The sequence below is a fragment of the Niastella caeni genome (genome assembly GCF_004834005.1).
GTDB classification, from domain to species: domain Bacteria; phylum Bacteroidota; class Bacteroidia; order Chitinophagales; family Chitinophagaceae; genus Niastella; species Niastella caeni.
Map to the genome: position 1 here is coordinate 1 of NZ_STFF01000015.1, position 57671 is coordinate 57671.

At 43.1% G+C, this 57671-nt stretch carries 47 protein-coding genes (1 of these 47 running past the window's edge); 24 read left to right on the plus strand and 23 right to left on the minus strand.

Going from position 1 to position 57671, the window contains the following annotated elements; translation table 11 throughout:
* Positions 1-175: 175 nt before the first annotated feature.
* On the minus strand, positions 176-1465 hold the full coding sequence (locus tag FAM09_RS29370) for an acetyl-CoA hydrolase/transferase family protein (RefSeq protein WP_136580747.1): 1290 nt from the start codon (positions 1463-1465) through the stop codon (positions 176-178).
* Positions 1466-1617: 152 nt separating this feature from the next.
* On the opposite strand from FAM09_RS29370, the gene FAM09_RS29375 reads away from it, so the two are divergent.
* Entirely contained in the window at positions 1618-2439 is an 822-nt protein-coding gene (locus FAM09_RS29375) for a universal stress protein (protein WP_136580748.1), read from the plus strand.
* Positions 2440-2481: 42 nt separating this feature from the next.
* Here the strand turns inward: FAM09_RS29375 and FAM09_RS29380 are convergent, their stop codons facing one another.
* From FAM09_RS29380 to FAM09_RS29415, 8 genes are all read right to left on the minus strand, one after another.
* Positions 2482-3186 carry a sulfite exporter TauE/SafE family protein gene (locus FAM09_RS29380; protein WP_136580749.1) on the minus strand — a complete coding sequence of 235 codons (705 nt, stop codon included), beginning with the start codon at positions 3184-3186 and terminating at the stop codon, positions 2482-2484.
* A gap of 29 nt (positions 3187-3215) precedes the next feature.
* On the minus strand, positions 3216-3659 hold the full coding sequence (locus FAM09_RS29385) for a FixH family protein (RefSeq protein WP_136580750.1): 444 nt from the start codon (positions 3657-3659) through the stop codon (positions 3216-3218).
* 261 nt (positions 3660-3920) lie between these two features.
* Complete coding sequence (ccoG, locus tag FAM09_RS29390) at positions 3921-5321, minus strand: cytochrome c oxidase accessory protein CcoG (RefSeq protein WP_243751809.1); 1401 nt, start codon at positions 5319-5321, stop codon at positions 3921-3923.
* 35 nt (positions 5322-5356) lie between these two features.
* Positions 5357-6556, minus strand: coding sequence for a cbb3-type cytochrome c oxidase N-terminal domain-containing protein (locus FAM09_RS29395; protein WP_136580752.1), 1200 nt, complete (start codon positions 6554-6556; stop codon positions 5357-5359).
* Between the two features lie 23 nt (positions 6557-6579).
* Positions 6580-6738 carry a CcoQ/FixQ family Cbb3-type cytochrome c oxidase assembly chaperone gene (locus FAM09_RS29400; protein WP_136580753.1) on the minus strand — a complete coding sequence of 53 codons (159 nt, stop codon included), beginning with the start codon at positions 6736-6738 and terminating at the stop codon, positions 6580-6582.
* Positions 6739-6801: 63 nt separating this feature from the next.
* Positions 6802-8952 (minus strand): cytochrome-c oxidase, cbb3-type subunit I, encoded by a 2151-nt coding sequence (gene ccoN / locus FAM09_RS29405; RefSeq protein WP_136580754.1) that lies wholly within the window; start codon positions 8950-8952, stop codon positions 6802-6804.
* 41 nt (positions 8953-8993) lie between these two features.
* Positions 8994-9164 carry a cbb3-type cytochrome oxidase assembly protein CcoS gene (ccoS, locus tag FAM09_RS29410; RefSeq protein ID WP_136580755.1) on the minus strand — a complete coding sequence of 57 codons (171 nt, stop codon included), beginning with the start codon at positions 9162-9164 and terminating at the stop codon, positions 8994-8996.
* 84 nt (positions 9165-9248) lie between these two features.
* Positions 9249-11756, minus strand: coding sequence for a heavy metal translocating P-type ATPase (locus FAM09_RS29415; protein ID WP_243751810.1), 2508 nt, complete (start codon positions 11754-11756; stop codon positions 9249-9251).
* A gap of 35 nt (positions 11757-11791) precedes the next feature.
* Here FAM09_RS29415 and hemN point away from each other — a divergent pair, with 35 nt between their 5' ends.
* Both hemN and FAM09_RS29425 read left to right on the plus strand, forming a co-directional pair.
* On the plus strand, positions 11792-13165 hold the full coding sequence (gene hemN, locus FAM09_RS29420) for an oxygen-independent coproporphyrinogen III oxidase (RefSeq protein ID WP_136580756.1): 1374 nt from the start codon (positions 11792-11794) through the stop codon (positions 13163-13165).
* 120 nt (positions 13166-13285) lie between these two features.
* Entirely contained in the window at positions 13286-13684 is a 399-nt protein-coding gene (locus tag FAM09_RS29425; protein WP_136580757.1) for a hypothetical protein, read from the plus strand.
* Here the strand turns inward: FAM09_RS29425 and FAM09_RS29430 are convergent.
* The 3 genes from FAM09_RS29430 to FAM09_RS29440 form a co-directional block, all read right to left on the minus strand.
* Complete coding sequence (locus FAM09_RS29430; RefSeq protein WP_136580758.1) at positions 13681-14727, minus strand: response regulator; 1047 nt, start codon at positions 14725-14727, stop codon at positions 13681-13683. The two genes, FAM09_RS29425 and FAM09_RS29430, sit on opposite strands and share 4 nt — an antisense overlap.
* Positions 14724-15965 (minus strand): PAS domain-containing sensor histidine kinase, encoded by a 1242-nt coding sequence (locus FAM09_RS29435; protein ID WP_136580759.1) that lies wholly within the window; start codon positions 15963-15965, stop codon positions 14724-14726. Before FAM09_RS29435 ends, FAM09_RS29430 begins: the two co-directional genes overlap by 4 nt.
* Positions 15966-16030: 65 nt before the next feature.
* Positions 16031-16792 carry a DUF542 domain-containing protein gene (locus tag FAM09_RS29440; RefSeq protein WP_166437311.1) on the minus strand — a complete coding sequence of 254 codons (762 nt, stop codon included), beginning with the start codon at positions 16790-16792 and terminating at the stop codon, positions 16031-16033.
* A gap of 202 nt (positions 16793-16994) precedes the next feature.
* Here FAM09_RS29440 and FAM09_RS29445 point away from each other — a divergent pair, with 202 nt between their 5' ends.
* From FAM09_RS29445 to FAM09_RS29475, 7 genes are read left to right on the plus strand one after another with little or no spacing between them, the layout of a single operon-like run.
* Positions 16995-17480, plus strand: coding sequence for a c-type cytochrome (locus FAM09_RS29445; protein ID WP_136580761.1), 486 nt, complete (start codon positions 16995-16997; stop codon positions 17478-17480).
* Between the two features lie 40 nt (positions 17481-17520).
* Entirely contained in the window at positions 17521-19548 is a 2028-nt protein-coding gene (gene nosZ / locus FAM09_RS29450; RefSeq protein ID WP_136580762.1) for a Sec-dependent nitrous-oxide reductase, read from the plus strand.
* Complete coding sequence (locus FAM09_RS29455) at positions 19502-20662, plus strand: nitrous oxide reductase accessory protein NosL (protein WP_136580763.1); 1161 nt, start codon at positions 19502-19504, stop codon at positions 20660-20662. The genes nosZ and FAM09_RS29455 overlap by 47 nt, the downstream gene beginning before the upstream one ends.
* The gene (gene nosD, locus FAM09_RS29460) at positions 20659-21891 is read left to right on the plus strand and encodes a nitrous oxide reductase family maturation protein NosD (RefSeq protein WP_136580764.1); all 1233 of its coding nucleotides are present in this window, start codon (positions 20659-20661) and stop codon (positions 21889-21891) included. The genes FAM09_RS29455 and nosD overlap by 4 nt, the downstream gene beginning before the upstream one ends.
* Positions 21888-22655 (plus strand): ABC transporter ATP-binding protein, encoded by a 768-nt coding sequence (locus FAM09_RS29465; protein WP_136580765.1) that lies wholly within the window; start codon positions 21888-21890, stop codon positions 22653-22655. Before nosD ends, FAM09_RS29465 begins: the two co-directional genes overlap by 4 nt.
* Positions 22656-22665: 10 nt before the next feature.
* Entirely contained in the window at positions 22666-23433 is a 768-nt protein-coding gene (locus FAM09_RS29470) for an ABC transporter permease subunit (protein WP_136580766.1), read from the plus strand.
* A gap of 24 nt (positions 23434-23457) precedes the next feature.
* Complete coding sequence (locus tag FAM09_RS29475) at positions 23458-23964, plus strand: flavodoxin domain-containing protein (RefSeq protein ID WP_136580767.1); 507 nt, start codon at positions 23458-23460, stop codon at positions 23962-23964.
* Between the two features lie 12 nt (positions 23965-23976).
* Here FAM09_RS29475 and FAM09_RS29480 read toward each other — a convergent pair whose 3' ends face one another.
* Positions 23977-25128, minus strand: a complete 1152-nt coding sequence (locus tag FAM09_RS29480) for a glycoside hydrolase family 76 protein (RefSeq protein WP_136580768.1) — start codon at positions 25126-25128, stop codon at positions 23977-23979.
* Between the two features lie 288 nt (positions 25129-25416).
* The gene (locus FAM09_RS29485) at positions 25417-26607 is read right to left on the minus strand and encodes a winged helix-turn-helix domain-containing protein (RefSeq protein WP_136580769.1); all 1191 of its coding nucleotides are present in this window, start codon (positions 26605-26607) and stop codon (positions 25417-25419) included.
* A 252-nt stretch (positions 26608-26859) separates the two neighbouring features.
* Between FAM09_RS29485 and FAM09_RS29490 the strand changes: the two genes are divergently transcribed.
* On the plus strand, positions 26860-27549 hold the full coding sequence (locus FAM09_RS29490; protein WP_136580770.1) for a hypothetical protein: 690 nt from the start codon (positions 26860-26862) through the stop codon (positions 27547-27549).
* 52 nt (positions 27550-27601) lie between these two features.
* On the opposite strand, the gene FAM09_RS29495 is transcribed toward FAM09_RS29490, so the two are convergent.
* From FAM09_RS29495 to FAM09_RS29510, 4 genes are all read right to left on the minus strand, one after another.
* Complete coding sequence (locus FAM09_RS29495) at positions 27602-29101, minus strand: hypothetical protein (RefSeq protein WP_136580771.1); 1500 nt, start codon at positions 29099-29101, stop codon at positions 27602-27604.
* A gap of 298 nt (positions 29102-29399) precedes the next feature.
* Positions 29400-29621: a hypothetical protein gene (locus FAM09_RS29500; protein ID WP_136580772.1), complete on the minus strand. Its 222-nt coding sequence runs from the start codon at positions 29619-29621 to the stop codon at positions 29400-29402.
* Positions 29622-29761: 140 nt separating this feature from the next.
* Positions 29762-31219 carry a S8 family peptidase gene (locus tag FAM09_RS29505; RefSeq protein WP_136580773.1) on the minus strand — a complete coding sequence of 486 codons (1458 nt, stop codon included), beginning with the start codon at positions 31217-31219 and terminating at the stop codon, positions 29762-29764.
* 410 nt (positions 31220-31629) lie between these two features.
* Positions 31630-32952: a DEAD/DEAH box helicase gene (locus FAM09_RS29510; protein WP_136580774.1), complete on the minus strand. Its 1323-nt coding sequence runs from the start codon at positions 32950-32952 to the stop codon at positions 31630-31632.
* 145 nt (positions 32953-33097) lie between these two features.
* Here FAM09_RS29510 and FAM09_RS30840 point away from each other — a divergent pair, with 145 nt between their 5' ends.
* On the plus strand, positions 33098-33262 hold the full coding sequence (locus FAM09_RS30840; RefSeq protein ID WP_153825483.1) for a hypothetical protein: 165 nt from the start codon (positions 33098-33100) through the stop codon (positions 33260-33262).
* A gap of 63 nt (positions 33263-33325) precedes the next feature.
* On the opposite strand, the gene FAM09_RS29515 is transcribed toward FAM09_RS30840, so the two are convergent.
* Complete coding sequence (locus FAM09_RS29515) at positions 33326-34066, minus strand: histidine kinase dimerization/phospho-acceptor domain-containing protein (protein ID WP_136580775.1); 741 nt, start codon at positions 34064-34066, stop codon at positions 33326-33328.
* A 145-nt stretch (positions 34067-34211) separates the two neighbouring features.
* Positions 34212-34877: a metal-dependent transcriptional regulator gene (locus FAM09_RS29520; protein WP_136580776.1), complete on the minus strand. Its 666-nt coding sequence runs from the start codon at positions 34875-34877 to the stop codon at positions 34212-34214.
* Positions 34878-34998: 121 nt separating this feature from the next.
* Between FAM09_RS29520 and FAM09_RS29525 the strand changes: the two genes are divergently transcribed.
* The 4 genes from FAM09_RS29525 to FAM09_RS29540 all read left to right on the plus strand — a co-directional run bounded on the left by FAM09_RS29525 (position 34999) and on the right by FAM09_RS29540 (position 39334).
* Positions 34999-37299 (plus strand): TonB-dependent receptor, encoded by a 2301-nt coding sequence (locus FAM09_RS29525; RefSeq protein ID WP_136580777.1) that lies wholly within the window; start codon positions 34999-35001, stop codon positions 37297-37299.
* 133 nt (positions 37300-37432) lie between these two features.
* On the plus strand, positions 37433-38281 hold the full coding sequence (locus tag FAM09_RS29530; RefSeq protein ID WP_136580778.1) for an alpha/beta fold hydrolase: 849 nt from the start codon (positions 37433-37435) through the stop codon (positions 38279-38281).
* Positions 38281-38757, plus strand: coding sequence for an RNA polymerase sigma factor (locus FAM09_RS29535; protein ID WP_136580779.1), 477 nt, complete (start codon positions 38281-38283; stop codon positions 38755-38757). The genes FAM09_RS29530 and FAM09_RS29535 overlap by 1 nt, the downstream gene beginning before the upstream one ends.
* On the plus strand, positions 38741-39334 hold the full coding sequence (locus FAM09_RS29540; protein WP_136580780.1) for a hypothetical protein: 594 nt from the start codon (positions 38741-38743) through the stop codon (positions 39332-39334). The genes FAM09_RS29535 and FAM09_RS29540 overlap by 17 nt, the downstream gene beginning before the upstream one ends.
* Positions 39335-39353: 19 nt before the next feature.
* On the opposite strand, the gene FAM09_RS29545 is transcribed toward FAM09_RS29540, so the two are convergent.
* Together FAM09_RS29545 and FAM09_RS29550 are read right to left on the minus strand one after the other, a co-directional pair.
* A complete protein-coding gene (locus tag FAM09_RS29545; RefSeq protein WP_136580781.1) occupies positions 39354-40178 on the minus strand; it encodes a DUF6438 domain-containing protein in 825 nt (274 codons plus the stop codon).
* A 60-nt stretch (positions 40179-40238) separates the two neighbouring features.
* Positions 40239-40610 (minus strand): septal ring lytic transglycosylase RlpA family protein, encoded by a 372-nt coding sequence (locus FAM09_RS29550; RefSeq protein ID WP_136580782.1) that lies wholly within the window; start codon positions 40608-40610, stop codon positions 40239-40241.
* Positions 40611-40661: 51 nt separating this feature from the next.
* Between FAM09_RS29550 and FAM09_RS29555 the strand changes: the two genes are divergently transcribed.
* Positions 40662-41015, plus strand: coding sequence for a DUF6152 family protein (locus FAM09_RS29555; protein WP_136580783.1), 354 nt, complete (start codon positions 40662-40664; stop codon positions 41013-41015).
* A 136-nt stretch (positions 41016-41151) separates the two neighbouring features.
* On the opposite strand, the gene FAM09_RS30845 is transcribed toward FAM09_RS29555, so the two are convergent.
* Positions 41152-41352: a hypothetical protein gene (locus FAM09_RS30845; RefSeq protein ID WP_153825484.1), complete on the minus strand. Its 201-nt coding sequence runs from the start codon at positions 41350-41352 to the stop codon at positions 41152-41154.
* Between the two features lie 315 nt (positions 41353-41667).
* Between FAM09_RS30845 and FAM09_RS29565 the strand changes: the two genes are divergently transcribed.
* From FAM09_RS29565 to FAM09_RS29595, 7 genes are all read left to right on the plus strand, one after another.
* Entirely contained in the window at positions 41668-42987 is a 1320-nt protein-coding gene (locus FAM09_RS29565) for an IPT/TIG domain-containing protein (protein WP_136580784.1), read from the plus strand.
* Positions 42988-43008: 21 nt separating this feature from the next.
* The gene (locus FAM09_RS29570) at positions 43009-46086 is read left to right on the plus strand and encodes a SusC/RagA family TonB-linked outer membrane protein (RefSeq protein ID WP_136580785.1); all 3078 of its coding nucleotides are present in this window, start codon (positions 43009-43011) and stop codon (positions 46084-46086) included.
* Between the two features lie 92 nt (positions 46087-46178).
* Positions 46179-48101: a RagB/SusD family nutrient uptake outer membrane protein gene (locus FAM09_RS29575; protein WP_243751811.1), complete on the plus strand. Its 1923-nt coding sequence runs from the start codon at positions 46179-46181 to the stop codon at positions 48099-48101.
* Between the two features lie 68 nt (positions 48102-48169).
* The gene (locus tag FAM09_RS29580) at positions 48170-49132 is read left to right on the plus strand and encodes a DUF4973 domain-containing protein (protein WP_136580787.1); all 963 of its coding nucleotides are present in this window, start codon (positions 48170-48172) and stop codon (positions 49130-49132) included.
* A 409-nt stretch (positions 49133-49541) separates the two neighbouring features.
* Positions 49542-51932 carry a hypothetical protein gene (locus FAM09_RS29585; RefSeq protein ID WP_136580788.1) on the plus strand — a complete coding sequence of 797 codons (2391 nt, stop codon included), beginning with the start codon at positions 49542-49544 and terminating at the stop codon, positions 51930-51932.
* Position 51933: 1 nt separating this feature from the next.
* Complete coding sequence (locus FAM09_RS29590; RefSeq protein ID WP_136580789.1) at positions 51934-53001, plus strand: hypothetical protein; 1068 nt, start codon at positions 51934-51936, stop codon at positions 52999-53001.
* Positions 53002-53020: 19 nt separating this feature from the next.
* Positions 53021-57671, plus strand: partial view of a hypothetical protein gene (locus FAM09_RS29595; protein WP_136580790.1) — the 5' portion only. The gene runs 2195 nt beyond the window's last position; only the first 4651 of its 6846 coding nucleotides appear in the window; the start codon lies at positions 53021-53023; its stop codon lies off the right edge, out of view.

The window sequence follows — 57671 nt, forward strand, 5'->3', positions numbered from 1 at the left end:
CCGGACATGTTCATCAAAACACATCGCCCGTTCGCCGCTTCTATTTATTTTATAGACAATATAGCCAGAGATCATTTAATAGTGGGCGGGGTGTCTATACCCATTGGCAGGCAATATTACAAAGCTGTAATTGAGCAGTTAAATATTATTGAGTGAGGGCGATACCTGGTGAAGGTTACAAAAACACCTTAAATCGTTCATAACATTTTTGGGTAAGCATTTCCCGGTCATCAGGGTGGGCGATATCGATCAGGGCCTTTGCCCGTTGCCGTAAGTTTTTTCCATACAAATATGCTACTCCATATTCTGTTACTATATAATGCACATGCCCACGTGTTGTAACCACTCCGGCGCCTTCTTTCAGGTAAGGCACAATGCGGGGAACGCCTTTTTTTGTGCGGCTGGTCAATGCAATGATCGGTTTGCCGCCTTCGCTCAGTGCCGCTCCGCGCATAAAATCCATTTGACCGCCGATGCCACTGTATTGTATATCACCGATGCTGTCTGCACAAACCTGACCTGTGAGATCAACTTCTATGGCACAATTTATAGCAGCTACTTTAGGATTACGCCGTATCACATGCGGGTCGTTTACATAATCGATATCGAGAAAGGCAAACGCAGGATGATTGTCTAAATACTTGTACAGTTTTTGGGTGCCTATGGCGAAGCTGGTGACCGATTTGTGCGGATGTATTCTTTTTTTGCTGTTATTGATAATGCCTTTTTCAACGAGGTCGATAATTCCATCACTGCACATTTCGGTGTGAATACCCAGGTCTTTGTGATTTGTCAACGATTTCAGTACGGCATCGGGAATGGTTCCAATCCCCATCTGCAGGGTGCTGCCGTCTTCTATTAAACCGGCCACCAGGCGACCGATGGCTACTTCTTCCGCACCGGCTTTAGCGGCATAATCAACTTCAGGCAGGCTTTCAGCGTGCCACACCATGGCGGCGAACCGGCTTATGTGTATCCAGCCATCGCCCTGCGTCCGGGGCATTTGTGGATTAACCTGTGCAATAACAGTGGTTGCATTGTTCACGGCCGCGCGGGCAATATCAACCGATATGCCTAAAGAGCAATAACCATGTTGGTCGGGCGGGCTCACCTGCACCAGCGCCACGTCGATAGAAAGAATATTTTTATTGAACAGGTCGGGGATCTCACTCAGGAATACGGGAATAAAATCTGCTCTCCCTTCCATGACTGCCTGGCGGGTGGAAGAAGATACAAACATCGTATTGATATGGAAAGCATTTTGGTAGCAGGGCTTATCCACTTTTATATCACCCTGAACGGTAATACAAACGAGTTCCACATTGCTTAGCCGGTCTTTTTGTTCTGCCAGGGAGCTTAAAAGGTGCAGGGGCGTACAGGCGCTGCCATGTACAAAAACCCGCTGATTGCTTTGTATGAGTTTCAATGCTTCTGTTGCCGGTATATATTGTAAGGGATCAGTCATCATGAATAGTTTTAAGGTCGGGATCAATTTTGAAACTCAAATTTCATCATACTATATAATAATCTCAATGACGTTACTCATGGCCAGAGCTAATGAACATCATGATTCCTGCGGTAATAAGTAAATAACTTTAATTATTAAATTCTGATAATATGGAAAAAGTTATAGTGGCTGTTGATGCCAACCAGGTGAATATACAGGTGCTGGATTTTGCCTGTTTTATTGCAAAACTGACTCATTCAAAACTTATTGGCATTTTTTTGGGTGAAACGGAATCGCCGGAAATGCAGGCCAAAGAAACAATAACAGGTGTTGGGAACAACGTTTTGATGGAAGCCAAAGAAAGTATTAAACAGGTTGATAAAAGCATTTATTTTTTTAAAGAAGCATGCAGGAACAGGGCAACCAACTGTTCTGTTCACTTTGGCAAAGGCGAACCTGTTGTTGATATTATTAAAGAAAGTCGCTTTGCAGATCTGCTTATTGTCGATCCTGAGATGTCGTTCCGTGACAAAAAGGAAGGGGTGCCTTCTGCCTTTATAAAAGAGGTGCTTTCAAAAAGCGAATGCCCCGTACTGATCCCTCCATTTCGTTTCGATGGAATTGATGAGATTTTGTTCGCTTATGATGGCAGTCCTTCTTCTGTTTTTGCTATAAAGCAATTTACCTATCTTTTTCCTGAGCTTACCGATAAAAAATTGATCGTTCTTGAAGTGAATGAAAATGATGAAGTGCCGGTGATTGAAAAAGAGAAGATCGGGGAATTGCTTCAAATGCATTTCTCCGCTATTGGCTTTAAACAGCTACGCGGCGATGCAAGTAATGAATTGTTTTCGTATTTGTTGGGGAAGAAAAATATTTTCGTGGTAATGGGTGCTTTTGGCCGCAGCAATTTATCTGCTTTTTTTAAACACAGTACTGCTGAATTGCTTTTGAAGACAATTAATCTTCCCGTATTTATTGCTCATCATTAATATCATTATACGATAAGTATGGAAAGCGTAAAGCCGATGAAGTTAATGACATGAAATAGCGGGTTGTGGCGCTTCGGCCATTACGGGGCTCACAAATGGTATTCCCAGATTCAATCCGCGTAAAATAAGTAATACGGCCATTCCCGCTATAATGAAGGGAATGGCTTTTTTTATCTGTTGCCGTACCGATAGTTTAATGTGAACGCCGAAGAAGGACAGGATCATCATGGCGGGTAAAGTGCCCGTTCCAAAGGCTGCCATGAACGCTACACTTTCTCCCCAAACTGTTGTACCAAGGGAACCGGCTATGGCCAGGTATACCAATCCACAAGGCAATAAACCATTGGCCATGCCCAGTAACAAATAATGATACAGGCGCGGTGATTGCAGCAGCCTGCTCATAATGTTTTGTATTACACTATGAAAAGCACGCAACCATGCCGGAGTGAATGCATGGTTCAAAAAGTAGTATAGAAAAGCGAGCAATAAGATCACAATGCCCATGGTAATGGAAAACCATTGCTGAAACCCTGCGATATAAATGCCCCGGCCTAACCAGCCAAACAAAGCACCCAGCAGGGAATAGGTGAGCACCCGGCCCAGGTTATACAGAAATACAGCCAATGCCTGTTGCATTTTTTGTAAATGATGAACCGGTAAGGCCAATGCCAGGGGCCCACACATGCCCACACAATGGAAACTGCTTACCAAACCTAATAATATGCCTGCTATTGCTGCCTGCCACATGATGAATGTCGATTATGCATTGCCAATGCTTAATGAATGGTAACCGGTACTTCGGTATAATAATCTTTACCGTTGTTTTGCCACCTGATCTTTACCGTATAATTGCCGGCAACGAATGCCCGGCTGTCAATGGTTTGAACAGCCTGGTCATTGACCTGCAGCGCCATTTTTTTATCTTTTTGCGCATTGTCGGCACTATAAAATAATACACTTCCTGTTATCGCCTGCTGCTGCATTTCGCCTGGCAATTGAATGATGAGCTGATGGCCGGCCTGGGTAACGGTGGTGAGGTTGCTGAGCTGGTTAGCCCGGCTGGCGCCATCGATAACCTGCTGGTATTGCAGTTCCTCTTTATAATACTCTCCCGATACCAGGTCGTAACGTGTGTTCATACTTTGAACAACCAGGTAAATGATCATGCCGGCAAAAGCCAGGAAGCCGAGCGTTAATTTATGGCCCCAATTGAAAGTCATTGTATGTTATTTAAATGTATCTTTTGTTATTAAGAATATAGTTTGAATGTTGACACGCTGAAGGCTACAGGCTGTAAGCCGAAAGCCGAAAGCAAATACAAATACAGCTTAAGGCCGAAAACATAATTTATGCCCCCTGCTGTATTGAACTTCAACATTGGAAATTGGCTACCTGCCTGCCGGCAGGCAGGTTCGATATTCAATATTCTTCTGCTTTCCCTTTTTCATTCCTCATTTCTCTGTTTATCATTTTTTATTACCTCATTCCGCTACCGGTCCCAAAAAGTTTGTACTGATCTCATCGATCTTTTCCTTCTCATTATACAACCCGATACGGATGGGTAACTTTCTTTCATGAATGATCTTTGCCGGTAGCACTACGAAGAAAGTACCCGATCCCTGGCCTTCTTCTTTAACGGTGATGGAATTATGTTCGCCAATGATCTCCACTTGGCCGTTTATGCCTTCCAGCTTTAGTTGTAATGGTATCCTGTCGATCGTTTTATTGGCCACTTTTATGTTGTACAGGTTCGAGATACTATCTGTGCCTCTTTGCTGGTACAACATGCCTGGTGTGCGCATAATGGTGGCATCTACTTCCTTGCGGGTAAACAACAGGAACCCCAGGAGCAGCAGGAGCACGCCAAGCAATATGGTGTACAGTTTCATGCGGCCGGTATACTTCAGCGGTTCCCGGTTCCCGATGCCATTTTCAGAAGCGTAGCGGATAAGTCCCAATGGTTTATTGATCTTATCCATAATGGCATCGCACGCGTCGATGCAGGCCGTACAACCCACGCATTCCATTTGCGTGCCATTGCGAATGTCAATTCCGGTAGGGCAAACCTTTACACATTGCATGCAATCGATACAGTCACCCTGTTCGTGCATTACTTTCTTAGTGAACTTGCCTCTTGGCTCACCCCGTTTATGATCATAGGCAACGATCATGGAGTTTCGGTCGAGCAATACACTCTGTAACCGTCCATACGGGCAAACAACGGTACAAACCTGTTCCCGGAAATACGCGTATACTGCGTAAAAAATGCCCGAAAAAATAAGGATGGAAAGCAGTCCGCCTACATGTTCATGAACCGGTTCGGTAATAATTTTTCCCAGTGCTTTTATGCCGATGATATACGCCAGGAAAAAATTGGCGATAACAAAGGAGAACAGGAAGAACAGGAAGTGCTTGCCTGCCTTTTTGAATAGCTTCTTTCCGGTCCAGGGCGCCCTGGCCAGTAACCGTTGTTCTGCTGCATTCCCTTCTATAAAATATTCAATCTTACGAAAGAACATTTCCATGAAAATGGTTTGCGGGCACACCCACCCACAGAACAACCGGCCAAAGGCGGCAGTGAACAGCACGATGAACACGATAAAGGTGATCATCGCCAGGCCGAAGATGAAGAAATCCTGCGGCCAGAACACTTTTCCAAAAATGATAAAGCGGGCCTGCGTTACATCAAAGAGAAATAACGGCCGGCCATGTACGTATATAAAGGGCAGGGAAAAGAACAGGATAAAGAAAAACCAGCTTATGTACGTGCGTGCTGAGTACCACTTCCCGGTTGGCTTTTGCGCAAAGATCCATTTCCGTTTTCCGGATGGATCCACTGTAGCGATCCGGTCGCGGAATGATTCCTTCTTTTCAGTTGACACGGGGAATATGTTTATTTCAGGTTCCAATGGCTGATCTATTTTTCGCTAATTGTAGCAACTTTATTTGAAAGTGTATCCGACTTCTGGCCTCCGGCCGCTTCCTGGTACAATTCACCCTGTTTTGCTTTGGCATTGGGTGGGTTGCTTCCCTTTATTGATTTAATGTAACTGGATACCTGCGCTACCTGAACCGGTGACAGATCGTCTTTCCAACTGCGCATCCCTTTTTCGGGCCAGCCGTATTTAATGCTTTTAAAAATAGCTTGTATGCTGCCGCCATGCAACCAATAGTCATCGGTTAAATTAGGACCTACAATACCTTCCCCGGCTTTACCATGGCAGGCTGCGCAGTTCTGTTTATACACTTTTTCACCACCTGCAACATCGGCAGCCTCAGTTAATACCTTTACCGTATTTTCATCTACGTTATTAGCCGATCTTTTCAGGTAAAGGGCTTTTTGTTCTTCGGCCTGCGTCATGGCTATCTGCAGTTCCTGCTCACTTAAAGGAGCGGTATGTGAAACGTGGTAGCGCCATAAATAAACAGCGGCAAAGATGATAGATACATAAAACCCGTACAGCCACCAGGGGGGTAACCGGTTATCCAGTTCGCGAATGCCGTCGTATTCATGACCCAGATCGATCTGTTCTTCCTGCTCAACCGGGCGGAATTTGTTCAACTTGTCCCAGATGCTTATGCGGGGTTTTTGTTCGGCAACCGGCGTAGCAGCGAGTCGTTGTTTTTCCTTCCCTACAAACAGGCGCAATTGATACAGCAGCACGAAGATCACCAGCAGTTCAATTCCCATAACACCGGCCATAAAATAAAAGGCGGTGGCCGATAAGCCACCATATGAAACGGCTGCTTCCGCAGTGGCAGCCGCTGTATTGGTATCCTGTGCCATTGCCGGTGCAGCAAGCAGCAATAATGCCAGGGTAGTGGCGGTAACAGCAGTGGTAGTACCTGCTTTTTGCTGTTCGCGTTCTTTTTCTTTTTGAAAATAATATCCGGCTGCACCCAGCAGCACATTCGCCAGTAAAACAATGATCAGCAGCAGAATAAGCATGATGATGATCATCGTTATCACAAACGGATCGTAAATGCTGGATTCTTTTGGCAGCTGACTGCCACCGTTGGCCATCACAGCGGGTGCAGTTAATAACAGGATAACTGCTGCCAGCAGCGTTTTGTATATTTTGTTACCTAATCTTTTATACCAATAAATACCGGACATATATAAATGTTTTAAGTGCTGAGTTAGTCTAAAGGAATGCGGCTGATGTCGTAGATCGTTTTTTTATCGGTTTTGATCACCCATATCAGCATGAACAGAAAGAACAAACCGAAAATGGTGAACGAGATCAGCGGATAAATACTTACACCGGTTATCTTTTCTAAATAATGTATAAACTTCATGTTGTATAAATGTTGAATAATGAATAATGAATATTGAATGTCGAAGTGAAAAACAGTTTAATATTATTCTGTTCGGGAATCGACATTCTTCTGTTCGATATTCGCTATTCTTTTGTTCGAGATATCTTTTCCCAGTCGTTGCAGGTAAGCGATAAGTGCCACGATCTCTGCGTCTTTGGCCGTTTCTATTTTATCCATCTTCAGGTTCAGTCGTATATTATTGGCCTGTAATAGCAGGTCGCGGTTGGCCACGTTATCATATCCTGCAGGGTAGGGCACACCCAGTTTTTGCATGGCCCTGATCTTGGCGGGCGTGCAGGCGGTATCAATTTTATCATCCAGCAGCCAGCCGTACGATGGCATAATAGAACCGGGCGACATAATGCGTGGGTCCATCATGTGGTTGTAATGCCAGCTATCAGGATACTTGCCGCCTTCACGCGCCAGATCGGGCCCTGTTCTTTTTGAACCCCACTGGAATGGATGATCGTAAACAAACTCGCCGGCTTTGGAATATTCGCCATAGCGCGCCACTTCATCGCGGAAGGGGCGGATCATTTGCGAGTGACAGGTGTAACAACCTTCGCGTACATAAATATCGCGGCCATGCAATTCAAGCGGGGTGTAAGGTTGTACGCTCGAAATGGTAGGCACATTACTTTTTACCAGGAAGGTAGGCACCATTTCAATAGCGCCGCCGATGGCTACTACGATCAGGCTGAACACCAGCATGGTCATTGGTTTCTTTTCGATCCACCGGTGCCAGTATTCGCGGGCTACAGGTGCATGCGCTTCCAAAGGCGCGGCTTCTGCGGCTTCATTGGCAATGAATTTACCTTTGGCAATTGTTTTATACAGGTTGTACACCATGATCAATGCGCCAATGAGATATAAAGTACCGCCAATGCTGCGGGTAACATACATGGGAATAATATGGGTAACGGTTTCCAGGAACTGAAATTTCAGTTGTCCTTCTTCGGTAAAGGTCTTCCACATCTGCGCCTGGGTAAAACCGGCCCAGTATAACGGTATGGCGTATATTACAATGCCAATGGTGCCCAGCCAGAAGTGGTTAGTGGCCAGCTTTTTTGAATAGAGTTGTACGCCCCACATGCGTGGTATCAGCCAGTACAGCATGCCGAATGCCATAAAGCCGTTCCAGCCTAAACCGCCAATATGCACGTGCGCAATCGTCCAGTCGGTAAAGTGCGAAATAGCATTTACATTCTTCAGCGACATCATGGGTCCTTCAAATGTAGCCATCCCATAACAGGTAACGGCCACAACAAAAAATTTCAACACAGGTTCTTCGCGTACTTTATCCCAGGCGCCACGCAGGGTGAACAACCCGTTCAGCATGCCGCCCCAACTGGGTAACAGCAACATAATTGAGAATACTGTGCCGAGTGACTGCGCCCAGTCGGGCAACGCGGTATACAGCAGGTGGTGCGGACCAGCCCAGATATAAATAAAGATCAGCGCCCAGAAGTGAATGATGGAAAGCCGGTAAGAGTAAACCGGTCTGTTCGCTGCTTTGGGCAGGAAGTAATACATCAAACCCAGGATGGGCGTGGTTAAGAAGAACGCTACGGCATTATGACCGTACCACCATTGTACCAGGGCGTCCTGCACACCGGCATACCAGCTATAACTTTTAAATAAAGTAACAGGTATTTCAAATGAGTTTACAATATGCAGCAGGGCTACGGTTACCCAGGTAGCTATATAGAACCAGATAGCCACATACAGGTGTTTTTCTCTTCTTTTAAGAATAGTGCCAAACAGGTTAATTCCAAAAACAACCCATATGAGGGTGATGGCAATATCAATGGGCCATTCCAGTTCAGCATATTCCTTGCCGGTTGTGTACCCAAGTAAGAGCGTTAATGCGGCGGCAACGATAATACCCTGCCAGCCCCAGAAGTGGATACGGCTTAATTTATCGCTGTACATCCGCGCTTTACATAACCGTTGCAGCGAGTAATACACACCGGTGAAAATACAGTTGCCTACAAAAGCAAAGATCACGGCATTGGTATGCAGGGGACGGATACGGCCAAAAGTGGTAGGCGCCATATTGAGCGACGTGCCCGGCGCATATAATTGAATGGCTGCATACAAACCGGCGAGCATGCCCACAATTCCCCACAGCGCCGTTGCATAAGCAAACTGTTTAACGATCTTGTTATCATAATAAAATTGCTCTACTTGCATATAGGTATTATTCTGTTTGAAATTATTGTCAGGGTTTTCGTTTATTGATCGGTGTTTTTTGGCGGCGGGGAAGGTGAATTATCGAACAGGATGCGTTGCGGCGGCGAAAATTCATCATCAAATTGTCCGTTGCGTACGCTCCAGATAAAAGCGGCCAAAAAAATGGCTGCTACAGATATACTTGCGATCAGCAGAATGATTATGGCGCTCATAAAGACGGTTGATTTAACAGGGCAAAAGTATTTTCGGTAAGAAAGTTTGTTAATGACAGACCTCAGAATGGAAACTGATTTTGATCATGTGCGTGGTACATCTTTTAGGAATAGCCGGGCGGCAATATTGCTGCAACCAAAGGTTACCAGTAAAATGCTGAGGGAACTGGCGGGCATTAAGATGGCGGCGATCATTGGCGATAAAACACCCTGCACGGCAAAGCTGAGGCCGATAATATTATAGGCAATGGATAATATAAAACTGGCGATCACGATCTGTTTATTGGCTTTGCACAATCGCATGAACCGGTACAAATGCGAGAATTGGCTGGCATCCATAATGGCATCGCTGGCCGGCGTAAAATTGTTACAATCATCAGCAAGCGCAATGCCTACATTGCTTTGTTTTAAAGCACCGGCATCATTCAGTCCATCCCCGATCATCATTACCCGTTCGCCGTTCTCCTGCAGTTTTTTTATGTATTGTAACTTGTCGCCAGGTTGCTGGTTAAATAACAGGGTGGTGGAGGCGCCCATCATGCGCTGCAGGGTAGCGCGCTCGGTATCATGATCACCCGAAAGCACGGATAATTTATAATGCGCACTAAGGGACTGTACCAATGGCGCCACCGATTCGCGGTAGTGATTATGCATAGAAAAATGGCCAACTACTTTATCATCGATGGCAACGTACACCCGGGCGCCCTTTTCAATGGTTGTTGTATAACCCGAAATAAAATCCGGCGAGCCCAGGCTTATGTATTGATCGCCCACCATGCCTCTAATACCTTTGCCCGGTATTTCGCGGAATGCTGATATGGGCAGACGCTGTATATTTCCAAAATGGCTGACAAGCGCCCTGCTCAATGGATGGTTCGATTGGGCGGCCAGGCTGGCGATGGCTTGTTGCTGGCGTTGGTTCAATGCCAGGCCTTCATACGTTACCTGTTGTTCACTGGTAGTGGTCAGGGTGCCTGTTTTATCAAAAACAATATGGGTAATGCCGGCCATGTCTTCAATAGCCTGGGCATTGCGCAGATACAATTTATTACGTCCCAATATGCGCAGGATATTGCCGTTTGTGAATGTATTGGAAAGCAGTAAGGCGCAGGGGCAGGCCACGATCAATACGGCCGTGATCACATTCCACACTTTAGTGCTGTCTGTAAACGCCCAGTAAGTGGCGGCTATAGCAGCAATGGAAAATAAGATATAAGTAAAGTAGCGGCTGAGCAGGTGCACGAACGAAACGCTTTTGGGTTCGTTGTTCTTTTTAAACACGTCGGCCGACCATAGCCTTGTTAAATAACTTTGAGCTACTTCTTTTATGACCAGTATTTCAATGGCGCTACCGGTTTGTTTGCCACCGGCATATACCATTTCGCCCATTTCTTTATTTACCGGTAACGATTCGCCGGTAACAAAACTATAATCGATGCAGGCTTTGCCCCGGGTGCAAATGCCATCGGCAGGTATCAGTTCATTGCTGTGAATTAATAACGTATCCCCGGCTTTTATCTCGGGTAAGGATACAGACCTTTCCTGGCCGTCCTTCACCAATGTGGCGGCTACCGGGAAATAAGATGTAAAGTCGCGTTCAAACGATAATTGCTGATAGGTTTTATCCTGCAATACCCGGCCAATGAGCATAAAGAAAACAATACCGGCCATGGAATCAAAATAACCGGCTCCGGTTCCGCTTATTACTTCATACAGACTGCGAGAAAAAGTAACGATAATGGCCAGGGCAATAGGTGCATCGATGTTCAGGAATTTATGGCGTAAACCTTTCCAGCCGCTTTCATAAAAGGGATAAGCGCTGTAAAGGAAAACAGGCAGCGCCAGCAATACATTCAGCCAACGGAAAACGCCTTGCAATTGCAGGTCGGCCGGTTCCAGCCCCAGGTATTCGGGAAAGCTTAACAGCATAATATTGGCAAAGCAAAACCCGGCAACCCCCAATTGATAAATAAGGCTCTTTTTAGGGCCCGGTTTATGGTGCTGCAGATTTTGTAAACTGATATATGGCTCGTACCCGATACCGGTTAATAATTCGGCTACTTTTTGCAGGGAGATATGATTATGGTCGAAAATGATGCTAACTTCTTTACGGCTGAAATTTACCGTGGTACTGATAACGGCCGGCTGCATTCGATGCAGGTTTTCAAGCAGGTACAGGCAGGAACTGCAATGGATCTGGGGTAAATAGAAGGTAATATGCGTTTGTTGGTCGTTGCTGAAGGAGATCAGTTGTTGCTGGATAGCTGCGTCTTCCAGGAAAGCGAATTTGTCTTTGCGTACCGGTATGCGTTGGGTAAGGCCGGGATTTTCATTCAGGGAATAATAATCACATAACCCGTGTTTATTCAATAATTGATATACCATTTTGCAACCTTCGCAGCAAAAATGTTTATTTTCTGCAGTAATAGTGGCAATAGTACAGGCTTCTCCGCAATGAAAGCAAACCAGTTGTTGATAGGTATGGGTATTGGCAGAAGAATGCATAAACGGGTTTTTATTAGGGTGTAAATGTAGCAGCCTTATTTGCCTGCCGGCATGACCTGCCTCAATACCGGCAGTGATCTGAATCATTGGTGAGGTTTTGTGCCAGGAATAGTTTTGTATTTATGAGGCATTCAGACGTCAATCCTTTATTAGTGGCCAGGTACAATACGCCCGTTCCCAGGTATACCAGCTACCCAACTGTTCCATTTTGGGATAACAATACCGATGGTAACGCCTGGGAAGCTATTTTTCGCAAGCGATTTCATGAACAAAATCATGTAAACGGACTATCGCTTTATATTCACCTTCCTTTTTGCGAATCGCTTTGTACGTATTGCGGCTGCAATAAAAAGATCACCACTAATCACCAGGTAGAAGAAGAGTATATCGCTGCTCTTGAAAAAGAATGGGGAATGTACAGAGCTATGATGGGAGAAACCCCTGTTATCAGGGAATTACATTTTGGCGGCGGCACACCTACTTTCTTTTCGCCGGGCAACCTCGAAAGGTTACTGCAATTTATTTTCAAAGGCAGTATTGTTCATCCACAGCACGAATTCAGCATTGAGGGCCATCCCAATAACACAACCGTGGCACACCTGAAAAAACTGGCTTCCCTGGGTTTTAAAAGGATCAGTTACGGCGTACAGGATAACGATCCGGAGGTGCAACGGATCATTAACCGTATTCAACCATTTGAAAATGTAAAGCGGGTAACCTCAGCAGCACGATCGAATGGTTTTACATCGGTTAACTTCGATCTCATTTATGGGTTACCCCTGCAAACCATTGAAAGCATTGAGCGCACCATACAACAGGTCCTTCAACTAATGCCCGACAGGATTGCCTTTTACAGCTATGCGCATGTGCCGTGGACCAGCAAAGCGCAGCGATTGTTTGATGAAACCCATCTTCCGGATGCCGCAACCAAGCTACAGTTGTATTTAACAGGAAAACAATTGCTATTACAGCATGGGTATTACGACATCGGTATGGACCATTTTGCCCTACCGCACGACGACCTGTACAAAGCCAAAGCCGCCGGAACGCTTAACCGGAATTTCATGGGCTATACCACACAAAATACCGGGTTGCTGTTAGGGCTGGGCGTATCTGCTATCAGTGATGCCGGCTACGCCTATGCTCAAAATGATAAAGCACTGCATAATTATTATGCTGCTATTCAAACAGGCCAACCTGCTATTCATCGCGGGCATCTTTTAACCGAAGAAGATCTGGATCTCCGGAAATACATTCTGGAGATCAGTTGCCGTTCAAAGACCATCTTCCGAACAAAGCACCTTCCGCTGCTAAGGGAATATGTATTTCCCCGGCTGCATGAAATGGCTGCCGATGGCCTTGTATGCTGGAATGAGCGGGAGTTAGCTTTAACACAGCAGGGCCAGCACTTTATCAGGAACGTATGCAGTGCGTTCGATTTGCGAATGCACAAAAGCGAAGCCATAAGAGCACAGCTTTTCAGCAAGGGTGTTTAATGAACGAATAGCATTGGGATCATTGAGCTGTTATGAGCAAAATCAGCATTCTCCTGTATGTTTCTCATGTTAAAGACGATTTACCATAGATACTTTTGTATTAATATGAAATCTGATAACATGATAATGAAGCTGGCAAAAAACAGAGCGATCAAAGAGGTGTGGCAGGAATTTAATAATGTATACCCATATCTCAGAATTGACTTTTACAGGTATTTGCAGGGAAGACTTGGGTCTAACAACAGGCAAAGATTAAATAAGTCAACCACCCTGGTCAATGCGGGGATAAGCAGGGAAGGTGAAATAGAAATTTCTGAAACCATGACAGTAAACCAATTGGAACAAAGCTTTCTTAATCAATTCGGGCTGTGTGTAATGGTATCCCGTAAATCAGGAAGCATCTGGCTTGAAACTACTATTTCACATAACTGGACGTTGAAGCAGCAAAATGATCATGGCAGGGAATTATCCGGGCCGGTAAAAGAAGATCTGCAGTCTGATCAAATTGACTGCGATTAGTATAACAGGTATTTTAATTTATCGATATTTATAATTGAAATTTTACCTTCCTTTATTTCGATCAGCTTCTCCGCTTTAAAATCGCTTAATGTTCTGATAAGCGATTCGGTTGCCGTACCAACGTATTGGGCAATGTCTTCCCGCAAAATTTCAATGGGTTTGTTTTCGCCGAATTTTTCATAAATATCAACCAACGCTTTGGCCACTCTTTTTCTTAATGAGCTATAGGCAAGATTCAATAATCTTTCTTCTTTCTCCTTTACGTTTTGGGTAATAATGCGGATGAATTTGGCAGCAATATTTATATCGCTGTAGATCATTTGTAAAAAATCTTCTTTTGGCACCTGCATGATCTCTGCATCTTCCAGTATTACTGTTGAATCATCATAATTCTTATCCTCTATGAGAGCGGAATACCCAATAAAATCACCGTCACTGAACAGGTCAGTGATATATTCTTTTCCATCAGGATGGGTTTTAATACCCTTAACCTTTCCCTTTGATAAATAATAAAGATATTTCGGCCGTTTCCCTTCCTGGTAAAGTGTTTGTTTTTTTCGATGCACATCCATCTCAAACTTATCGGCGAGATTGGTTAGTAATCCCGAATCTTTAATGTCTTTAATGAATTGGCTTACCCCTTGCGGCGAAGACGCATATTTCTGATCTAAGATCTCAGCCTTTTTTAACCTTGTTTCAATGGCATTCAATAACTCTACATCATCAAATGGCTTGGTTATGTAATCATCGGCGCCCATTTCCATTCCCTTGCGAAAATCGGTCCTTTCCGTTTTTGCTGTCAGAAAAATAAAGGGTATATTCTGTGTGTCTGTATTTTTTCGTAAAAGATGCAGTACCCCGTAGCCATCCAGTTCAGGCATCATGATATCGCAAACTATTACGGCCGGTTTCTCTTTAATGGCAAGCTCAACGCCCTGTCGGCCATTTTCCGCTGTGAATGTTTTATAACCGGCCAGTTCCAGAATTTCGGCGGTATTATCTCTGATGTTCGGGTTATCGTCTATTACCAGGATAGATTTCATTGTTCAATATGATTTACCGGAATGATGAATGATATGTTGGTTCCTTCGTTCAATTTACTTTGCAAATATACCTCTCCGTTTAACAGGTCAAGGTATCTTTTAACTATATGGAGGCCCAGCCCGGTACCCTGGATATTCGTAGCGTTCTTCCCCCTGAAAAAAGAGGAGAACAAATGTTCCTGGTCGGCCGGGGGAATGCCAATACCTTTATCTATTACCGAGATCTCCGCTTTTTCGGAATTGGCCGTGCTATTGATCGTAATGGCAGAGTCTTCATTTGAAAACTTGATCGCATTCGTGATCAGGTTGATCAGAATGTTTTTGAGCAGTTTTTTATCTGTATGTACAATCGTGTTTCCCGTGTGTTCATAAATAAATTCCTGCCCGTTTTTAAGCAGTCCCTTCATTTCTTCTGTTGTTTCGTGTATTAGTTCCTGGAGGTTACATTCGCTATAATGTGCCACAACCTTTCCTTCATCCAGTTTACCTAAACTTAAAAAATCTTCCAGGATATCGTTCAGGTGCTTTACAGACTCTTTTATGCGGTTAATGTGTTTGTTTCGTTTTTCCTGGTCGTCTACGCCGGTATATTTTGCAAGCAGGGAGGCTGAAGATAGTACAGTGCTTAAAGGTGTACGGAATTCATGGGAGGCCATGGACACAAACCGGCTTTTTATTTCATGCAATTCTCTTTCCTTATCCAGGGCTTCGCTTAATTCTTTCTGTGATTGTTCCAGTTTCATCAGGGCCTCTTTCAGTATAACGGTTCTTTCTTCAACTTTAGCCTCAAGGCCCATATTCAATTTTCTTATATCACTGGTTACCTTTTCCAGCTCTTTTTGCTGGCGTACCATATTCGCTTCAATTTGCTTTCGAAAGGTAATATCAATAATAAATGCTATAACATACAGTTCATTATCGCGCTGGTAATGGCTTAAACTAACCTCAACGGGAAAGTTGGAACCATCTTTTTTTCTTGCATACAGATCTCGTCCATGGCCCATTATCCTGTTTTGCGGACTTTTATAGAATTCCTTCCGCAAGTTTTCATGTTTGGGACGCACGTGATCTGGAATTAATACATCAACTGTTTTGCCAATTAACTCACTGGTTTCATAGCCAAAAGTCTTCACTGCGGCAGGATTAACGAGTATAATTTTGCCTTCCTCGTTGGTGAGTATAATTCCTTCCGTAGCATTCTCAAACAGCGATGTCATGTGTGTGGCATCCACTTGCATAAAATATTATTCAGGTATTTATTTACTTGTTAACCCGAATTTATAAAATAAAGGATAAATAACGGTCATTTTATGGCAAGCATTTCTTTTTCCATGGCAATGGCTTTAGAAAACAAAATATTGCTTTCCAGATGGATATGCTGCATAAGATCATTGTCCAGTTCTTTCAGGTAAGAATAAGATATTTTATGAGAAGTACAGGCATTAGGGGCCGGGGTGTAATTATTCGTCAGGTCTCTTAACCGGTGAAGGTATTTGGCTATATGCTCATGCTCGTGGTCCATCATATTTTCGATTGGCTTACGCAGGGTACGCACAAATAATGCCGCGTAGGGCTCATGGCGCTCATACGCATGAGCGATCTGTTTTATATACGGGAAAATAATTTTCTCTTCCTGTTCAAGGTGTGGTAGCAGGGAATTCCGCAATTCAATAAGAGATTCCAATAACTCTGGTAAATAAGTGTATTTCGATTTATGAGCTTCCACAAAACGTTCCAGGGTATCTATGATGTCCGGAAAATTGTTATTTAAATAGGCATGATGCACGTTTATGATATAATCAACGAGGAAATCAATGCTCCAGTTATTAAAATCAGTTGAATTGGGTATCTGAACGGTGCGCAGCGCATCATTCAGTTCTTTTTTTATTACCGCGGTATCGAGCCCGCGCATTTCGCAAACCATTTGTAAAGGCAGTTTCCCGCCGCAACAGTAATCTATACCATATTTGCGGAATACCCTGGATGTTCTATAGTCCTGTATTACAATATCGGTTACAAAACTGTCATTTCTGATATCTGCATTATTGAAAAACATAGTGTTCATTGATCCGCAATAATAAGTGAACGTATGAGCAAGAGACATGATTTAAATCATGTTCCGGTATGATTTAGGTCTGAAGTGCATTTGCTGATAAATGTCACCCGTAATGTTGAGTATTATCAATTTTTAAGACGGGGCGGCAAAATATTTTTGTCAGATAAAAGATTCAGATGTCTTTTATTTATTTAACCTACAATTTATCACAATGAAACTTCTCAAACCACTGCTAACCACCTCTTTTTTAATTGCAGGTTGTTTGTTTTTTGTGGCCTGTAACAATGAAAACAGCGCACCCGCCGGGGATGGAAAGGCCCTGGCTACCCGGGAAACTCAAAATGAACAATCTGAAGTACATGGTTCGGAAATAAAGTCTGGAGAAGTTGAATTAAACACCCCTTTAAACCAGGGGTGGGTGGCAAACGGGAAAGGGATCTATGAAATGAAATGCCAGTCCTGCCACAAGTTAACAGACGAAAGGGTAGTAGGCCCGGGCTGGAAAGGCGTTACCCAGAGAAGAGAACCCCATTGGATCATGAATATGATCACTAATGTAGACATGATGCTGGAAAAAGACCCCGAAGCGCAGAAACTTTTAGAACAATGTTTGGTACGCATGCCTAATCAAAATATAGCCAAAGAAGATGCGCGCCAGATACTGGAATTTATGCGATCCAATGACGGGGCTAAATAAAACAAGCGCAACCGTTCCTTTCATTTAAATTAATAATAGTATGAAATTTTGTTATTTCAAAACCTGTGCGGTTTTGATGATGACCTCTGCCTGTCTGTTGTCAATGCAGAGTTGTAAACCCAAAACTGCTCAGTCTGCAGCGACCGGCGATGCTGCCAAATCGTTTGTAGCTCCCGGAAAGTACGATGAGTTTTACAATGTAGTATCGGGCGGTTTTAATGGGCAAATAGGCATTTACGGCATTCCTTCGGGCCGTTTATTCCGTATAGTACCCGTGTTCTCCCAATCTCCTGAAAGCGGGTATGGTTTCAGTGAAGAAACAAAGCCTATGTTAAACACTTCCCACGGTTTTGTTCCATGGGACGATCTGCACCATATTGCCCTTTCGCAAACTAAAGGAGAGCATGATGGGCGTTGGGCATTTGCTAATGGAAATAATACACCACGCCTGGCCCGTATTGATCTTACTACATTCCGCACTTCAGAAATACTGGAAATACCCAACAGCGCGGGCAATCACGCCTCACCATTTATTACAGAAAATTCCGAATACATAGTGGCGGCTACCCGTTTCAGTGTGCCCCTGGACGATCAAAATGGCGATGTTCCCATAAACACGTATAAGCAGCATTTTAAAGGATCGATCAGCTTTGTTGCTATCAATCCTGCATCGGGGGAAATGGGCATTGCTTTCCAGATCCGCACGCCCGGTGTTAATTTTGACCTTTCCCGTGCCGGTAAGGGAAAATCTCATGGCTGGTTCTTTTTCAGTTGCTATAATTCGGAAAAAGCCAATACGCTGCTGGAAGTAAATGCTTCGCAGAAAGACAAAGACTTTGTAATGGCCGTTAACTGGAAGAAAGCGGAAGAATATGTAAAATCGGGCAAAGCGAAAAAGCAGGCAGTCAAATATGCTCATAATGTATATGATGAAAAAACGCATACTGCCATTTCAACAGTTAAAAACGAGGTACTTGTTCTTGATCCTGCCGATTGCCCCGGCATGTTGTACCTGATCCCCTGTCCTAAATCACCACATGGAACTGATGTGGACCCTACGGGTGAATACATAGTAGCTTCCGGCAAACTGGCTGCAAGCATACCTGTATTCTCCTATACGAAAATTCAAAAAGCAATTGCTGATAAAGCATTCGATGGCGAATATGATGGTATCCCTGTTATTAAATATGAAGCCGCTTTACATGGCGAAGTAACAAAACCCGGGCTTGGGCCCCTGCACACGGAATTTGACGGAAAGGGGAATGCCTACACTTCCATGTTTGTTTCCTCTGAAATAGTTAAATGGAGCATTAACGATCTGAAAGTGCTGGACCGGGTGCCTACTTACTATTCTATAGGTCATTTATCGGTACCAGGCGGGCCAACAGCGAAGCCCCATGGAAAATATATGATCGCCTATAATAAGATCACTAAGGATCGCTATCTGCCAACGGGACCTGAATTAACCCAAAGCGCCCAGTTATATGATATCAGCGGGGAAAAAATGAAATTATTGCTCGATTTTCCAACAACCGGTGAACCCCATTATGCGGAGGCGTTACCTGCCAGTATGCTGAAAGATAAACAAAAGAAGATCTTCAAAATTGAAGAAAACGCTCATGCCTATGTTGCCAAGGGTGAGGGGCAGGCAAAAGTTGAACGCAAAGGGAATCAGGTACATGTTTGGATGACCGCCATCCGTTCTCACCTGACACCAGATAATATTGAAGGGGTGAAATTAGGGGATGAAGTGTTTTTTCATATTACCAATCTTGAACAGGACTGGGATGTGCCGCACGGGTTTGCAATAAAAGGCGCTAATAACGCTGAGATCCTGATCATGCCCGGTGAAACACAAACGCTGAAGTGGGTGGCTGACAGAACGGGTATCTTCCCTTTCTATTGCACAGACTTTTGTTCTGCCCTGCACCAGGAAATGTCAGGCTATTTAAGAGTGTCCCCGGTAGCGTCGAATGTAGCCTTGCATTTTAGCACCGGTTCAAACAAACCAGCGGTAACTGATGAAGGTTCAACCACAACAGGCAGCCCTGGTGCCGGAACTAAATAAAAGAGATGTTGGAGTGACTATGCAAATGCTTTCGGGGCTACGAAGTCCCGAAAGCATTTTAAAGAAACCCGTGATGAAAAAAATGAGCATTACATCAAGAACCATCATTGCATTCGGATCAATGGTAATGATCGCCATGTACTTTGTGCCCGTATGGTCTATTTACCTGATCGCGCCGCAATATCCTGAAGGATTATCCATGCAGATCTGGCTGTATAAGATCACCGGGCAGGTAGAGATCATCAATGGACTGAACCACTATATAGGAATGAAACATATTAATGCAGCTATGTTTCCGGAGTTTGCTTTCCTGGTTTACGTTTTGGCATTCTTTATTTTGTTCGGGTTGATAGTTGCAATTACCGGCAATCGGAAACTATTGCTCACTTTTCTTATCGCTTCTGTTATTGGCGGCATAGTAGCCCTGGTTGATTTTTACCAGTGGGGTTATAGGTATGGACATGAACTCGATCCAACAGCCGCCATCCAGGTCCCGGGCTTGTCTTATCAACCGCCCCTTATCGGGCATAAAAAGCTCCTGAATTTCGACTCCTACTCATATCCCGACACAGGAGGGTGGGTAGTTGTTGCCGTGACGGGCTTGTTCTTCATTATTTGGTTTCTTGAATGGCGCAAACACAAAAAACAAAAAGCAATGATACCGCATAATAAACTGGCTACCGTTTCTGCAATGATCATAATAATCTCTGTTATGATGGCTTGTAATCCTGTAGCTGAAAAAATTGCCTTTGGAAAAGATAACTGCGCTGAATGTAAAATGATCATTATGGATCCAAAGTTTGGGGGAGAGATCGTAACAAAGAAAGGGAAGGTCTACAAGTTTGATGATGTGCATTGTATTGCCACTTTCATGGAAAGACGTGGCGTGGAAATGGGTGACATTCATCAAACATTAGTTGTAGATTATAATAACAGCAATGCATTTGTAAAAATAGCAACGGCTGAATTTGTCGTAAGCAGCCAGTTAAAAAGCCCGATGGGCGGAAATGCGGCAGCATTTAAAAATCAAAATGAGGCTAAAGAGAAATCTGCTGTGATAGAGGGAAGTAAGGTAACCAATTGGCCAACCCTTTATAATATCTTAATCAAGTGAGAAATATATTAATCGTTTTGTTGCTGCTAGTGATCTGTAACGTTTCTGCCAATACAGTTGTCGTGGGTAAAAATAGTTCCATCAAAACTTTACGGCAGGGCATTGCAGTGGCAAAGGATGGCGATACTGTTTTACTTACCAAAGGAACCTATAAAGAAGGAAACATTATTATTAATAAATCAATTCATTTAATTGGCGTTTATGCGCCGGTGCTTGACGGAGACCATAAAAATGAAATTCTTACGCTCACAGGGAAAAATATAGTGATCAAAGGCATTCATTTCACCAATGCGGGCTATTCGTCGTTGAATGATTTTGCTGCCATAAAAGTAATTGATGCAACCAGGATTATAATTGAAAACAATACCATCAACAATGCTTCTTTTGCGATCCATATTTCCAACGCTACCTATACAACGGTGAGGAATAATATTATTAGCGGCACGCATAAATCTGAACATCTATCCGGTAACGGAATACATCTCTGGAAGTGTGAAAATGCGATGATCGAAGGCAATTCGGTCAGGGGACACCGGGATGGTATTTATTTTGAATTTGTTACAACATCAACCATTCAAAACAATACAAGCGAGCTGAATATCAGGTATGGATTGCATTTTATGTTCTCACACAATGATATTTACCTGTATAATACATTTCGCAATAACGGGGCAGGCGTGGCGGTCATGTACAGCAAAAGCGTTCGGATGGAAAATAATGTGTTCGATAAAAACTGGGGTGCAAGCGCTTACGGTATTCTGCTTAAAGATATTTCAAACAGCCATATCAGAAATAATAAATTCATTAAAAACACGGTAGCCATACACATGGAAGGCAGTAGCCGTATTGAGGTTAGCAGTAATTTTTTTCAGGGAAACGGTTGGGCATTAAAGGTGCAGGCCAGTTGCGATGATAATACTTTTCATCATAATAATTTCAATGGAAATTCTTTTGATGTGGCTACCAACGGAACGATGACATTGAACAGGTTTTATAACAACTATTGGGATAAATATGATGGCTACGATATGAACAAAGATGGCATGGGCGATGTGCCTTACCATCCCGTAAGTATGTATGCGATGGTGGTAGAGCAGAACCCTACGACGCTGATGCTGATGCGAAGTTTTATGGTGTCCCTTTTAGATAAAGCAGAGAAAGCCATTCCAGGCCTTACGCCTGAAAACCTGGTTGATAACAAACCAATGTTAAAGCCGAATAAATTATGATACGGATTGAAAATTTAACGAAGCGGTTTAAAAAGTTACAGGCATTGGGCGATATCAATGCGCTGTTCAATAAAGGACAGGTGATATCATTGATCGGGCCTAATGGTTCGGGTAAGACCACGCTTATAAAAAGCATCCTGGGCATGGTAAAGCCCGACAGCGGCTGTATTTATGTTGATACCAAACCGATAAATGGCGATCCTTCTTACCGTAGCCAGATCGGTTATATGCCTCAGATCGGCCATTATCCCGATAATATGAAAGTGGGACATTTGTTCAATATGATGAAGAACATAAGGAAAGTATCGGACGCCGCACTGGACACTGATCTGTTGGTTAAATTTAACCTGGTATCAATTTTTGATAAACCCATGCGTACATTAAGTGGCGGTACCCGTCAAAAGGTAAGCGCAGCACTGGCTTTCTATTTCAACCCGGATATTTTAATTCTTGATGAGCCCACGGCCGGACTTGATCCGCTTTCTTCAGAAATCCTGAAAGAAAAGATCATAGAAGAAAAGAAAAAGAATAAGTTGATCCTTATCACCTCGCATATACTGAGTGATCTTGATGAACTAACCACTCATGTGATGTACCTGCAGGAAGGTAAAATGATCTTTCTGAAGGATATTGGCACTTTGCGCCAGGAAACAGGGCAGGACAGGTTAGGAAAAGCCATTGCCCGTATTATGCGGGATGGGAAAAAAGACGCCTTATGGATCGATGAGGTCCTGGCTGTAAAAGAAACTGGAATAACTGATTAAAATAGATCATATGCTGAAACTTTCGCGATATGTTTTGTATGATATTATACGTAACAAGGTGATCATTGCTTACTCCCTTTTTCTTTTCATTGTTTCTTTCAGCCTGTTTCAGCTTGAAGAAAATGACAGTAAGGCGATCCTTAGCCTGCTTAATATAGTATTGATCGTAGTGCCGTTGATCAGCATGATATTTACTACCATACATTATTATAATTCTTATGAGTTTATAGAACTGATGCTGGCGCAACCGTTGAGCCGGTCGGGAATACTGCTGAGCGAGTATACAGGTGTGGCATTATCTTTATTAAGCGCCTTCTTTTTCGGCGTTGGCGTTCCTGTTTTATTGTTTGCTTTTGATGAAACCGGCCTGGCCTTATTATTTGCCGGCGGTGCATTGACACTTGTTTTTACTTCTATTGCTTTTCTTGCCTCTGTAAAAGCCAGGGATAAGGCGAGAGGCATTGGTTCTGCCTTATTGCTCTGGTTCTATTTTGCATTGATATACGACGGCCTGGTATTGCTGATCTTATTTAGCTTCAGCGAATACCCGATGGAAAAATTCACGCTTTTGCTTTCGGCTCTCAATCCCATTGATCTTGGTCGCATCTTCATTATGTTAAAAATGGACGTCAGTGCATTGATGGGATATACCGGGGCTTTGTATAAAGACTTCTTTGGCAGTGGGACCGGAATTATTTTCACTGTGGGTATTATGCTTTTATGGATCGTGCTGCCATTATGGTGGGCACTGAACGCTTTTAAAAGGAAAGATCTTTAATTAAAAAAAATTAAAAATCAGTATATGAAAGGGGTGGTTGTTTATAAGGGAAAATATGGCGCCACAAAGCAGTATGCTGAATGGATAGGAGAAGAATTGGGAATACCGGTCTTCTCTGCAGAAAATATAAAGGTAGATGTCTCGGATTATGATTATCTGATCATAGGTAGCAGTGTTTATATCGGAAAATTAGAAATAAGAAATTGGTTAAAGAAAAATATAGAGCGCATCAGTAATAAGAAATTATTTTTCTTCCAGGTGTCAGGTACTCCGGCGCATGAAAGGGAAAAACTAGAAACTTATTTATGTTCAGCAATTTCTAAAGAAATGAGACAAAAAATGGAAGTCTTTTTTCTCCATGGAAAACTGGACATTAAGAAATTATCCTGGATCGACCGGTTTTTATTGCACATGGGTGCCAGGTTGTCTAAAGATCCCCAGGTTAAAAAAGAAATGCTTACTGAATACAATGATGTAAAAAAAGAGAATCTGTCAGAACTGATGGATAAGGTGAAAAGTGTCCTTAGGTAATGAGGAATCCAGCTACAAAAGCCACACCCCATTCATCATAGCCACTCCACAGGTTGTTTCAAAAGAATTCACGTAATTGTCCGGCGTTCTGCGCCACCATTGCGCCCACATAAGACCGCTTGAATTCCGGTATTTCCAGGCTTCCGTTGCATTGTAATTAAGCCAGTCGGCATAGGTGCTCTGATAATGCTGGTCGCGTACAAACTGACAGGCCCAACGGGCAAAAATGGATTTAAAGCCCTGGCAATCTTCTGTATCATATTCATCAGGCAGCAGCCCCTGGGCATTGCACATACTATTTTTCGTATAATCCATGGCTTTAACCGCCATTGCTTTGAAATTATTCGATGGATAGTAGCTGTGCAGCAGGTTGCAGGCCCCTATAAAAGTGCCCTGTGTATAGGTACGTGCGCCTTCGGTGATGGTGCCGGCAGCATTGATAGCGCCTTTTACCTCGCCCGTACCTGCTACATACAATTTGCTGATCATCCAATCCATTATCATTTTGGCCTTGTTGCGGTAACTGGCATCGCCGGTAGCCTGGTACAGGTATATGGCACAAATGACTGCAGGGGCATTCACACAGGCGTTCTTGGTATTGTTAGCTGTCGTCCACCACAAACCGCCGCCAAGGTTGGTGTCCCACGCCCTTGACCATACCAGATCAAAGTTATTTTTGGCCATATCTTTCATGCCGCCGTCATTGGTGATCTGGAACGCCCTGATGCACATCAGCGCCCCCCAGATGATGTCGTCATTGTAAATGTTGGATGACCATAACAGGCCATGGGCATCCCGCATGCCGTTGTACAGGTATACCATTTTATTGCGCAGATCTGTATCATTATTGATCGTATAGGCGTCAATAAGAGTTTCTATTGCTTCTGCCTGTTTCCAGAAATCCATGCGGCCGGTATGGGTTACATCGGAATAATAATATGCTTTGTAAGAGGGGCCATAAGTGCCATACTGGTGATAAAAGGCATTGTTATAGCATTGCATGGCCAACAGGGCTTCTCCTTTGGAAGGTGGTACAATGCTTGCAGCGACTGCATTTGAGTTGATGCTTTTGGCGGAAAGGGTGCCTGGGTGGCGACTCAATTCTTTTTTTATGCAGGCCGAAAAGGTGAGCGTCAGTAAGAAGAGGTACTGGGAATTTCTCATGTGACAGGTTTTGTAAGTTTGATGAACTAACGGTAGCCAATAAATGTATGTTAGGATAGGAAAGTAAAGCAAAATGCTGATAGCAGTGGAAAAATTAGGGGAAAACAGATAACTTACCCGTTAGGTAAGATAAATGCAAACAAAAAAGCCCTGAAGATTTCCCCCCGGCACTTTTTTATTTAGTAAAGTTCAAATGAGTTGTTTGTTTTTTAACTAATGCCAGTTGCCGCTTCCCGCAAATTATTTAAGATTTGGCTTTCAGTATAAACGAAACGGGGCTGTTTTTTGTCAGAGCCCGTCCTTAATGGCTTTACAATACTGCTTGTTATTTGATTTTTTAATAATAATATCCTGGCACTGATTGAATTTGGCAAATGTTTTAATGGCATCGATGATCTTGCCGATCACCGGTTTGCTTAATTTCAGCTTCTCGAAGTGAAGATTGTGAATAGTTAATACCTTTTGTTTTCGGTCGGCCTTCGAATCCATCCGGGCCACAAATGTGTCACCGACCAATACAGGTAATGAAAAATAACCATATTTCCGCTTTGCCTGGGGAACAAAGCATTCTATCTGGTAATCGAAATCAAAAAAATCTTTCAACCGATGCCGGAAGACATTCAACGGGTCGAATGGTGAAAGAATGAATGCATCATCAGACAACTGGATCTTTTTGTTTTTATATTCGGGTAACATATAGAGTGGGGCGGTTGTAAGTCCCCCGATCGCAACCTGGCAAACTTCGCCCTCAGCTACCAGCTTTTCCAACTCCTTTTTTACCAGATTATTCTTCACATACCTGGCACGCCAGGCCATTTCTTTCCCATAGGCAATACCCAGGGATTTTAAGGTGCGCCGGATAACATGCCGGGCAAATTCCTCTGGCGCTGGCATGGTGGTATCGATGTCATCCGGGATCATATTCCTTGAGAGATCATATACTTTCTGGAAATTTTTTCGAGTGCTCATCAGTTTACCGTCAAGGTACAACCGCTCGAGTGCTATCTTGGATGGCCGCCAATCCCACCAGCCGGCACTTGCTACCTGGCGATCATTTTCAAAATCCTTTACCATCAGCGGTCCTTCGCGCCCGATCCTATCCAGTACCTTATTCATGAGATTGATCTCAGATTGTGTTAACGGCTCTCTTTTGGATGAAAAGCTTTCCTTCACCGGCAATGAAAAGCGAAATTCGTGCATGGGAATGTATCCGGCGTCGCAGGTAAAGTATTCAAAGATCCTTCCATCTGCCTGCAATTCGTCGAGCCATTCCATTTTATAGTCAGGAACACGAGATGCAATGGCATGGTGATGCGCCCGCTCAACAACATAATTGGCGTCGATCTGAATAAAGCCAAGATGGTCAATAAGTTTGTAAACGGCCTCGCGACCTTTTCCAAAGGGCGCTCGTTTATGTAATCCTGCCGCGTGGAGAATAATTTTTCTGGCTTGTGATTGTGTGAGGATAACCTGCTTCATACGTGTGACGCAAAATTAAGGTCCTGTTTGCAGAAATCAGGTCCCTTTTTCTTTTGCAGGAGCCGAAGACATTCCCTTTCCAAAACACCACCTTGTGTATGAACATGCGTTGCCCTCTCTTTTCCTTTCAAGTTGTTAAAGTTCTCCATTGGTTGGCTACGTGCCTGTTTGCATACAGGTTTTAACTTTCTGTTTCAGGGATTCCCGGATAATTTAGTTGTGTCATTATTTTCAATCAGCTAACCTTCTTATATGAAAACAATTTTACTCCTTATTCTTTCTACATATTGTTTTTGCGGATACAGCCAGTCAACTTCCCGGGATACCGCCTGGTATGTAGAATTGAAAGACAGCACCATTCTTTATAGTAAAAAACTATCGGTCAGAAACTCCTTGCTCGAAGGAGAATACATTTTGCTGGATAACAACAAAAAGATCCTTATGAGCCAGGTTATCAGGTATAGAAGCAGGGCAGGGGAGTTCATCAGGGACAGAGGACCGGTAGAAGACTACCGGTTTGAAAAGGGTGGGCCTAACCTTTTTGTGTACTCTCGCTTGTATTACTATCCTGATTCAACAGGCTACCGGGAAGGGAGAAACTATTTTTTCAGAAAGAACAATAACGGCGAAATGCTGAAAATGAATTATAAGAATCTGATGGATGCAATGGCTGATAACCCGGCCAGTGTGCAAACGTTGAAGGCTGCCCGTTCAAGAACGGAATTGGCTATTGCAACAGGCGCTATTTCATTTATTACCTGCATTATTGGAAGCTATGCTACTTTTAAAGGGAATAGCAGCAGTCAAAATGAAAACATGTCTACCAAAATAAATGTATCTCCGGCACTGATCGTTGGCGGATTAATGACGCTGGCTTCTGTTACAATATATTTAGGTGCTCACAAACATGTTCAAAAGGCGATCAATATTTATAACCAATAGGCAGTCAGCAAATGAGTCTTAATATCACAGTGAGGGAACTAATCCCTCACTGCTACTTTTTCGGGTCAATTATAAAGATCGGTTTACCATCGAATTTGGCAGTTGAATCCACTATCTTATAGTCACCTACTGGCTCGGTTGATATTATAATAGCCGATGCAAAATCATATTCCTTAAGGTCCTTTTCAATTTCTGTGGCGCGTTCAACTCCATTTAATCTCAGGGTAGCGGAGAGTATTTCAAAAAGGTCCCAGTCAGATTCTATGCTTTTCGTATATACTTTATTATAATCCGAAATATACGGCCTTATTTCTTTGAAGTAATACGCACTTCTTAAATCGTCCTTTTGATGGTAATTATTAAAATAAAAATACGATAATACACAACCGGCTGCAATTACCAGGAAACCGGGGATCTGATGTTTAAGGGAGAAAAACGCCGCCGGTATTCTTTTAAATACTTTACTGCCGGTTATTGCCATACAGGCATTCACCAGTAAGATGGCGCCAATGGGCAGGAATACTCTGCCAAAGGGAGTTTGTTTGAGTATACACATTAAAATCACCGGTATTGCCAGTAAGTATACATTGTAGTATAACTTTTGTCTTACGGTATTCCAAATAAACAGGATGAGTACAATCCATGACAGAGGAGAGGGCAGGGTTATAAAATTTACAAGAAATTTCAGGTGAGATAACAACCGGCCGGAGAAGCCACTTACAGGCACTACATTTTCATTTGCGGTAATTGTATGTAATCCTTTGGAAGCAATTATCGGCGTATACAATAAAAGAACGGTCAAACCATAAAAAACATTTATTAAAGCAAAAGAAATGAATTCTTTTTTGATCTCCCGGTAATGAATAGTTACAAATATCAGATAAATACAGCCGGCCGTATAGAGATAGGAAGGGTTGGTGAACAGACCTATGACGGATAGCAGGAGTACAATATTAAGTCTTTGAAGGAAAGTTAGTTTCCTTGTAGTCGTGTTGTCGCCTGTAAAGAAATAAGAAGTAACCCCACAGAAGACCATAATGGAATAACCACGAGCCTGGAAGGCCAATTCAATAATATTGGGAGAAAACAGGAAAAACAGACTAAACAACACTACTGCATACATATTCCTTTCAAGGTACCGGGTAAAAATAAAATACAATGAGAAAGCGGTAAAACATAAAGCCGGAAGCCTGACCGACAGTTCGGAATGCATAAAATAAAAAAACCGCCAGGTGATACAGGTCAATAATGAATGAAAAACATGATTATTGGGAGCAGGATAATTAAATAAGGATTGCTGAGGCCCGGGATAAGTAAATTGAGTGAATGTAAAGGATTCATCATATGCAAAAGGTAAAACCCATGCAAGCGTGAGCAGAACAGCCATGATGGCCAGTAACGGTAAAAATACCTCTAAACCGGGGCGAACCGCTGCTTTCAATAGCCGGGGCCTGAACCCAAGGATGCGCCGGTGTTTTACGAGTATGAATAACCAAATAATAATAACGGGCACGAAGTAAAACTTTTGAAGCAACTGCTGGAACGTATTCATTCGTTAACCGGTTTGGTAGTTTTTTATAAGGAATGTGATTAGATGAACGGCGACTGAAGTAATGCTCAGTTGCCGGCAAATGTAAGAGTGGGAATGTAAAAATGAAAAATTAAAGTGCATGCCCGCCTGTTTAAGGGGAAGAATTGCGGTAAATTCTGTATTTACAAGCTGCTATGCTTTACGATTTTGCTTATTGTCAGGTATCGCCACCTCGGTAAACCCAACAGCCTGATCAGTCGGCAGGTGGCAAAGCAAATAAATGAGTGATACAGGGAGGCTGGTCGCCTACAGGTTAATACTATAGTGCATCCACATCGGTGTCTTCTTCAACAGCAGCAACACCTTTTATTTGCTGTACCTTTTTCAACGCTTCATTGCCTGGTATTTTCACAACCAATACATTTACCTCACCGAGATCATTAACTAATTCAATGTTGAGGTTTTTCAATTGCGCCTTTATGGCCTGAACATCATTTGTATCCTGGCCTGGGGCCAGAGAAAGGAGATATTGCTTATTCATTGTCATTTTTTAATTAACACGAACAAATAGAAACGCGCAAAGTAAGCATTTGTGAGTGGTGAGATAGGAGCCATCCGCCAGCGGTGAATGGCCCCTCATCTCACTTTACACAATTGAAGTTATTACAAAGCTCACTTTATTTAAAGTGTTGCTTTGTCACAGTTCAGCAAACCGGCGCCAAAAGTTTGGTCATTTCCTGGCACGCCCAGATCTGATGATGAGAAAATCAGTTTGGCTTTGATCTGTGCCGGTGTGAACATCGGGAATTTTTGTTTTATCAGCGCCACTGCACCAGCCACATGCGGGCATGCCATACTGGTACCCGAAAGTGTTTTATAACCACTTGCCGGGAATGGGTAAGTGGATTTTACAGAAACACCAGGAGCAACCAGGGTCACTGGGTTCCAGCCGGCGCCATTGATACCCCTTGATGAAAATGGTGCTATCGCTTTATTAATATTAATAGCACCTACTGCTATAGCAAGAGGATGACTGTTTGCAGGTGCATTCACCCAGGGGAAAGAGGAGCCAAATGAATTGCCTGAAGCACATACCACACTTACACCGGCATTGGTCAATTGCGTAATCGCATTTCTATAAGCCAGCAGCGGTGAAGATGCGGACCCAAGGCTCATGGAAACCACTTTAATGCCACGTTGCATAGCCCAAACCATACCGGCAATTACCCAACTGGTCATACCAGAGGCGCCGCCTGTTAACGGGTTATGTTTTAATACCTTTACGGCATATAAAGAGGCGGCAGGCGCTACGCCGAGCACACCGATAAAATTATTCCTGGCTGCGATGATGCCGGCACAATGGGTTCCATGCCCGTTGTCATCGTTAAACGATGCTACACCTGGTACAAAACTGGCGCCACCACTAACACCCAGATCGGCGTGAGCGGCTATTCCTGTATCAATAACAGCAACCTTGATACCAGCCCCTCTGAGCCCTCTTGCCCATGCGGCTGGCGCCTTTACCATACTGATATTCCAGGGTGTTGGCTGCACCAGAATAGATGGAGGAGGAACGGTTTTCAGGAATGGGTTGAGCGTCGGTGTATGGAATGGATTTTCGACCCCCGTTTGAAACGCTGTAGGCGTAGTAGTTCTGGAATGCGCATTCCCGTTACCATTAGTATTACCACTTCCGCTATTTTGACCACTCAGGAATTTTTGCAGTTGTTCCATCAATCCTCTCTGAGATTCTGCCTTGCCCTGTTCAAACCCTTGCTTGTAATATTCCTGGGCTAATTGAAAATAAGGGTCCTGCTCATGCAATGTATCTACCTCCTGTTGAATATCTTCCAATGTTCCCAGCGCGAATATTTCCAAATCTTCCTCAACGGCTAATACCCGGCTGTCTTGTTTTAATTCTTCTGCCCGCTGCTCACTACAGGTTATTACAGTGGAGCCAATACCATCAAAATGCAGAATTTCTGAATCAAACTCTGCATCTGTTTCCATGACCGCTACGCCATTTGCTACGTTGTTTTCACTTACATTCAAAATTTTAGATGCGGTTCCTACGTCAGTGTTGGGATCTGCATACGTTACTATGTAACGTTTTTCACCAGATTGCTTTTTTTCTTTCATTATTAATTATGTTAAAGGTGATTGCCTCACTTCTCGTATGAAGCAAAAACGCTCCCTCTATTAAGCCAGGGCAGCCTGCTTATAACCAGTCTCGGCTAAACCGAAACGGCTACATGCTACAATCTAAAAGTGAGAAGCCTCAATCAGGAACATTCAGGGGGTAGAGAAACAGCTATTTTATCTAAGGGCAGCAACTATCTAAGGACAGCGTAAGTAGCGTTAGTATAGATGCGCATAGCTGAATGCTCAAATATACTATTAGCTGAAGAGGGTAAGTACCGTGTTTTAACGGGATTTAGTGATCAGTAAACCTGTCTTAAATACATATATGGCCGACTATTTACAATAAACAAGCCCTCCCGGCTTGTCTGGAGGGCTTGTTTTATGTTTGACGTACATATTTGCTGATCTTACTTCGCTACATCAATCTTTACTTTCTTATTCTTGATCCGCTCCGTTTTTATCATTTGTAGTGTATGGCTTGCTTTGGATTTACGCACGGCCACAAAAGAGAAAAAATCTTTCACCTCAATTAACCCGATGTCTTCTTTTTTCAACTGCCCTTTATTGGTGAGAAAGCCAACAATATCTACTTTGTTTACCTTGTCTTTTTTACCGGCTGCAATAAATAAAGTGGTCCATACCGGTTTTTGGGGTAATACGGCTGTGGGTGGCAGGTCGATGGTCGTGGGTGCGGGTATAATGTATTCAGGGACCCTTTCATGTGGCGCCAGTATTAAAATGGCGGTACCGCTGGCTTCCATGCGGGCAGTGCGCCCGTTGCGGTGGGTGTAAGCTTCCTGGGTATTGGAAAGTTGGTAATGTATAATGTAGCGAATGTTGGGTATATCCAAACCTCGTGCAGCCAGGTCGGTAGTCACCAGCACATTGGAGCTGCCATTCCGGAACTTGCACAACGCGGCGTCGCGTTCCTGCTGTTCCATAGCGCCATGATAAAATACGTTTACGATGCCTTTATCTTTGAGATAAGCGCTTATCTGCTCTACAAATTCGCGTTGGTTGCAAAAAACAATGGTTGAACGGTTACCTAATGCGCAAATGAGGTTGAATAAGGTATTGGATTTATCATTATCATCGCTCCATACCATTTGAACATCCAGGGCGGATGATTTTTCGCCTGTTAAAAAGTTAATCTTCTCAGGGTTCTGCAGTCCCACAAATGGTGGTATTTCCACCGCTTCTGTGGCAGAGGTCAGGATCCTTTTCTTTAAAACAGGCAGGGAATTTATAATGAAAGACATTTCTTCTTCAAAGCCCTGTTCCAATGATTTATCAAATTCATCCAGTACGAGGGTCTCAATATGGCTGGTGATTATGTTACCGCGGCGAATATGATCGGCCAGTCTTCCCGGGGTTCCAACGATGAGCGCAGGCGCCTGCTTCAGGTTGTTTTCTTCAGTTTCCCGCAAATGGCCGCCATAGCAACAAGAGATCTTGAAGCCTGTGCCCATTTTTTTGAATACCTGTTCAATTTGCAAGGCCAGTTCCCGCGAAGGTACGATGATCAATGCCTGGGTAACCGGTTGGTGCTTATCCAGCAATTGGGTTACGGGCAGCAGGAATGCGAGTGTTTTACCTGAGCCGGTATTGGCTAGTAATATTACTTCGTTCGACGTTTTATTGGCCTCCAGGGATGCCTGCTGCATCTCGTTCAATGCCTCGATCTGTAAATTGGAAAGAGTGTTCTCAATAGAGAATGAAGATATCTGCATTCGGCAAAAATACGTCAATTCGCACGGTACGCCATATTCAATGTTGCCTCCATCATTCTTACGCTTTACCTGGTTTTGCCACCCATAAAAAAAAGCATGGCAGGCTGTGATGGATTTCGTAACTTATGTGTATAAAATTCAGTGTATGAAAAGAATTGTAGTGGTCATTATTCTCCTTGCCTTTATAGGTGCGGTGGCATTTGCCAGGCTGACAAGGACTAACAGAACTGAAAATAAAAAAGCTCCCGAAAAACAGGAGCAGAAAAACGAGAAGAAAAAAGAATATAAGCGTCACTGCATGTTCTCTTAGTTTTAATGAATTAGGGCGCATTTGTTGTTTGTCGAAATTTTCGGCCAAGTTTTTATTGCCAGGCTACTTCAACTCCCGCAACATTTTCTCTACCTGCTCATTCATGCGTTTATTTTCTTCATTAATCACCTGTTGGTAGTATTTGGTTTTTCCTGAATCGTGCATTACCCGGGCATTGCGCAAGGCTTCGGCGGCAACAGATATGGTACTGAGCGGGGTTTCCAATTGTTGCATCATATATTTGATGACCTTTGCCCGGCGATCGTAAAATAATTGTTGACTTCGTTCACTCAGGATTACAACGCCCCACAATATTGCCATGATCATTATTGTTAGCAATACTGATGCTGCAATGATCCATGGCATATTCTTCAATGCATATTTTTCCCAATCTGGTATTACTATTGTCCACCGGTCAACTGAAGTGCTCTTTTCCCCGTTTCGCAGGAATTCATAGTACCAGGTCAGGTTGCTGGTATTGTGTGTAAGTTTTTGCGTAAAGCCATGGGAAGCAAGACGGTTGTTTGCTGAGCCAATCGAAAATTCAAAATGAATATTACCCAATCCCTGCGATGCAAATGACCGGCGTAAGGTATTGTTAATGGTGGAATCTGTCAATTGATGCAGAGGCCCGTTGATTGGAATGTTTTTCGTTGCTTCATGTATGCTCAATGCTATGTTTGATCGAAATTTATCCAGTTTTTCCTTTTGCAACGATTTCACCCAACTGTACTGAATGAAAATAAAGCCAAGCAGGAGTACGCTGAAAAAAATTATTTTAAGTCGTGTAGATCTTCTACCCATGAGCAATTGATTTAAATTGCAGTCCCTCACTAAATTTAATAGTAAGGTATCCTACACCTGGGTAGAAAACAACCTTTGGGAGTTGATTTAACTAAGATTTATGCAAAGCTATCGGGGCCAGCGGTAACAGGCGTTCCGGTCATGCTCATTTTTTCTTTTCGTGGGTTACCTGGATCTTTTCACAAACTTCCTGGCTTAACATTTCAGATTTCCTTTTTCCGTATCCTATTTCCATGGTACCATCAAATTCTTCTTTCGATTTTATCCTGATCACTTTTCCGAGCGATAATTCACGACTATTTAGAAATTTCAGAAAGGCATCAGAAGAATGCGTGACGGCCATAAAGGTTACCACGTCGCCTTCTTGGCAATCGCTCAGTTTTATATACTGTTCCGATTCCATTTTACCGTGTGCATCCGGAATAGGGGAGCCATGGGGATCCACCTTGGGGAAGCCTAAAAGTTCGTCTATTTTGTTAAAAAAAGCGGGTGATTGTACATGTTCCAGCTGTTCGGCAATTACGTGTACTTCCTCCCACCCAAAACCCATTTTTTCCACCAGGTACATTTCCGTTAAACGGTGTTTCCGGATGATCAGGGCCGCCTCTTTCTTTCCTTTATCGGTCAATTTGAGTGGCTTATAGCTTTCATAAACCACTAATCCTTTCCCGGCGAGGCGTTTCATCATGCTGTTCACAGTAGGCATTTTTATATCCAGTTGTTTACTCAATTCATTAACACTGGCTTCTCCTTTTAAGCTGGTCAGGTTGAATAAAGTCTTCAGATAATTCTCTTCTGTCTGTGAAATCATACGGCAAATGTAAAAATATTAGCCTGTTCTAAGAATAAAGTTAGAAATAAGTTTGTTAGTGTCGTCTAACATCCTATTTTTGTAAAGCTAACTGCTGAATTAGGATTATAATAAACTGATTATGACAAAGCTGAAAGTGCTGTTTTTCATTGCCTGGTTTATCCTTTGCGGTATTTTTTCATTTGCCCAAACGGGCGCGATAATGGGAAAAATAACCGGGAACAATGGCCAGCCTGTTGAGGCAGCGACTATTGCCATACCCCAACTGAATAAAGGTGCTGTAGCAGATTCTACCGGGAAATATCAACTGAAAGATATTCCTTATGGGACCTGGCAACTGGAAGTGAGTTATTTAGGATATAGGACCAATAAAACCAATATTACTTTACATAGTGAGCAGCTTGAGCATCATGTTACCCTAACTTCAAAAGGGGATGCTTATTTGAATGAAGTTGTTATTTCGGGAACCATGAAAGAAGTGAGCAAATTGGAAAGCCCTGTTCCTGTTGATGTATATACTGCGAAGTTTTTTAAGGCCAATCCCACCGCTTGCGTTTTTGACGCATTACAAAACGTAAACGGCGTTCGACCCCAGCTTAACTGTAATATTTGTAATACCGGGGATATACATATTAACGGCCTGGAAGGACCCTATACCATGGTCTTGATTGATGGCATGCCTATAGTGAGCGGACTCTCTACTGTATATGGCCTAAGCGGCATACCGCAATCTCTTATTGAGCGGGTAGAAATTGTAAAGGGGCCGGCCTCTACATTGTACGGAAGCGAAGCCGTGGGTGGACTGATCAATATCATTACTAAGAAGCCGGCTAATGCGCCTATTATCTCGGCTGATGTATTTGGTACTACCTGGGGAGAAGTGAATACCGACCTGGCAACAAAATTGAATGTTGGTAAAAAAGCCCAATCACTAATTGGCGTTAATTATTTCAACTACCAAAAACCTATCGACAATAATAACGACAACTTTACAGATGTAACCCTCCAAAACCGGATCTCTGTTTTTAACAAGTGGCACTTTGATAGAAAAGATAACCGGGTATTTTCGCTGGCGGGACGATATGTTTATGAAGACCGATGGGGCGGCGAAATGAATTGGTCTAGAAAATTCAGGGGTGGAGATGATGTGTACGGTGAAAGCATCTATACCAACAGATGGGAACTCTTTGGCTCCTATCAATTACCTTTCCGTGAAAGAATCATGTTTCAGTTCAGTGCCAACGCACACGATCAGAACAGTGTATACGGCAATACGCCATATATGGCAGACCAGTATATTGGTTTTGGGCAATTAACCTGGAGTAAGAAAGCCGGGAACCACGACCTGTTAACTGGGTTGACCTACCGGTACACATATTACGATGACAATACACCCGCAACAGCCGATGCAAACAATATAAACAAGAGCAAACCGACCCACACCCGTTTACCGGGCGCATTCGTGCAGGATGAGATTACATTAAATGACAACAATAAGCTGTTGATAGGAATGCGTTATGATTATAATTCCATCCATGGCAGCATTTTCACCCCTCGCATCAATTACAAATGGAACTCGCCTGATAAGAACAATGTGCTGCGCCTGAGCTTTGGTAACGGTTACCGGGTAGCGAATGTTTTTACCGAAGATCATGCCGCACTTACCGGAGCCAGAGAGGTAGTGTTTAATAATAACCTGGAACCTGAAACCTCCTGGAACGGCAACCTGAACTTTGTTAGGAAGATGTATGCCGGCAATACATTTATCGGGCTCGATGCAACAGCTTTCTATACTTATTTTACCAATAAGATCATAGCTGACTATGATACCGATCCTAATAAGATCATTTACGATAACCTTGAAGGTCATGCTGTATCAAAAGGTATTTCGCTTAATGTGGACATTGTTTTTCTGAATGGATTAAAAATTGTTGCCGGAGCTACGGCTATGGACGTGTACAGTAAAGAAAATGCGGTGAAAGCGCGACAATTGTTTACTGAAAAATTTACCGGCGTGTGGAACGTTGGTTATACCTTCAAAAGCATTGGCCTTACGATTGACTATACCGGGAACCTGTATGGCCCCATGCGTTTGCCTTTGTTAAGCAAAAATGATCCGCGCAAAGAATATTCTCCATGGTGGAGTATACAGAATATTCAGTTGACAAAAAAGATCAGGAAGGATATTGAAATATACGGCGGTGTGAAGAACCTCCTGAACTGGACGCCCAATAAAGGAAATCCATTTATTATAGCAAGGGCCAATGATCCATTTGACAAAAATGTTCAGTTTGATGCCAATGGGCAGGCAATGGTAACACCAGACAATCCTTATGGCCTCACGTTTGACCCCTCTTATGTTTATGGCCCTAACCAGGGTATCAGGGGTTTCCTGGGAGTTCGTTATGCTATATTCAGGTAAAGGAGCTATTGACAATAAATTATATTCAACTTTTTTATAAGACAATCGTTTAAAAAAATTATTCGGTTACTGTAACATTTCAGGGCGCGCTGTATCTAAAAGTAAATTCAATAACAATTTAAATTTAGATACAATGAAAAGGAACATTATCCTGGTGATTACAGTACTCTTTACTACATGCTGCGTAAATGCATTCGCACAAACAAACACCTATCCCTTTGCAGTTAAAAAATCGGGTCAGGGAAAACAAACCATCATTTTCATCCCCGGTTTTGCCTCTTCTGATGACGTTTGGGCTGAAACAAAAACTAAATTCGAAAAAGATTTTACCTGTATCTCATTCACAATGGCTGGCTTTGCAGGCGTTCCGGCGCAGCCTGAGCAAACCTTTGTTAAATGGGAAACAAGCATTGCCAAATATGTTCGGGACAATAAAATTGAGAAACCAGTAATAATCGGCCATAGCATGGGCGGAGTATTAGCGCTGGCAATTGCTGCTGATTTTCCCGACCTGCCCGGTAAAATAATAGTGGTAGATGCCCTGCCTTGCCGGTCGGCTGCAATGGATCCCGCTTTTAAATCCAAAGAAAATAACGACTGTTCCGCTATGGTCAATCAAATGGCAGCCATGTCGAATGAACAATTTAAACAAATGCAAATAGTTAACATTGCATCACTTTGTTCAGACAAAGAAAAGCAGTCTTTAATTGTAAATTGGGGTTTGCAAACAGACAGAAAGACATTTGCAGAAATGTTCTGTGATTTTTCAAATACAGATCTGAGAGAAAAGATCAGTAACATTAAATGTTCCAGTTTAATATTGTTGGAAAGCTACTTTGCCAGCATGAAGCCGATGATTGAAGAACAGTATAAAAATCTAAAAGCAGGCAATTTACAATATGCCAATAAAGGGTTGCACTTTATAATGTATGACGATAAAGAATGGTATTTTGATCAATTAAATAAATTTATAGCCCAATAATGAAGTTTGAAGATATCTACCACACGTATTGGCAAAAAGTATTTCGCTTATGTATGGGCTATGCAAATGATTATGCGTTTGCTCAGGATCTGGCACAGGAAACCTTTATCCTTGTTTGGCAAAACCTGGCTAAATTCAGAAATGAAGCCAGCATCGGGACCTGGATCTTTAGAATTGCTTCCAATAACTGTTTACGGAAAATTGAGAAAGAAAAGCGGTTATCTAAAGCTGATTTGCCAGTTAATTTAAAAGAAGAGGAGCGGCATTCCATTGAACCGGAAATTCAGATGCTATATAAGTTCATTGCTGAGTTACCAGAAACCGACCGCATTATAATTTCTTTGGAGCTGGAAGATGTAAAACAAGCTGAAATAGCCAGTATCGTTGGTCTTTCAGAAGCCAACATCAGGGTGAAAGTGCATAGGATAAAAGAAAAGTTAACACAAAAATTCAGAGCGAATGAACAAGGATATTAACCTTAAAGATCTGTGGCAAAAGCAACAGGTGAGCCAGCCAAATATAGAAGATATATTTTCCAAAGTGAGGCAGTTCAATAAATCCAATTTGCGCAAGTTGATAATTTTAAATTTGATGCTATTGGCAACAAGCGCATTTATCATCTTCGTATGGTATTATTACCAGCCACAACTTGTTACCACAAAAATTGGCATTGTGTTGACCATTGCAGCCATGTTCATTTACCTGTTTGTTCAGAATAAACTGTTGGCCGTTTTCAATAAGATCGACAATTCCTTATCGAACAGCGAGTACCTTCAAAATCTGATCATCCTGAAAAGCAGGCAACAGTTTTTGCAAACAACTATGTTAAGTATATATTTTATTATGCTTTCGGCAGGGTTGGCCTTATACCTGTATGAGTATACTTCAAGAATGACAATGGGGGCGGCTATTTTTGCCTATGGTATTACGGGTGCCTGGATTATTTTCAACTGGTTATATCTCAGGCCAAAAATTATTAAAAAACAGCAGTCAAAACTTAATGAATTAATTGCCAAAGTTGAAACCCTGTCAAAACAATTAAATAATGGATAAGGAGGTGCCTGGCATCTCCTTATTCTTCCAGCGTGAACTTTTCATTGGTCCTTTTGCCGTTGCTATACCTGCAAATATTGTACAGGGCAATGACGAGCCGGGTGCTCATCCGCGGGTAGAACATTGTTTTAAAATACCTGCTTTGTCCGTTAAAGTGCGGGATGATCGTTAGGAGGGGAGCATCGCAACAAAAATGCGAATTCATCTTTAAGTTGCGCAAATTAATAGTTCGTAAGGCAAATAGCAAGGGCTGGAACAGGGAATCGGGTAATTTCCCGGTGAAATAGCCTGCTGCAGTGCTGTCTTTCAGGTCGGTTTCCTGGTTATATACAACCGCTTTGTGTAATTTATATGTTCCGGTTCTATCTACCTGCAGGTGATATGTATTGCAGGTGCCAAAACAACCGGTGGTATGAAAAGTGATCCATTCAAGTTCCAGGGCGCTGTCAAGCGTATAATCCTGCCGTTGAAAGGTGATTTGTTCCTGGTTTTTCCAAAAATTTTTGGAGAATGAAGATGCCGGGCTTACTACCAGCAGGCTGTCTGTAAGAGTTATAAGTTTCAGATCATATCTGTCGAGATGTTGTACCTTAAAGTTGGTGCGGGAGCTGGTATATGTTTTTCGAAAGCTTAACGTATCGCCCAAAATAAGCAACCTGAAATGCTCTTCATATAAATCGGCGTTAGTCCAGTAATTGTAGTTCTTCAAGCCAGTGGTGTCGGCAATAAGTATATTTTCCTGGGCTGGGGTTACCCAACTTCCTTTTAGCAGGTGGTACTGTGCGTGGGACCCGGTGTGCATACAAAGGAGCGCTATGAAAAACAGCAGTTTACGCATTCTCATGTAACATTATTTTCCTGTTGATGCGGAAAATAACTGCTTTACACACCTGCTGTAGCAAAATTATTTCTTTTTACGTTTATACCTGATCTCAATAGTAGTAACACCAGCTTGTAACATACCCAGCTTACGCGCTGCTTTTTTGGAAACGTCCAGTATCCGGCCGGCAGCAAATGGTCCGCGGTCGTTGATGGTCACTTTTACTGAACGGCCGTTGGCAAGGTTAACCACTTTTACTTCAGTACCAAAGGGCAGGGTTCGGTGTGCTGCGGTTAATTTTTCCTGTTTGAATACTTCGCCGCTGGCAGTGGGGCGGCCCTGAAATTTATCGGCATAAAAAGAGGCTTTACCGGTTTCAGTTATTTTACGGGCACAGGAAGTTAAACTGAGAAGGGTGGTAGCGGCTATTATAAATTGGCATATGCTCTTTTTCATTGGCAAGAAATTTAGTAAATTACTGTTACTTGTTGATCAAAATATTTTATTATGAAAAAGTGGCAATTGCTTGTTGTAGTTTCGTTTGTTCTGCTTGCTGTTTCATTCAAGCCGTTCCATCATGGTTGGGCAAATTACAATCAGAAAAAAGTGCTCGATTATACAGGTATAGTGGAGGAATTTAAATTTGAGAATCCGCATGCAACCGCAAAGGTAAAGGATAAAAAGAAAACCTGGCTGGTAATTCTGGCGCCTACAAGCCGCATGGAATCGAGAGGGGTGCCCGCTGATAAAATTGTAAAAGGAAGTAAACTTCGTGTTGTAGGGTATCCTCATAAATCGATCAATGATGAAATGCGTGCGGAAAGGATTTACGTGAACAATGTTAAATTCGAATTGAGATAACCGTGGTATTCAGGTGGATTGAAGCATCCTCAGTTGCGGCAGCCATACGTCAATCGACGTGGCTGTATCCGTTTATTGAGATCATTCATATTCTGGGCATCGTGCTGGTGGCTGGTGGCGCTATCCTTTTCGATATTCAATTATTATCCACGACCAGCAAGCCAGTTATAGACAGCAGGTATTTATTGAAGTGGTCGAAACGTGGGCTGATTATGGTAATACCGTCGGGACTGCTGTTGTTTTCAACCAATGCAATGGCATTATCAAACGATCCGGTATTTGGGATGAAATTACTTTTATTATTGCTGGCTGCTATTAATGCATGGATTTTCCACATAAGGGTATATCTTCCCGCCAAATGGACTACTGCCAGGTATCATGCGATAGCTTCAATAATTCTATGGATTAGCATCATATCGTGTGGAAGGTTGCTCGCATACTAACTGCATTCTTTTCAATCACAATATTAAGCCGAAGCCGTTCTCAACAATTAAGAGGCGGCTTTTGCTTTTTCAACCTTATATAAAAAAATTAATATTCTTCAGATAAAGATTGAATCAAATTGAATCAAGTTTGAAACGGAATGAATAAGCGCTCTTTGAACCTTCTCGTAATTTTAGTTTAATAGTCTAACTGCTTATAACGATTGCTTATGACTCCTAAACTTGCCTGTGGGTTCAAAAGGGGCTGGCTGGTGGCGTCCCTTATTTTTTTCATATTATGTGGTTGCTCCAAGAAAAGCACTACCAAAGAAACAGCCGCTTACGATCCTTCAAAACCGGTTACCATTACCCGCATTTCGCCCGATAGCGGTGGCGTTAGCACCCAACTGATAATATACGGTTCTAATTTTGGAAACGATACCTCGAAAATTAAAGTATATATAAATGGTCATCGCGCTCCTTTGATCGGGACCAATGGCGCTGCCCTTTATGTGTTGATTCCTTCGAAAGCCGGCTCTGGCGATGTAAAAGTGATGGTGGGAACGGATCAGATACAGGAGGCAACCGCTCCTTCTCCATTCAATTATATCTTTTTCCCGCGCGTAAGTACGCTCGCCGGTTTTACTGATAAGGACGGCCGAACGGCCATTGTTGACGGCCCCATTAATAAAGCGCAATTTGAAGAACCTTACTGGCTGTGCTTTGATGAACAAAAGAATATTTATTTATTGGAAGAGCATAGGGGATTGCGATTTATAAATGCCGATAAAACTGAAGTCTCTACCAAATTCAGAACAGGGAATGGACTGGGCAGGCCCAGAACTCTTTCATTTAATCCAACCTGGGATACGTTGTATATAACAAACGATCAGTGGGACTGGACGGGATTAAGCACCGCTGTTGCTACGAAGGCAGATAATTTTACAAGATGGACTTCTCTCATCTATAGCCAGACTACGAATGGTGGCGCCGCACAACCACAAACCGGCGATTATTTTTTTAATGCCTATTCTACCGGCGCCATTTTTAAGTTGGATAGAACCGCAAAAGTTTCCAAAGAACTATTTCGCATTGGCGATGTAAGTTGGGAATTCAATATTCAATTTGCGCCCAGCGGCGATTTCGCTTACATCGTTGTGGTTAACCAGCATTATATTTTAAAATCAAGATTTAACCGGGAAACCGGGCAACTGGAAACGCCGGTACATTTTGTTGGCGGAAGAAGAAGCTGGGGTCATAAAGATGGCGTAGGGATCGACGCCCGGTTTGATCAACCTCACCAGGGCGCGTTTGATGAATATGATAATTTTTATGTGTGCGATATTCATAACCATTGCATCCGCAAAATAACGCCGGAAGGCGTGGTGAGCACCTTTGCAGGTCGCCCGGGCAGCTATGGATACACGGATGGTGCATTACGTGATGCACAGTTTGACCGGCCTATGGGAATCATTTATGATCGCCAGTCGGGCGCTTTTTATGTAGCGGATCAAAAGAACAGGCGCATCAGAACCATCTCCACAGAATAACCTAACCTGAATATTGTTACAATGAAAATATTTATAACCTTACTGCTGCTTATGATGGGTAGTTGCCTGCGGGCGAATGCCCAGGAATATATACAGGTATCGGGTACTGTTATTGATGCCACCAATAGCACGCTTACAGGCGTAAGCGTATCTATAAAAGACAGGGTAGGTGGCGGCACCATGACGAATGACAAAGGTCGATATACAGTGCGGATTGAACCGTATAGTACATTAATTTTTTCACATGTTGGTTTTGCAAGTCAGGAAATCAGGATTGGCAATAAAAGCCTGCTGAACGTTACGCTTAAGCCTGTTGATTCAAATGCTTTGTCCCAGGTAATAGTTACGGCTGCGGGGCCGCAGAAAAAGATCTCTGTTGTTGGCGCTGTTACAGCTATAAACGTCGACGAGTTGCGAACGCCTACAGCTAATATCACCAATGGACTGGCAGGCAATGTTCCCGGAATAATCGCGATGCAAGGATCTGGTGAACCGGGGAATAACCAATCTGAATTCTGGATTCGTGGCATTTCAACATTTGGTGCTAATCAAAGCGCCCTGGTATTGGTAGATGGGTTTGAGCGTCCTTTCAACGAAATAAATATTGAAGACATTCAATCCTTTTCGGTATTGAAAGATGCGTCCGCTACTGCCATTTATGGTTCAAGAGGCGCTAACGGCGTAGTGTTGATCACCACAAAAAGAGGTAGGGCAGGAAAAGTGAATATCGATGGGAAAATGGAATACGGCTATTTAACGCGTACGCGCACACCCAAATTTGTTGATGGTTATACGTATGCTCAATTGGTGAACGAAGCAAAGATCACAAGGAACCAGGAACCGTTATATACGCCCAATGAATTGGAGATTATCAGGGAAGGGTTAGATCCCGATCTATATCCTAATGTAAACTGGCAGGATAAAATGCTCAAGAATGGCGCTAACATCTACCGGGCCGCCATTAACCTTTCCGGTGGCGCATCCATTGCCCGGTATTTTGTATCGGCCAGCTTCGTTGATGAAGGAGGAATGTATAAAACCGATCAGGCGTTAAAAGACTATAAGACCAATGCCCACCTGTCGAGATGGAATTATCGCGTGAATTATGATCTGGATATTTCAGGAACAACAACTTTGGCGTTGGGCGTTTCAGGCTTCCTGGAAAAACAAAACTTCCCCGGTTTAAATAATCTCAACATCTGGTATTCACTTATTGGCCAGTCGCCGGTATCAATTCCTTTTATGTATTCGAATGGACTTACACCTGCTTACGGTACAGGTAGCAGGACCAATCCCTGGGTGTTGGCCACGCAAACCGGCTACCGGGAACATTGGGAAAATAAGACCGAATCAAATGTTACCCTTAACCAGCGGTTAGATATGCTTACCAGGGGACTACGATTAACAGCCCGTTTGGCTTTTGATGCAAACAGCATAAACGATATTAACCGCATTAAATGGCCAGAGCAATATAACAACGAGCGCAGGCGCGACAGGAACGGTAAGCTGATCATGCATAGGATATCAACCGAGCAATTGATGAAACAGGAAACAGGTTCGTGGGGAGAACGGGTGTACCAGGCAGATGTTGAACTGGGCTATAGCAGGAACTTTGCAAGCAGGCACAATGTGGAAGGTTTGCTGAAATCATTTGTTCGTGAACAACGGCAAACGCAAAACCTGGGAACGGATATCAGGAACGGATTACCCCGTCGCAATTTGTCGCTTGCAGGCCGCGCCATGTATGGATATAAGAACCGGTATCTTGTAGAATTCAATTTTGGTTATACAGGTTCAGAGAATTTCAAAAAGGGACATCAGTTTGGATTTTTTCCTGCGGTAGCTGTGGGTTGGAATATTGCGGAAGAAAATTTCATTCAGGAGAAAATGGATTGGCTCGATCTGTTTAAAGTCCGTTATTCTATTGGTGAAGTGGGTAATGATAATTTTGGCGGCTTGCGCTTTGCCTACTTAAGCACCATAGAAAGCGGCGGCAGCTTTAATTTTGGCGAGCCGGTAAGTCCGAATAGTTATCCCGGTCTATATTATACGCAGGTGGCTTCCGATGCGCTCACCTGGGAAGTAGCCAGGAAGCAAAACCTGGGCATCGATATCAATATCCTGAACAGTTTATTTTCTTTCACACTCGACATCTTCCAGGAAACACGCAGGAACATTTATATACAAAGAAGCCAGTTGCCCGAAATGGTGGGGATTAACAGCCAACCCTGGGCAAATGTAGGTAGAATGGATAACCGCGGCATCGACGGCAACTTCGGGGTAAGAAAAAAGGTCGGCAATATAAATTTTACGTTACGGGGAAATCTTACTTATTATAAAAACAAGATCCAGGAGCGCGACGAGCAACAGAACCCTTATTATTATTTGCTGCAACAGGGTTTTAGAGCCGAGCAAACAAGAGGGTTGATTGCACTGGGTTTGTTTGCAGATTATGAAGATATAAGGAACAGTCCGAAGCAAACATTTGGCACCTATATGCCGGGCGACATTAAGTACAAAGATGTGAATGGTGACGGAATTATTAATGACGAAGACATAGTGCCTATCGGTGCAAGCTGGCGGCCGGCGCTCGAATATGGAATGGGGTTATCTGCCTCCTGGAAACAATTGGATGTAAATGTGCATTTCCAGGGCGCAGGCCGCAATTCCTATTTTTTAAACGGTCCTACGGTGTATCCATTTGTAGAAGGCGCCTGGGGAAATATCCTGGCAGAAGTAACGGACCCGGGCAGCCGGTGGATCTCAAAAGATATTGCCGGCAATCATACGGAGGCGGAGAATCCTAATGCCAAATATCCGCGCCTGAGTTACGGCGGCAATGCTAATAACTATCGGGCGTCTACTTTCTGGATGAGGAACGGCGCTTACCTGCGCTTTAAGACATTGGATATTGGGTACAGGATACCTGCTAAAATTGCCACCCGGTTGCGCCTCACCAATTGGCGATTGTACCTGCTGGTACAGAACCTGATGGTGTGGGATAATGTAAAAGTTTGGGACCCTGAAATGGCCAGCAGTGATGGAACCCGTTACCCATTGCCCAAAACAATAACAATAGGCATGACTTTCAAATTTTAATCAACCAATAATCCATTGGTATGAAAATATATTTTCTTTTAATTGTCGCTGTCATTTGCAGTTCCCTTCAATCCTGCAAAAAGTACATGGATATGGATCATTTCTTTAAGGACAGGATGAATATAGACACCTTGTTTGTGCGGAAAGATTATGCAGATCAATGGCTGGCAAATGTGTATACGCATTTACGGGAAGAGAACCTTGATGTGGCCAGTAAGGATTATGCACCTTTCAACCTGATATCCGATGATATGTTCTTTGGAGACCGCGGCGATGAATTAGACGGCCGGAGTTATAAGAATTATAAGAACGGCGAATACACCGAAAGCTGGATACAACGCTCGTGGGGATCCTGTTACCAGGGCATTCGTAAAGCATCGATCTATATTTTTAACATTGATCGCAACCGTGAGATGAGCACTGAAGAGATTGCTACCGGAAAAGCCGAAGCGCGTTTTTTAAGGGCTTATTATTATTGGTTACTTATTAGAAAATATGGGCCTGTACCATTAGTACCCGGCGAAGGCATTGATTATACGTTGCCTTATGAAGAACTGGCCATACCAAGAAGTTCATATGACAATTGCGTTGATTTCATTACAAGCGAGCTGGCAATAGCCGCGAGGAACCTCCCATTAACGCAAACAAGCCGGGACAGAGTACGGCCAACAAAAGGTGCGGCATTAGCCGCGCGGGCAAAAGTGTATTTATATGCGGCCAGCCCGGAGTTTAATGGCAACACAGAAATGGCCGAGCTCGTAGATCACGAGGGAAATCAACTCATATCCCAGGTATATAATGAAGAGAAATGGGCAAAAGCCGCTGCTGCGGCAAAAGAGGTTATTGACCTCAATGTGTACCGGCTTTTTACGGCTCCCTTCAATGCCACCGATCAGGGACCGGCGCAGCCAAAAACAATTGTTCCGCCTTTCAACGCCAGGTATTCAAACTCGTCGTTTCCCAATGGCTGGAAAGATATTGATCCCTTTGAGTCGTATCGCCAGTTATTCAACGGTGCGCTTACAGCTTCAGGGAATCCTGAATTGATATTCTCGCGTGTGGCTGAATTAAGTAACGTTGGCCCGGAGGCGTTGGCAAAGCACCAGACGCCTTACTCCATGGGTGGCTGGAATGCACATGGCATTACGCAAAAACAATGTGATGCCTATTATCTGAACGACGGAAACAACATTCCCGTAAACCCCAGGGTAAATGGCTTTACAACCAACGATAAAGATCATCTGCCGTTACCAGCAGGAGTGTCGATGCAGTATGCAAACCGCGAGCCTCGTTTTTATGCCTCTGTTGCTTACAATGGAAGCCTCTGGTACCGGTTGAGCGCATTGGATCCTACTTTACGAAGCAAGCAGATCTTTTATTACAGGGGAGAACCGGATGGAAAGCAGCCCGCGTCACCACAGTTTCATGTAAGGACCGGTTTGGGGGTCAAAAAGTTTGTTAATCCAATTGATTCACACGATGGAAAAGTATTAGGCTCCTTTGTGGTGCCGAAGTATGAGCCCGCTATCCGGTATGCAGAAGTCCTGTTGATTTTTGCGGAAGCCCTCAATGAGTTAGGCGGTTCTTATAATATCCCCGATTATACCGGAACAACAACGCACGCTATTTCCAGGAGCGTGCCCGACATGAGCAACGCCATAAGTCAGATACGAATAAGAGCGGGGTTGCCTGATTTTGATGGAAGCGTCTATGGTTCAAAAGAGATATTCAGGAAAGCGCTGAAAAGAGAAAGGCAAATTGAGTTGCTTGGGGAAAACCACCGGTATTACGATCTCCGGCGTTGGAAAGACGCGCCGCTAGAAGAAGCCATGCCTGTTATGGGTTGTAATATGGATATGACTTCTGCGCAACGAGAGCTGTTTCACACGCCGGTTGTTATTCCTTCTTTCCCAACCATCTTCGTAAAAAAAATGTACCTGTGGCCCATTGCACATGAAGAGTTAAGACGAAATAAAAAGTTAACTCAAAACCCCGGCTGGACTACGCCTTATTAACAATAGGCAATAGACAATAGACAATATGCAATAGGCAAGAAACAATAAGTAATGACAAATGCATACATATGAGAAAAATTTCTTTATATATTTTATTCAGCCTGTTTGTAAGCACTTCCTGTAATAAAGAATGGACAAAAGAGCTATATGTAAAAGAAGTGTCGTTTGTAAAGAGTGGTGTTGTTAAAGTGTACGCGAAATATAAAAGTCAGGGTGGGGTAGTAACAGTTAAAGTGCCGGTTGTGTTAAGTGGTTCAACGGGCAACCCGGATGATATTGAAGTTACGATCGCTATAGATAAGGATACGCTAAACGACCTGAACTTTGACAGGTTCAGGTTGCGAAAGGACTTGTATTTTCATGAGCTACCCGAAGTGAATTATTCTTTTAAATCAATGACCACAGTCATACCCAAAGGAACGTTGCAAGGTTACTTTGAATTAGCGTTGAAATTGGAGAATCTGGACCTGATAAACAAATATATTTTGCCGGTAAAAATTGTGTCAACCTCAAATGATAATGTTGCCAAAAGAAGATGGTTTAGTAAATCGCTTATGCAGATCATTCCATTTAACGACTATTCAAACAGGTATTCCAATGCCGGTCTTATATGGAACAGGGATGTACCACAAAATAATCAAACCGCATTGACCACGCCGCACCGCACCGCATTTGTGGTAAATGAGCAAACGGTATTTTTCTTTGCAGGGAATATTGACGAAGAAGCATTTGACAGGACAATGTATAAAATTACAGCTACGTTCAATCCCGATAGTACCGTTAAGCTTGCTGCACCCGATACCAATATAAAATTCTCTTCTAAAAAAGGCGTCTATACCATAAGCAAAAAAATGGATGAAGTACAGCCTTACCTGGAAAAAACGTATATAACAATGAACCTGGAGTATTGGTATAGCGATATCACCAATCCTGCATTTCCCATTAACTACCGGTTTGTTGGGCCATTAACCCTCGAACGGATAAGAAATACCCAGATCCCTGATGAAGACCAGCAGGCGCAAATTGAATAATGGTCATATTTACCATTGGCTACCAATGCAAGGCCCAATATGAAGTTCTTGGTGCAAATTGAATAATGGTCATATTTACCAGGCAGGCTAATTTATTGTTAATTGCACGCTTATCGGTTAAATCTGCACGTTTATTGGCTAAAACTGCACGCTTATTAAGTTTTTTTGGAATAATTGCTTTTATATATATCTTCGATTTTTACAACTAGATAAGTACTTTCTGTTAGCTGCTATATGCTGCATTACTTAACTGACCATTAAGTATCAGTTATTTTCATAGTTCATGATTAAAATTAGCATTAAGCTGGTAGTTATAACCTAACTACTGGATACAATTATATTTTTTTTGTAAAATATTAATTGAACAAGAACTAAATTCTGTTCAACCCCAACCAAATATTAACTGTTTGTGAAACTTTTCCCGGGTTTGCCTGGCCTGCATTTGTGTGTACTCGCTATCTGTTTGTTTGCTAATGCGAACAGCCAGGCGCAAAGTCTTGCATACAGAACATTGGATAGCTCTCAAAATGATGATCCCGTCAATAGTGATAGGTTATTTTTTGCTGACCCCGGCGGCTTATCAGGTAATCCCCTTTTTCTGCATTTTGGTGATACCGTAATACTTATAAATAACAGCGTTTGTAAAGGGAGTTATTCTGCCCGGCATGTGTTTGACAACATTCGCCCCCTGATGGTAGAAGCAGAAAAGCGATCTTATGCAATCACCCCATCTCCGGTAACGCGCACACCATTTTTACGCATTCACGGCAATGTAAATTATGATTTTTTATACCGCTCGTATATAGATACCCCTTTTTCGCAAAAAGATTTTCAGCAACACACGATCCAGACTTCTCTTAGCATAACCGTAAAAGATAAATACCCGCTGAAAGTAAACTTATCGAATCGAATAAGCAATTCGCCCTACTTCAAAAATTTTATGGACCTGAACATGCGGTTCGATAAAAATACTTTTGTTCAGCACGCAAAGCAACAATTGTTAGATAAAATCGCCGCCGCTAATCTGAAAATGCCTGATCTGGCTGCCGCAGAAGCTGCGCTGAAAAAGGCCGTTGATCAATACAATAAATTAAAAACGGCATTGAATAATCCCGATGTGTTGCAGCGGATTGTTGAAGAACGGGAAAAGCAGTATTTGGAACGGTTGGCTGCTACTCGTAAGCAAGCTGAAAGTGTCAATTTGCCTAAGATAGAACTGGATGCGCTGGATAAAAGAAAGCTGTACAAAATGGCGGGCGCTGTGAATATTCCTGTTAAAGAACCAAAGATCGATAGCAGTTATACAAAGTATCTGGAGCGCCGGAAAAAAGATCTGGATAGTCTGCAACAAAAAATTCATACCCTGCAATCCAGGGCCGACAGCATTAAAAATAAGCTGAACAACAACCTGGCCGCTGCGCGCCGTAAAATATACAAAGCCACCCATTCCGGTGAGTTGAAGCAAATTGCCGCAGAGAACGGTGTGGCTCCGGAAAAGAAAGAAGGATTGGAGAACTTTTTATCGCACGTTAAAAGTATTGGCATTGGTCGCTCGGTGGTGAATTATTCTGAGCTCACTGCCTGGAATGTAGCATTAACCGGTTTGAACCTTGAATACAACAACGGCATTTATGCTGCAGCAGCAGTTGGAAAAATAGATTATGGGTTTCGCGATTTCCTGGGAAAAAATACCCGCCAAAAGGGACAAAATTTTGCCATGGGCCGCGTGGGTTGGGGCGATATTGACCGCAAAGCAATTATTCTCTCGGCCTTCGCCGGTAAAAAATATAACTATGGATCGGTGACAGCAGATTCCATCAATGATCATATAAATTTAGTGGGTTATTCAATAGAAGGCATTCTGAAAAAAGATGAGAATACGGGCCTGAGTGTGGAACTGGCAAAAACAAGCCGGCCTGTTTCGGGTAATATAGCAAACAATCAGAGCACGAAACCATTGTTTGCATTTTCCGACAATGCGAACCTCGGACTTAGCATAAAGGGACAAACGCTTATTTCAAAAACCAATACCCGCATAAACGGATTTTACCGCAAGACCGGTGAACAATTTCAGTCTTTCAGCCTGTTTACCGTTAACACCAATCAAATGGCGTGGCTGGTAAATGTGGATCAACCTTTCTTTAATAATAAAATAGGTGTGGTGGCTTCATTGCGCCGCAATGATTTTACCAACCCTTTTTCAGAAAAGACATTTAAAACAAGCACGATCTTCAAAAGCCTGCAGGTAACGGCACGTATACCACGCTGGCCGGTGTTGAGTGCGGGATATTATCCAGGCACGCAATTATATCTCGTTGATAAGGAACGCATCAGGGAAAATGTCTATTACATATTGAATGGGTCGCTTGTGCACAATTACAATGCCGGGGGCATCAGGATGGTGTCTTCGTTAATGTATAATAAATATTCAAGCAAAGGAACCGATACAGGATTTATTGCCTACAAAGGCATCAGCTACATGGCCTCGCACAGTTTTATTTTTTCAAAAATACAATTGCAGGGGATGTATGTATATACCGATCAGGAACAGATGCAATACTATACGCTTGATGCAGGCGGTGATTATTCGCTGTCGTCAATGCTAAGAGTAGGAGGGAGTATGCGGTATAATAAAATAGCCGGCGGCAACACCTGCCTGGGCAATCGCGCGTATGTGAACTTCGAATTGAAGAAGCTGGGCAGTTTACAATTACAGTATGATAAATCTTATTTACCAACCATTTGGCAAACACTTTATCCGGTAGAAACAGGAAGGGTGTCGTGGTATAAATACTTTTAATATGAAAATGAAATATATAAGCGTTTTGATTTTCATCTTGCCCGTGTTACTACAGGCGCAAGTGACTATCAATATAGTGCAACCACCTGCCGGCATGATCAAAAAAGACCAGTTATGGAACCTGGTATTGACCAACAATACCAATACCACTTTTGATGTAACAGTGCTGCTCAATCTTAAGGATGCAGTTACGGGGCAGTCGGTATTGTCGGCCGGTACAAGAGCCATGCAGTTAACAAAGGGCGTGAAAGTATTGGCCCTGCAGGATATACAGCCCGTGCAATATAATTATGGTGCTACGGCTATTGGCAATTTTTTACCGCTTGGTTCCTATATAGCTTGTTATACAGTTAACAGGTACGGTCATGAATTGATGGAAGCCATTGCCACCGAATGCGTACGCATCAATATTACGCCATTAAGTCCGCCCTTGCTCAATATGCCTGCCAACAGATCGGTACTGCAAACGCCGGTGCCGCAATTCAGTTGGATACCGCCGGCGCCCATGGATATGTTCGATAACCTCAGCTATGATGTAAGCGTAGCCGAAGTGCTGGAGGGGCAATCTGCTACAGAAGCGGTAATGTACAACACACCGGTGTATGTATCCTCGAATGTAAAAGCGCCTTACCAAAATTACCCGTCTACCTATTCAGGATTGCACCCCGGTAAAACCTATGCCTGGCAGGTAACTGCGCGCAATGGCGACAATTACGTCGCTGCTACTGAAACCTGGACGTTTACCATTGCTGGTGATTCTACAAAGACCATCCCGTCAAGCACCAGTTATATTGCTATTGGTAAGAACCCGAACGAACAAGGGTTCCATTATATTTCCGGAAATGAGCTGCGGATAAAATATTACTCGTTCGATAAAACCCACGAATCGGTGGTTCGGTTTTATAATGCTGACAAAAAGCTTATACAGGAAGTAAAACAATCCATCATATATGGCGACAATTATCTCCGGTTTAAACTAAATCACCGGTATCACAATCGTAAGGTTTACTTTATAGAGATCACCGATCTGCAAAAAAATATCCATACTGCTTCGTTCAGCATAAAATAACAAAACTAACGACTTAACTATGATCCAGTTACTGTCAGAAAAATATTCGAAACATATAGCCTGTATCCTTTCTGTAATTTTTTTGTGCGGTCTTATGCCGGTTTTTGGCAGAGGAAGTATGCGGCGTTTTTCAACAACCTATTATCCTGCCTATAATAAAACCTGGAGTAACCGGCCATCAAATGGCAATAATAAATTTGCCGCACCCCGTGAAGCCAAACCTGCAGTAAAAGCAGTTGTGGCAAAGAATGAACTGCCGGTAAAAAATGCAGCGGCTATGAACAAGCCTGCCAAACCGGATATCGGCGGTCCCAGCCAGCCCGAAATGACATCTTTCAAGTCGGTAGGAACTGATAATATGGTAAACCTGTTTACCGGTGACTTCAGCTACAACATTCCGCTGCTCGATGTAGGCGGTTACCCGGTGAATCTTTTTTATGATGGTGGCATCAGCATGGAGCAGGAAGCCAGTTGGGTGGGATTGGGTTGGAATATCAACCCGGGAACAGTAAGCCGTAATATGCGCGGCGTGCCCGATGATTTTAATGGGGAAGATATAATGACGCAACGGCAGGAAATGAAACCGAATAAAACCTGGGGCATAAATATTAACCCCGATCTGGAGCTGGTAGGTGTTAAAGATATTTTCGGCTTAGGCATAAATGTCTCTATAGGTTCTCTGGGTGTTTCTTTTAATAATTACCTCGGGCCTGCACTTGACCTTGGTATTAAGGGCGGAACCAATTTTACCATTGCTTCAAAATCGGGTTCAGAAAAATCTTCTGCTTCATTAAATCTGGGGGTAAGTGTTGGCGCCAATATTAGTTCGCGGAACGGTCTCACACTTTCTCCCAACGTTTCATTAACGGGTACTTCATTCGCCAATGATAAAAAGTTTAACGCCGGGGTAGGATTGAGTACCAGTTATAATTCAAGGACCGGTATAAAACAGTTGCAGATCAGCGAGCAGATGTCGGTAAATTATTATGCCCAAAAGAAGGTAGGGACCGATGAAAAGGGAAAGGGAATATATAAAAACGGCGTTGCCAGTTCAATGGGCGCCACGCTTTATTCAGGATCAATAAGTTTTTCGAAACCAAGCTATGTGCCTAGCCTGCGTATGCCGCTCGACAATGAAGCTTATTCCGGGCATTTCCAGGTGGGTGGCGGTATCTTCGGCGTATATGGTTCACTGGAAGCTGAAGTATATAAACAAACTTCCAAAACAGCAAAAATTATACAAACAAAGCCACTGGTAGGGTTCCTGTATGCTGAGAAAGCAAAAAATAATCCAAATGCAGTAATGGATTTTACCCGTTTAAATGATAATGAGGTTACACCAAAAACCCCGATCATTTCAGCGCCTCAATATGCATATGATGTTTTTTCTATCCAAGGTGAAGGAACCGGTGGCAGCATCAGAGCTTATCGCAACGAGCTGGGTTATGTGCGCGACAATTCCACGCGTTCGAGCGACAATAGTTTAAGTATCGGCGGGGATATTGGTATTCCGGGACATTTTGGCGCCAACTTTAATACAATTAAAACACCAACTGTGATCAGGGAATGGGGATTTGGTAACAAATTACCCCAGGTTATTGGCTTTCGCAGTGCTAAAGATACTATTGAGAGCGTGTACTTCAGAAACCCGGGCGAAACAAGTGTGTTGATAACTGATCAGTTCAAAAAAATGGGTGGTACAGACCTTGTTCGGTTTAAACTGGGCGGTACCGATGCCATGCCAACGATAGAACCGGTATTGGAACGTTTTTCAAAATCGAACATTTTAACCGGAACTACCAGTTTGCTTCAGCCCGATATTACGCAACGCAGAAAAAGAACGCAGGTCGTCACTTTTTTAAACGCATTTGATGCCTCTGTAATAGGGTTGGATAAGAAAATTAGAAGTTATAATACCAGTTCTATACTCGATGGTAATAATAATTTGAAATATGATTCAACCGACAGGGTAGATGCAGACGGGGCCATTCGAAAAAAGCATCATATTTCTGAAATACGCGTAACTGAAATAAGTGGCAGGCGCTACGTATATGGATTACCTGTGTATAGCAAAGTACAAAGGGATTACACTTTTTCGGTCAATAAGACCGGAACCGCTGATGATGTTGTGGATATAACGGAAACCGAGCCTACCACGCTTAACAACGCGCAGGGAAAAGATGGCTATGTGCAGGTAACTGAAACCCCCGCCTATGCGCATTCCTTTTTATTGACCGGTTTACTGTCGTCTGATTATGTTGATGTAACCAACAATGGCATTACTGAGGATGATATGGGCGATGCTGTAAAATTTAACTACAGCCGTTACAACGATCATAAATGGCGTACACCTCATAATACAGGCACAACTGCCAATTTTAATGATGGCCATCTTTCTGATAGAAAAGATGACAAAGGCGTGATCGCTTATGGAGTAAGAGAATCGTGGTACCTGCATTCCATTGAATCGAAAACAATGATCGCTTTGTTTACGCTCGAAGGCCGGACCGATGGTAAAGGGCCAGTTAGTGAATATAAAGGAGTAGACATCAACGATAACTCGCTGAAACGCTTACAAAAGATCGATCTATATAATAAGGCCGATTTAAAAAAGAATGGCCTGACCAATGCGAAACCTGTTAAAACTGTTTGGTTTACGTACAGCTATTCACTTTGCACCGGTACACCGGATAACAAAGATGGTGGTGGTAAGCTAACGTTAGATGGTGTTTATTTCACTTTTAATGGCAAAAACAGGAACACTAAAGATAAATATGTATTTGACTATGATAATGCAGGCGCCGGCAATCCGGGATATGCTCCCAACGCATCTGACCGGTGGGGCTCTTACAAAACGAAAGCACAGAACCCGGAAGGTATGAAAAACAGGGATTATCCCTATGCACTGCAAAACAAAACAGTCAGCGACCAGAATGCCGCTGCCTGGTCGCTCAAAAAGATATTGTTGCCTTCAGGTGGACAGATTGAGGTAGAGTATGAAAGCGATGATTATGCCTTTGTGCAAAATCGCAGGGCCTGCGATATGATGCAGATTGCAGGACTTGGCGCCGATGCCGCTACCATTACAAGTAATTTATATGGTGTAAGTCCAACGCTGGCAACAAGCGGCTTTGTAGATTTTGATTATGTATTTATAAAAGTACCTGAGCCCTGCGCCAATAGAACAGAAGTATATCAAAAATATTTGCAGGGGATTTCTCAACTCGTTTTCAAATTATCGGTTAACATGCCCAAAGGCATTGAATATGTTAACTCGTATGCTACCATAGCCGACTATGGTAAGTATGATGCAACCCGTATCTGGGTACGTTTGAACAAGGCAAACGGTCTAAGCCCGCTTACGCTTTCATGCCTCGAATATTTGCGGGAGCAATTACCCGGCCAGGCTTACCCGGGATATGATGTTTCGGAAAGTGGTGGCCTGAAAGCAGTTGGTGAAATGCTGCTGGGCATGCTGGATGGATTAAAAAGTGCATTTAAGGACCAGGTAAAATACCTGCGTAGCCAGGGAAGAGTGCAAACTATTAATCCGGCAAATTCTTTTGTTCGGTTAAATGATCCTGATGGCTTTAAATATGGCGGCGGGCAACGCGTTAAAACGGTAAGACTAAAAGATAACTGGAAGCCCATGACCGCCAACCAACAGTATACTTCGGAATATGGCCAGGAATATAGTTATACCACAACCGAAGTGTTCAATGGCGTGAAAAGGAGCATCAGTAGTGGTGTGGCCTCTTATGAACCTTCTATTGGCGGTGAAGAAAATCCATTTCAAACCATTGTGCAGGTGACCAATAAACTGCCATTGGGACCTGCTTCATACGGCGCCATTGAAATGCCAGTGCTCGATGCGTTCTTCCCCGCACCGGTAGTGGGTTACAGCAAAGTGACCGTGAAGTCGTTAAATAAGAATACCCCAACAAAAAAGTCGAGATCGGGTATTGGCAAACAGGTACATGAATTCTATACCGCAAAAGATTTTCCGGTTTACTATAACCATACCTCTATCGATCCTGCATCTGATAAGCAGGAACACCAGGCATCGGTGCTGAATTTCTTTTATAAGTATGCATTCGACAGCCGGGCATTGTCGCAGGGCTTTATTGTAGAAACAAACGATATGCATGGTAAACTGAAATCAGAGTCATCATATGCAGAGAACGATTCTTTAACCAGAATTTATTATACGCAAAACTTTTATCGCAATACCGGCAGTAAAGGCCTTGAAGAAAAGTTTGATTTTGCCGATAGAGCGTTTAGTGGTGCTGTGTACCAGGGAAATATGGGTATAGATGTGGAATTGATGACAGATACCCGTGAATTCTCTGTGAAAAGCACCAGCCTGGAAGTACAGGCGCAGGTTGATCTTTTCCCGGTGCTCCTGCCTTTCTGGTTGCCATTCATCTGGCCGGTAGCCGGTGAAAGTGAAAACACCTACCGTGCTGTTACCACCACCAAAGTGATCAATTACCACGCTATACTGGATAGTGTAGTGGTGATTGATAAAGGAAGCCAGGTGTCAACTAAAAATATGGTATATGATTCTGAAACCGGCGACGTACTGGTTACCCGTACCAATAATGAATTTGACAAACCGGTATATAGCGTAAAATATCCGGCCTGGTGGGCCTATAGTGGTATGGGGCTCG

Coding starts and splice junctions, on each gene's coding strand:
- FAM09_RS29370 (WP_136580747.1), bottom strand. CDS start 1,465: ATGACTGATCCCTTACAATATATACCGGCAACAGAAGCATTGAAACTC.
- FAM09_RS29375 (WP_136580748.1), top strand. CDS start 1,618: ATGGAAAAAGTTATAGTGGCTGTTGATGCCAACCAGGTGAATATACAG.
- FAM09_RS29380 (WP_136580749.1), bottom strand. CDS start 3,186: ATGTGGCAGGCAGCAATAGCAGGCATATTATTAGGTTTGGTAAGCAGT.
- FAM09_RS29385 (WP_136580750.1), bottom strand. CDS start 3,659: ATGACTTTCAATTGGGGCCATAAATTAACGCTCGGCTTCCTGGCTTTT.
- FAM09_RS29395 (WP_136580752.1), bottom strand. CDS start 6,556: ATGTCCGGTATTTATTGGTATAAAAGATTAGGTAACAAAATATACAAA.
- FAM09_RS29400 (WP_136580753.1), bottom strand. CDS start 6,738: ATGAAGTTTATACATTATTTAGAAAAGATAACCGGTGTAAGTATTTAT.
- ccoN (WP_136580754.1), bottom strand. CDS start 8,952: ATGCAAGTAGAGCAATTTTATTATGATAACAAGATCGTTAAACAGTTT.
- ccoS (WP_136580755.1), bottom strand. CDS start 9,164: ATGAGCGCCATAATCATTCTGCTGATCGCAAGTATATCTGTAGCAGCC.
- FAM09_RS29415 (WP_243751810.1), bottom strand. CDS start 11,756: ATGATTCAGATCACTGCCGGTATTGAGGCAGGTCATGCCGGCAGGCAA.
- hemN (WP_136580756.1), top strand. CDS start 11,792: ATGAGGCATTCAGACGTCAATCCTTTATTAGTGGCCAGGTACAATACG.
- FAM09_RS29425 (WP_136580757.1), top strand. CDS start 13,286: ATGATAATGAAGCTGGCAAAAAACAGAGCGATCAAAGAGGTGTGGCAG.
- FAM09_RS29430 (WP_136580758.1), bottom strand. CDS start 14,727: ATGAAATCTATCCTGGTAATAGACGATAACCCGAACATCAGAGATAAT.
- FAM09_RS29435 (WP_136580759.1), bottom strand. CDS start 15,965: ATGCAAGTGGATGCCACACACATGACATCGCTGTTTGAGAATGCTACG.
- FAM09_RS29440 (WP_166437311.1), bottom strand. CDS start 16,792: ATGAACACTATGTTTTTCAATAATGCAGATATCAGAAATGACAGTTTT.
- FAM09_RS29445 (WP_136580761.1), top strand. CDS start 16,995: ATGAAACTTCTCAAACCACTGCTAACCACCTCTTTTTTAATTGCAGGT.
- nosZ (WP_136580762.1), top strand. CDS start 17,521: ATGAAATTTTGTTATTTCAAAACCTGTGCGGTTTTGATGATGACCTCT.
- FAM09_RS29455 (WP_136580763.1), top strand. CDS start 19,502: ATGAAGGTTCAACCACAACAGGCAGCCCTGGTGCCGGAACTAAATAAA.
- FAM09_RS29465 (WP_136580765.1), top strand. CDS start 21,888: ATGATACGGATTGAAAATTTAACGAAGCGGTTTAAAAAGTTACAGGCA.
- FAM09_RS29470 (WP_136580766.1), top strand. CDS start 22,666: ATGCTGAAACTTTCGCGATATGTTTTGTATGATATTATACGTAACAAG.
- FAM09_RS29475 (WP_136580767.1), top strand. CDS start 23,458: ATGAAAGGGGTGGTTGTTTATAAGGGAAAATATGGCGCCACAAAGCAG.
- FAM09_RS29480 (WP_136580768.1), bottom strand. CDS start 25,128: ATGAGAAATTCCCAGTACCTCTTCTTACTGACGCTCACCTTTTCGGCC.
- FAM09_RS29485 (WP_136580769.1), bottom strand. CDS start 26,607: ATGAAGCAGGTTATCCTCACACAATCACAAGCCAGAAAAATTATTCTC.
- FAM09_RS29490 (WP_136580770.1), top strand. CDS start 26,860: ATGAAAACAATTTTACTCCTTATTCTTTCTACATATTGTTTTTGCGGA.
- FAM09_RS29495 (WP_136580771.1), bottom strand. CDS start 29,101: ATGAATACGTTCCAGCAGTTGCTTCAAAAGTTTTACTTCGTGCCCGTT.
- FAM09_RS29500 (WP_136580772.1), bottom strand. CDS start 29,621: ATGAATAAGCAATATCTCCTTTCTCTGGCCCCAGGCCAGGATACAAAT.
- FAM09_RS29505 (WP_136580773.1), bottom strand. CDS start 31,219: ATGAAAGAAAAAAAGCAATCTGGTGAAAAACGTTACATAGTAACGTAT.
- FAM09_RS29510 (WP_136580774.1), bottom strand. CDS start 32,952: ATGCAGATATCTTCATTCTCTATTGAGAACACTCTTTCCAATTTACAG.
- FAM09_RS30840 (WP_153825483.1), top strand. CDS start 33,098: ATGAAAAGAATTGTAGTGGTCATTATTCTCCTTGCCTTTATAGGTGCG.
- FAM09_RS29515 (WP_136580775.1), bottom strand. CDS start 34,066: ATGGGTAGAAGATCTACACGACTTAAAATAATTTTTTTCAGCGTACTC.
- FAM09_RS29520 (WP_136580776.1), bottom strand. CDS start 34,877: ATGATTTCACAGACAGAAGAGAATTATCTGAAGACTTTATTCAACCTG.
- FAM09_RS29525 (WP_136580777.1), top strand. CDS start 34,999: ATGACAAAGCTGAAAGTGCTGTTTTTCATTGCCTGGTTTATCCTTTGC.
- FAM09_RS29530 (WP_136580778.1), top strand. CDS start 37,433: ATGAAAAGGAACATTATCCTGGTGATTACAGTACTCTTTACTACATGC.
- FAM09_RS29535 (WP_136580779.1), top strand. CDS start 38,281: ATGAAGTTTGAAGATATCTACCACACGTATTGGCAAAAAGTATTTCGC.
- FAM09_RS29540 (WP_136580780.1), top strand. CDS start 38,741: ATGAACAAGGATATTAACCTTAAAGATCTGTGGCAAAAGCAACAGGTG.
- FAM09_RS29545 (WP_136580781.1), bottom strand. CDS start 40,178: ATGAGAATGCGTAAACTGCTGTTTTTCATAGCGCTCCTTTGTATGCAC.
- FAM09_RS29550 (WP_136580782.1), bottom strand. CDS start 40,610: ATGAAAAAGAGCATATGCCAATTTATAATAGCCGCTACCACCCTTCTC.
- FAM09_RS29555 (WP_136580783.1), top strand. CDS start 40,662: ATGAAAAAGTGGCAATTGCTTGTTGTAGTTTCGTTTGTTCTGCTTGCT.
- FAM09_RS30845 (WP_153825484.1), bottom strand. CDS start 41,352: ATGTGGAAAATCCATGCATTAATAGCAGCCAGCAATAATAAAAGTAAT.
- FAM09_RS29565 (WP_136580784.1), top strand. CDS start 41,668: ATGACTCCTAAACTTGCCTGTGGGTTCAAAAGGGGCTGGCTGGTGGCG.
- FAM09_RS29570 (WP_136580785.1), top strand. CDS start 43,009: ATGAAAATATTTATAACCTTACTGCTGCTTATGATGGGTAGTTGCCTG.
- FAM09_RS29575 (WP_243751811.1), top strand. CDS start 46,179: ATGGATCATTTCTTTAAGGACAGGATGAATATAGACACCTTGTTTGTG.
- FAM09_RS29580 (WP_136580787.1), top strand. CDS start 48,170: ATGAGAAAAATTTCTTTATATATTTTATTCAGCCTGTTTGTAAGCACT.
- FAM09_RS29590 (WP_136580789.1), top strand. CDS start 51,934: ATGAAAATGAAATATATAAGCGTTTTGATTTTCATCTTGCCCGTGTTA.